Origin of the sequence: Lactobacillus sp. ESL0679, from assembly GCF_029433515.1 — a bacterium.
Lineage (GTDB): Bacteria > Bacillota > Bacilli > Lactobacillales > Lactobacillaceae > Lactobacillus.
Map to the genome: position 1 here is coordinate 1 of NZ_JAQTIG010000009.1, position 54265 is coordinate 54265.

Here is a 54265-nt window from a genome sequence, read left to right on the forward strand (position 1 = left end):
AATTTTTATTTCATCATTTCGATTTAATGCTTCAAGTGCTAAATCGAATTTAGTGCGTTCGTAGTTTTCTAATTCGTGATCGGCATTGTCTGCTAAAATCATTTTTATGTAATCATTTCTACTCAACTTTGTATGATTAACTCGATTTAATTCGGCAACTTTTTGATCTAACTTATTAAGAGTTTTGTCTGGAACTTTTCTGATAAAAATATCTGGCATTTTGCTTTTACCTTTCTAAAAATGGGGTTTTCACAAACTAATAGTAAAGAGCATAAGGGAAACTGCTATCACTTACCTTTGGTAAGTGGATAGTTTGGCGGTGCCAAACGGTTTCTAGCAAATAGAGGGTGCTATCACTTTTCTTCAAAAAATACACGTACGTGTATGTCGAAAAAGATTGATATAATAATATTTCTATTTTGAAGTTTGTGAAAATACACGCACGTGTATGTTTTAGTACACGTACGTGTAGCTCTAAAAATGCTGATATTAAAGCATTCTGACACGCACGTGTATTTTAAACTTTGGCCGTTTTTACTAAAATTTAGCAATGAAAAAGGCGTTAATTTTTTAAAATTCAACGTCTAATAATTTATATTTGTAATCAAAAACATTAGTTTGTTTGTTCCAAAATATTTACTCTGTCAATCCGTTTTTGATATTCAGCAATCGAATTTTGATCATGCTTAATGTCGTTATTTTGAACAGAAATATCATTTTCAGTTTCATTAATTTGGTCTTGTAGGTCGCTCTTATCTTCCTTCATTGCCGAAGCAAGTTTCATATTAAGCTTATCTAACATCTTGTTATCATCACTGATAATTCTATGCTTTTTCTTAATATCGTTGTTCAAATTTTTAAGCTGCTGCGAATATTTTTGTAGCGCAAATTCTTTATATTTCTGTTCATAGTACTGCTTATTATGGGCAGTTAAATTGCTAATCTGTGATACTTGATGTTCTTCTATGTAGGCATTAACAATTTTATTTTCGCAATCAGTATTTAGATCCGTATCTATTTTTTCAGGCCAAATATCATATTCAAGTAGACCAAAACCAGGAGCTACATTCTGTGTTTCAATTACGATAAAATGGTCATTTACACGAATAACTTTAGTTGGGTATGTTACTGGTTTTTTATTTTGAATTTTGTATCCAATATCATATTTCAGATTAGCTAAGTTTTTATCATCACTTGTACTGTCAATTTGATTTTGGTTGCCTATAAAAAATTCACTTACCATTAAGTGAGTATTAGGATTATATTGACTTTTGATTTTTTTAAGTGTTGCACTTTCTGTTACCTCACTTTCTGTAATTGTTGGAGCTGCATAACGATTATTATTTGTGATAAAAATAGGAATGGTAAAGCCAAGAAAAATAATTCCTAAGAAAATACATACTTTTCTAATATATTTTCTTCGGTGGCCATACGGCTCTTCGGGTTTATCATTCTTTTTCGGTGGTTCAAGACCAAAAATTTCGTAAATATGATTAATAATTTCTTCCATTAATGTTGTTCACCTACTTTATTATTCTTAATAAAAGTCTTGATATTCTTAATATTTGAGCCAGAGTAACGGCTAATTTCTGTACCGGAATTATCAATTAATATTAAAGTTGGGACAGTTTTGACGTGATATTCTACAATAGATTTTTCATGATTTAGTGCATTTTTAGTATTGATAAATTGAATTGATGAACCTAAATCGTGCATGATACTAATCAGTGGAAATACTTTTTTGCAGTCGGCACAATCATCACGATAGAAAAATAAAATAGAATTTCTTCGTTTAATTCGAACTGCTGAACGATTAGTTCTAGCTTGATTAATGTGAGAATTTTCTATAGAGATACCAATGAATAGCATTAAAAAAAGACTAACAAGAATTGCTAATCTTTTACTGATCTTTTTAAATAAATTCTGTTTTAAGCGTTTTTTACGATCACGCTTTTCTGCTTCTCTTTGTTGCCTTAGTCTTGGATTCATTTAGCTAACCTATCCGTTATCATGTGTAAAATTGAAGCCTAATAAAGTAAACTTCGTGAACTTCTGCTTGTTGCTATCATATTCAAAAAGGTACCAATCATCTTGATTATGTTTACCCTTAATATTAATTGAAGATTGAGTTGAATTTTCATCAATGATACCTGAATAGATACCTGATTTAGTTGTTGGACTAGCACTAACAGTAGTTTCAATATGCGTTGAAACTTCGTTGAATTGCTTAATTTCTTTCATTGATTTAGTATCTAAACCTGTGTCTGAAATTGCGCTAGTAGTTGCATAACGAGGTAGATTTTTATTTCTAGTATCTAGTTCAGTTTGCGTTTGATCGTGATTAACGTTATAGAGTAATTTGAAAAAAGCATTAGCATTGTTTTGTAGTAATTTGATGTTTTTTTCGTCATTGTAATTTGCTTTAACTGCTGGATCATTAGTAATTTTTATAGCAGCTTGTCGATCAGCAATATTTTTTAATTGCCGCTTTTTAGCTTGTAAAACTATCTTAGCTTGTGCAGTTTTACTATCAATTTGATCCTGCTGCAGTTTAAAATAACCAGTAGTTCCTAATCCTATTGCAGCTATTATAAGGGCAATACTTATTTGTACTTTAAGCTTCATCTTCGCACCTTCTTTTTAATCATCTGTATCATAATATCCTTTCAATTGGCCGTTTTGTAAACTAACAATTTTGGCCGAATTAGCTGCTTGCCTGGTTAAGTCATAGTCAAAATTAATTATCTTAATTACTCCATATTTTAAATAATTTGGTTTATACCGAACTATGGCCGTAATTTGAGCATGATGTAAGTCGCTAGTATCATTAAATGCAACGTTAGCAGTTGCTTTATCTGCTAAGACAAATTTAAATTTGTCATCATCCTTTTTATCATAAACTTCGTCTGGATTACCGTTCATTTTGTATAATGTTTTTTCAAAATTAGGGCTTAAAACTTTTGCTAGTTCTTGAGAATGTTGTTGAAATTCAGCTGCAGTTTTGTAGCCACCTAATGCCATCTCTAAACTATTAGTCAAACTTTCACTAGCTTTAAGTTTCATTTGGGTAATATCAAAAGTTTTTTCGTGATTGCTACTATTTTTTTGATTCTTCAAGTTACTAATTTCTTGATTAGTAGCAGCAATTTGATTATTAGTCTGAATAAGTTCTGCCCTTTTTGGTTTTGTGGCTACCGCTAGCAAAATTGATATTGCTGCGATTACCCAGCAAAAATATTGCCACACTTTAGAATTTTTTCTCATATATTCTGACCTCATTTTTTCAATCCATGTTGAATTACTTTAATTGGATCCAGCCAACAATTAGGGTGGTCAAATCCATTTGCAACTGGTGAGCCGATCTGATTCATTGTAGGATTCTTTTTATTAGTAGTGATACCCAAGTGAACGTGAGTGCCTGTGATTGTACCAATTTTTTGACCAATTTTAACTTTGTCACCTTTATGCACGTGAATATCGCTGCTGCTATTAAATCCCTCCTGGTAAATAATATTATAGTCACCTGCTTTTTCCCAAATATAGTGTAAAGCAGCGCTATCATAACCAACTTTGTAAATTGTACCACTAGTAACAGCAATAACGTCAGAGCCGTTATGAACACCATTTAAACCGTTTGAAAAATCAAAGCCGTCATGGAAGTTAGTTTGGCCACGTGAGTATGAAGTATGCCCATATTGACCACCATCAAGACTAGCAGGCTTGGATTTAATAGATTTAAATGGCCATGTCCATGTACCACTGTATTGGCTATCATCAGAAGAATTAGGACAAGTGCTACTACCATCACTTGATGAATCTGTAGCGTCGGAATTAGAACCATTATTACTTGCAGACAACTTTATTTTGCCTTTGCCATATTTTTTAGCCAATTTATTATAATTCGTATACCAATTTTGACCTAAACCAACATAGTGATCAACATTATCTCCCATGTAACCTTTACTTTTTAAGATAACTACAAACTCACGCCAGGTGCTAGGCTTTTTGCCACCTAGCATGTTTTTTATTGTGTTGCGATAAATTGTAGCAAACCCACTAATATTCTTAAAATGAGCGTAATGGTCGCCTTCTGGTGAAATGTTACCAGGAGTGGCCACGTCACTAAAAGTGGAGCTATATTTTATACCACCGAAGTTGTTATCTTCTCTAACTTCTGTTGTATCTTGCATGCCTGTTTCAGCTGCAAGTTGAGCAAAAACAAGAGCGGGCTTAATTTTTAAGTCCGCTCCTACTGCTTCTGACGCAGCTACTGCTTTACTAATTACGTTTTTACTATAACCACTCACACTTAAATTGCCGCTACTACTATCTGTTTGTTGGTCGCAAGTTTGACTTTGCCAGGAGAGTAGTAAAGACATAATGCCACCACCAATGCTAGAAACACCAGCAAAGATAAACATAATTCCCAAAAAGCCAACTGCAGCAATAATTAACCACTTTTTAAATTTACGCTTTAAGTGTTTGAGCATTTTACCGTCCTCCAGTAAATAGCTCTAATTCTTGTTGCGTTGGTTCAACTTGAACATGGTACCGTTTAGTCGTTCCAATGGTAATAATTGTCTTACCTTGTTCTTGTTTAGGAATTTGTTCATAATCTGCTTCACTTAATGTAGAACCCAGAAGCTTATTTAGTTTTTCTAACTGTCCTGCTTCATGCCGAAAAGTGGCTTTATACTGACAGAACAATACAATTGACTTCAAAGTTTCCAAGTCTGCAGAAGATACATTATCGGGTAACATAGCACCTAAATCCTGTGTAGCAAGCGTAATTCCTGCATAATATTTACGAAATTCTCGAGCCATATTAACAATTTCGTTAACTGCAATCATGTTGTTAGGATTAATGATGTTGTGGCACTCATCAAAGTAAATACTAAAGTATTGACGATCAATATCGGGTACATTAACTTGTTGCCGGCCATTAATAACGGCTTGATTCTGAATTAAATTTAAAGTAGAGAATAATTGTGCATGATAAATATTTTGATCCATTTTAGATAATGTTGAGGTATCAAAAGAAACAATTTGCGTATGATTTAAATCACGTAAACTAGAAATGCCATCAAATAAATTAGCATAATTCTCAATCATATTATTTAAGGCAATAATTATTTGTTCGTAAGTATTGCGTCTTTTAGCAGTTGCATGAATTTTGTCTAGAAATTCTGGTGTAGTAATTCTAGTTACATAATCTCTAAAATTAGATAAAACCGGGTATTCTTCTGGCTTTAAACCAGTAATATGAATGCTCTCTGGGCGTTTTTGCCAATCAGCTGGTAATAACCCACAGTCAACATAAAAATGCTGTAGAAGCGATGAAAACTCTTGTTTAGTAGATTCATCAAGTTGGTTATTCATCACGTTACTAAAAAGAACAAGTAGTTTGGCCACATGTTGCCTAAAACTTGCCATTTCATCAACTTTTGTTTGGTCAGTTTCAGAAGTAGCTGTCGCTAAGACTTGCATTGGATTAATCATACCTTCTGAACCATCTAGCTTAATGACAACCCCGCCTTGCGATTTAACTAATTTAGTATATTCACCGGCCTTATCAATTAGGCGAACATAGTAACCACGATCATAATCACTTTTTTCATTCATTTTCAAAAAAGTTGATTTACCAGAACCCATTTGCCCTAAAACTAGGGTATTATAGGACGTTCTTTCCGGTGTGTGTGCAAAGCGATCAAAGATAAACGGGCCATTTGTTGACGTGTGACCTATCAGAGTACCATGATCATCAATTAATTCTTCGCCTTGAAAAGGCACACCTCCTCCAATTACTGCTGCACCTAGTGTTGTTGCTGTAGGAGCAACTAAAGAGAGCTTTTGACCTGAATAGTCTTGATACCACGACTTGTACTGTTCCGGCAACGTAAATTGAAAGACAACCCCAGTGTAACCATCACCTTTTAACTCACGAGCAATCTCACTCATGCGTTCTTCTAATTTAGGTAGAGTAGGAGCATAGACTTTAATTTGAATACGAATTGATTTAGGTATTTCAGCACCAGAATTAAATTGCTTGGCTAACTCTCTCAAATCCAACTGTTCTTGATCAGCTGTATCCATATCAGTCTGATACCGCCCTTTACCAGCTTGTTCTTGCTTTTCCGTAATACTGCGATTAAGTTGGCTTTTAACTTTGTCTGGTTCTTCGGTATGAACATCAAATTTAACTTGTGTAAAGTCATTACCAAAAATTTGATAAAGCCACAACAGATTCGGGTCTTTTCGATAGTCAATTATTGTTAAATAGGTAAAATAACAATTCCCAGTAGCAGCATACTTATCATAGAAACGAACGCCACCTTGTGGCTGATAAGCCGCAATAAAGTTGAGATCATATCCTTTAGCTTCTAATCTTTGTTCATCACTTGCAGAAAAAAGCTGTTTCCCGTTGTCTTTACCCAAATGATTACTACGTTCTGAGTAGAATGCTTTTCTACCAAAAATCTTAAATTTATCAATAACTTTCAACTAAACCACTTCTTCCTAATTATTGATTGGATTATTTTTTGCAAATTCAACCGCAATCGTTTCATCACGATTTAATTCTTTTGGAGCTAAAATACCTGCCCCCATCTTGTAATATCCGGTCTTTTGTCTAACTTCTTTAACACTGTCTGCAAAAAGCTGTACATAATACTTTCTTGAACTATACAGGTCTGTTCGCCGCTCAATCATACTAGCTTGTTCAATTTTTTCTGAAATATCTCTAACCCTTTGCCTATCTTGTACAGAAGTACCACATTTTTGGCGCAAATGCCGCCAATATCGCTGATTGCTACTCATATTAATTCTGGAAGTAATTACAAAATAGGCGCAATCTTCAACGTAAGTTCGACTGACATTCGTTAAACTATCCTGCCAAATAACTAAACCTGAATCTGGCAAATTAAAAAGATCCGTTGAATCCAACTGTAAATAACGAGCAGCTGTCCCGTTTTGATAAGTTAAAATTCCATCTTCGGTACAATTAATTGGCCCACCCAGCGCCAAGGTGTTTTTAATTTGATCTTCTAGCTTTTTATTTTTATTTTTAATGCTAAACAATTCTTGATCCACCTTATTACCTTTACTTTTTTCATCTACAACTTCTTGGCTAACAATTGAAATTGGAAAATACTTGCTTCTATCCTGCAATAACAAAAATATTAATACACGCCAATTACGCATACCTGGTGCCGACTTGGTTCTAATGATAAAAAACAATCCCATCGCAAACCCCAGAATACCCATTGTGATTTTTATCAATGGCAAAGTTGAATAAAGCCCACTCAACCGTAATCCAATGAAAGTACACAAAAAGACAATCCCAATATCAATTACATTAAAAAACCAAAGTTTAATAGCAACTTTGGTAGTTTTAGGAATCATCATGTGTTTACGATCATAATTCTGCATATAGTTACCTACTTTCTTGTACGTGGTGGAACAGTAGAACCAGAATCATTTGTAAGCGAATTTCTACTTAGATTGTCATGAGCATAAGTACTTACAGGCTTATCCATAGAAGTAGTTTCTAAGTTCTTAGACGCATTAAATTTAGAACCATCTAAGTTACGACTAGGAATATCATTTGTTCGTACTGAATTGACATCATCTTTCCATTCAGCATAAGAATATGGCTGCTTAGTAACCGGATTATAGTCAACTGGCAAATAAGTTGAATTAGGTTCTGTCAATTTGTTTCTAGTATCATATTCTTTAGCTCTATTCTTCCAACTATTAAAATTAGTTGAACTTAACGGATTACTCTGTGTTGGCATGTCTTGATAGCCATTTCCAATTGGAGGAATATCACTTTCATTAAAACTACCAGGATCAGTAATCGGCATATCTGATTCAGGAGGAAGTGGTACATCAAATCTAGGATCAACGTCACTGCTACCTTGACTGTCAGATTCAGAAGCTTCTTGTTCACTTTGTGGCTGCTGCGCCCGATCTACAACTTGATCATCTTGAACTCTTTGAGCTGCTTCTGCAGCAGCCATTGCGTCACCAGCTCCAAAAGCACTAGCCATTTTACCTGCAAAACCATCATATCCTGATTGTGATTCTCTTGAAGCTTTTTCACCCTGTTTTTGAACTTGCTCTGCTTTTTGTTGAGCCTTAGGTGTTTGCTTAATGTCTGCTGAACCAAAATCGGTAATACTACCTGACCCAGAAGTATTTGGATTAGTGATCTTATTACCGTTAGAATCCATTCCTGCTAACTTGTTAATAGCATTCTGACGTGAACCTGCTTGTGCTTGTTTTCTTGCGGCACGTTGCAAGCTACCGGTAGTATTATGCTTGTCACCCCAGTTTTCCATCTTATTTTTAGCTTTTCCAGGAACACCTGCTACTGCAGCACCCAAATGACCTAATTGTCTAGCACCGTAAGCGACTGAACCTGCTGCACGCCAACCGTGTTGTGCTCCAGTATCAACGTTGAAGAATAAGGCAACTTTATCATTACCAGTAATCAACATAATTGTGGCTGCTAACATAAATATTGAGAAGCCCCAAACATTAGAAATGCTTGAGTTAGCCCATGTACAAGCTGCTTGATAAAAAGCCAGTTCAAAGGCTTGCAGACTAACTAAAAGGATTGCGGAACAAAGCGAATTAATTACTTGCTTAGTTTTTTGGCCAGTATCCAAGTCAACCGCAAAAATTACTGTACCTAAAATATTCATCACAACAATATCAATAAATGATTTTACAATTGCATATCCTGCAAATAAGTAGGCAAAAGTTAAAGCAATCAATGCAATTAAAACTGGTAAGAAATTAACTGTAAATCTTTGATAACCGCCAATTGAAAAGCCAAATAGGTGCCAAATATCAGCTGTATCCCATGTTGTACCTTTACCATCTTGCTTAGGGGTATTTTCGGCAGTGTACTTCAACCAACCGTATAAGAAATGAGTACCAGGTTTTTTGTCATACGAACCTTTCTTGTAAGGGTGATCTTTTTTCTCAAGTGCAGAACCATCTTTTACTTTTTCGTTATCCAGAACCTCGGTAAAGTCAACTTCACCATTATCAACTTTCTTACGGCTTAAATTATTTAGCCCCCAATGTAGTTTAGCTGGTGCTTTATCCGTTGAATTAGCTGAACTTACATTAGTTCCCTTAAAGTTCGTATCAATCATGTATTCCAAATCATTAGTATGGCTTGCTAAAATATTAAAAGGTAATGCACTAGTTCCTTTATCTATTTTGGAAGAAGTTGAACCCAATAAACCTTGTGCAAAGTCTACAGATTGTTGCGTTAGCCAAGTTGTCATAGTACCCAAATTTGTAATCAAAAAAGCGCTTATCAAAAGTTGTACTACAACATTTTTGATTCTAGGTGCGTGATGATCAACAATAATTTTAATTGCAATCCAAATTAAGCAAATTATCATTAATGAAGCTGACAATCCTCTAGCCCACTTCATAAAAGTACCAACTTGACCATCACCATTAACTTGATTCACGAAACTAGATAGATTGAGCATATCATTCATGAACTCACTAGAGGCGTTGGCCACGCCATAAACCATTTGAACAATCCACCACTTCATAATCGAAAATGCACGGATAAAAATATTTGAATAGTTCAAATAATTAAGAGCACTATGTAAAGCATTTGTAGGAGCTACATCGGCTAGTTCCAACAGTCGAAATATCAACATTTGTTTTCTCCTAATTAAAAAATAAAAACCTAGTAGTTTCCTACTAGGTTTCTCATGATTTTTAAAATAAAAAGCCTAGTGGCTAACCACTAGGCTTCTTCTATTTCTTTTGTAAATAACTTGTCCAATTTAACTCTAATATCATCATCTCCAATTGAATTTAGACACGTCTTAACTTTTCGAGTATCACCAGAATCAAAATAGGCAAGAATTTTATTTGCTAAATCAAAATCAACTCCGTTACCACGATAATCTTCAAGTAATAGAGCAAACCCTGAATTACTACGTTTATCCTCCTGCTCCGGTGTCAGTGGTTCATCAACAACGTTTTCTAAAACCTTTTCATCATTTTCAATATCGTCCATCTTCGATTTTCCTTTCTTCTTTGCTAATTTTCCGGCTTCATCATTTATTTTTTCTAAAACATGTCTCACGATGTCATCATCATTAGCATGTTCAGTACTTTTAGGTGCAATGCTATTCTCATAAGCTTCAACAGCTGCTGGGCTGGCAGTTCCACGCAAAAAATCAACATAATTAATGTTTAAACTATTTAAGTCCAAATCTTTATGTAAGCATTCAACCCTAACTAAATTAGGATCAATTTGTGGGTCAAATTCCGTTAAGAAAGTATGAGCAAATGGCATTCGAGTTTTACCATGATTAAAAATAGGATATGGTCGAACACGATTTCCCCATTTATCAAAGCGGTGAACTGATCGCAAATTAAAATCTTCGCCGGCTAACATTTGCGATAAGCGACTAGCAGTTATTAATGGCACTGCTTCTGCGTGTCGACTAGTGCTAGTTGATGATCTTTCTCCATTGCTATTACTTACACTATTAGCTTCAACAGTTTGTTGTCCTGCTGCTTTACTAAAATCTTCATTAGTTTTATTATCGTTAGTCTTGATTAACTTTTGATTTTGGCCATTTTCTTTAATCGTTTCGCCTTTATCCCTACCATACTTACCATAAAGTTGTTGGTAAGATTGCAAAGCTTCCGTAAACAGAATATTACGCCCAGCAGAAACGGTCATCATACTATCCATATCAGTTATCGGTAGCATATTGCCAAACTCATCTAAAATAAAATGAACCCGAAAAATAGTTTTATTACCTGCAACATGTTCGCATTGCCGAGCTAATTCACTATAAAGCTGCTGAATAAAAATAGAAATAATTGCATTATTTGACTGATCATAGTCAGGAGCAGATAAAAATATCGCTGTTGGTTTATCAGAATAACGAAATTTGATATTAGTAATATTCAGCTCATCAAATAATTTCTTAACTCTAACATCATGATTATTTTGCTTATCAGCGCTTGAATTAAAGCCTAATTGTAATACTGTATGCTTTACTGTGGCTTTATCAACTCTATAACAAATTTCTACCCAATCACCATCTTGTAATTTGACATCAAAATTATAGTCAACAAAACCACCAGCACCAACTGTAATCGGAAATTCAGCTAAAACCTTAGATTGCTTTGTTCCCTGATCAGCAGGTTTTCTAAAACGTAAAATAATTCTTCGGGCAGCTAATTCTTTAGATACTTGAAATTTTATATACTTAGGAAACCCTATACTACGTAATTCAATTGAGTTCATACTTGTCATGGCAGCATTTTGAGGTAACTGAAACTTTTGTAAACCTTGAACTAGGGAAGAATAAATTGAACTACGTGAATTTTCTGGACTAGTTTGAATAACAGTGTACTGTTGCTTACCAAAAGAACCTTGAGGTAAATTGGCAAAATAGTCGTCAAAGATCATATGCTCTTTAATTGTTGGCCCGATTTTTTCATAGAATTTTACGCCAACTAATTGTGCTATTTGATCGGCAACATTATGCAGCGTTATTCGTTCAGGGTGCGCTTTACCATCAGCAAATTTATCAGGATTAAGGCACATTTTAATTAATTCAGCAATATTGGCATTAGAACCACTTTGCGCTCCTTCATAAACCCAACTATTCACGCCAGCGTCTGCTTTATGATAAAACGCATACGAAATACTGTTAATCATTGTTTCAGCAGCTGCTATATCTCCTTCTTGCCATTTTTCAGTTGCCAGTGTCAACGGATTATAACTCATTGAGTTCATTGGATCGGCTAAATTCAGTAAATAGACATCATAGCCTCGCTTTTTCAAAGTGTCAACAGAAGCCATGTATAGCTCCTTTTTTGGGTCATTAACAACCATAGAAGACTGCTTTTCAGCCCTTGATAAGTTATCAATCATTGGTAAAATAACTGTTTGCCCTTTACCCGAACGACTAGTACCGACAACAATATTATGCGAAGTATCATCATCAATGTAATATTTATTACCATAGTGACTAACTGGAAAGCCACCATAACCAGGAAAGGTTTGATCCTTTTCTGGTATTCCTTTATATTGTGCTTTAAGTTCTGATAAAGTAGTAAACCTGCTATCACCCTTTTGGCCATACGCAATAGTACTACTAGGAACTCCAGTATTAGTAAGCGGAACCTTTAACTTAACAAATAGGAAGCATACTGCAATTATACTTAATAGCAACGTAACAGCTAAATCACCAAAACTAATTTTTAATTGCCAGGGAATTAAAGCTGCTAAAGCCGCTTTCTTAAAAAACATGCTGCTATGCAATAAATTACGTTGGTGACTTGCTTTAAATAAAATACCAAACCAGTGTGCAATATTATCTAAATATAATAATAAAAGCCATACAACACTAACTGTAATCACTGTCTGTTTATTAGGTAAGTTAATCCCACTTTTCGGGGACAATTCTCCTGGTATTTCTTCCCCAGGAGCAGCCACATTAAAGCTATGCTTAACTCTATGTAGTATAGACTGTAATTTATCTTTATTAATAGCCATTTCTTGCCTTCCAACCATTATTCCAATCTTTGACATTGTAAAAAGCTAACGCAATCGCATGTTTAGCCGCAGCGCTAAGTTCCTGCTTCTCTACTGGAGTAATTTGTAAATAAATTGATCTAATTTTAGCCTGATCATTAGCTGCAATCGCGTAATATAATCTACTGATCCAAGTAGAGTGATAATCATTGATCTCTTTAAGCGCCCTAATATCGCCTTGACCTAAAGCGCCATCAAGAACATCAATTTTAGCCGACCAACTATTAGTGGAATGATAACGAATGACATTACTATCGCCAGCTTGCACTGACGCTTTTTTCTTTTTATGGGTGATAACTTTACTGGTAGCTTTCTTATTCTGATCCTGCTTCACTGTTTTAATAGCCTTAGCTTTTAGCTTTAACTTGCCAACAGTATTAGCTTTTTTCGTTACTTGGGTGCCAGTTGCCAACTCACTTAAAGTAGGATTGCTAGTTTGTTCAGCATACAATTCATAACCACCAGCCGCCAAAAGTGTCGCAATTAAGACACCACCGACAATGCCAATAACTTTTTTACTTGATTTAGTAGGTTGCTTATCATTTGGTTCATCTTGGGGACTAACTACTTCAAATTGTCCTACTGGTACCAACGCCTTTGTATCAACGTGCTTCGCAATTGCTGCTTCAAGATCAAGTTTTTCTCCTTTTTCAGCAGCTTGTTGTTGATCAGCAAGCGCTTCTTTAATTGCTTTACTTACACTAGATGACAAAGTCTTAGCAAAATCTTCAGGGTATTGTTGATCGTGCTTTTTACGATACTTTAGCTCTTGTTCCTTTAACTGATTTAACCGATTAATTGCTGAAATCTTAGCCTGCTGTTGATTTAACATCTGCTGTTTATTATTATCTTTACGCTTCTGCCGCTCAATTTGGCTAGACTGTGTTTGCACACTACGTTCCAAGTGAACCAAATTAGTAGCAAAAGTATTTTGGTGCCGGGTAAAGATCTTATCCAAATTATCAGAATAGGAATTTTCTACTTGTTGATGAATATCTTGTAATTTAGCATTGCGCTTTTGAATTTCTTTAGCACGATACTTTTCTTTAGTAGCTTGATTCTTTTGCTTTAATTCAGCGTCAATTTGATTTTTCCGTTTCTCTACCCATTTTTTCTGCTCTTGATTAAAGGTGTCCTCACGATGCTTAATTTCGGTATTAATTCGATCGCTAGCTTCAGCAATTCTGCGAGCCGCTTCATCTTGAAGCTCTTTGAGCTTGGCATCTTTTTTATCTAAAGCGTCTTGTTCAGTATCAGCTTTTTCTTGGTTAGCCGCTCCTTGATTTTCCTTCAAGTCATTACCGGCTAATCCAGCAACAGTTTCAGTAAGTAGTGCCTGATTGACTTCATCATAAGAATTTTTTAAGTGATTGATCGCTGTTTGCTTTAATTTATTCTCGGCTTTTGCAAAATCGCTAGCCGCGTTTTTTAAATGGCAATTTTCAAGATCACGATCGATTAACTGATTTAACTTTCTTTGATATTTATCTTGAGGATTATCAGAATAACCCAAACGCTTTTTGATGACTTGTAAATCAAAGGCGGTTTCGACATCTTTATCTGGTACTGCCTGAAAAAGATTTTTGGCTGCCACGTAATCTGACTTAGCAATAACTTCTTGTTCTGATTTAGTCAAATTAACTGCCATTTTTGTATTTTCTTTTGTTTGACTAGTAGAAATAAAAGAAGCAGGATTAGGGGTTACTTTTGAAGGCGATTCTACAGTCGTTTCATGATTAGTTGTCTTGCTGTCTGGCGAACTTGACCGTTGAATGCTTGTCTCAGCACTTGTATCTTTGGGGGCAACGCCCCTTATGGAGCATTGATCATTACTCTTTTCTTTCTCATTTTGATCACTCTCTTTTTTCTCTGACTGTTCCCTTTGATTTTCTTTTTCGTCAGTAAATAAATAATTAACATCTGAACCTAAATCTTGGTTATCAGGTTCCTCATCTTTTAATTCTGATTCGATTAAATCAGCTAATTGCAATCTATTTTTACTTTCTTGTTCATCAACATTAGGATCAAGTGCAATGCGATCAGCAATACCACGCAACCCCAATTGTTCATCAGCATGCTCAATATAAATATTGGAAACTGTAAAAACTTGCTTAGCTTGATCTGGTTCAATCTCTAAATCACAATTTATCTTTTGATCAGTACTAAGCGTTTTAGCAAGTACTTTAATCTTTTGATTAGCAGTAATTAAATCTAACGCTTTACTATTTGCCGTAAAGCGTCTGCCATTAAGCGTACTTCGTACCTTTCTCGGAACGTTCAAAAATCTAATTTTGCTCATATTCCAACTCCCTCTATTAGTTACCTTGTATTAGGCAAAGATACTCAGTATCCACGGAACAATTGATGTCGCTAAAGCAATTACACCAGCACCAATAAGACAGCCACCCATAATCCTTTTAGCAATCGCTGCTCCTCCACGTCCAAAGAACCAGGCAATACCAGCTATAATCAACATGATAATCGATAATGTAACACCAATTTTTGTCAAACTACCTTGTAAGCCACTAATTGCAGTATTAGCTTTATCAATTGGATTAGTTATTGCACTGCCGCTTGGAGCCTTAGCCAAAAATAGTTGTCCTTTTAATAAAAGATTATTTAAAAAGTTCATGTTTTTCTCCTTAAAAAATAGAATATTATTGATAAAAATTGCATGGATATTTAACTAAACCATTGCTACCACCTCTTTTTGAAAACAAAAAAAGCGGCAGCTTAATAGTTCGTTACTACTAAGCTGCCGCTTATTAAAAATATTAAATTAATTTGCCCACCACGCACCCGGTCGAGGGAGAGACCACGCTAAAACTTTACTTCTTCCCTACCTTAACTAATTACTAAACTTTGGTACCAGAATTTGTTTCTTTACCAAATAAGCGGGCTATTGTGTGGCCAAAAGATACTAACCTACCTAAAAAGCGATTTGAACCTACTGCACCACAACCAACAATAACCAGCAAAATATATATTGCTGAAAGCGTCCATTTTATAACAATCATTTTTTCTCCCTTAAACAACAAAAAGCCCAGTAATTCATGTTTTGTCATGATTACTGGGCTTTCTTACTTATCGATTTTTCGTTATAATAATACTTACAGAACAGCTAAAGTGGTGGCTATTTCCTTTAAAAGAAGATGATGCCAATGGTGATTAAACACCAAAAACAAAATCTAATTGAAAGGAGGATAGCACAATACCTTTATGGGTATTGTTTCTCTTATCTTGTACTTAGCATTAATTTTTGTAGCTTTAAGATATTTGTTTCATTCTCTCAAGAATGCGACAACCGCCTTAACTACTTGGATTATTGCCCTTGCAAGACTGTTTTTCGTAATTAAGAAATTATTTACGAAAAACAAAAAGTAATCATTTTAGCTTAGGCGGCTGATGATTACTTCGTTAACCTATTAGTTTGTCACCACTTTAGCAGTGGTTTCTGTAAGGAGTTCTATTCGTAGTAGAGCCCCTTTTCTTTTGTCATTATAGCATATTAATTGCGTAAATCACAAAATTACCTATTTACTAGTTCAAATCTGGAAGTTCAATCCACTTTTGAACACTAGCTTTTGGACTGTTTGGCTCAACGTCAACATTGTTAGTTGGATCATCCTTGCCATTAACCGTAAAGATAGCCTTATTCGGCACCTTAATCTTGCCACTGTCCTTGTCCAAGTAGTCCATCAGTTCTGGTACATTCTTAACATTGGCAGTAATAATCATTTCCAGGTGCTTACCGTGCCACTTAGTTGCGTCATTAGCTACCCAATCAGCAGTATTACTATCAGTTGTCAGCTTACCTTGATCAGTTACATCTTTGTTGCTGTCGTCTAAGTCGTAAACATGAACGTCTTTAAGGTTCAAAACAGGCTCAAGCTTGTCTTTAAGTTCTAATGACTTAATGTTCACGCCATCAGGTGCAGCAACCTTAACTGTATACTTGTAGTCTTGGCCAAAGTCTACCGCTAAGTCTTTACCGTCCCCCTTACCATCAGCAGAAACTGCCTTAGTCTCATTCTTTGGTGTAAATGGAATGTTAGTGGTGGTCTTGTTACTATCAGCAGAACCATTGGAAGTAGTGACTTTAGCGTCATTGTAGATCACTGCCTGATCATCATGCTTCGGGTCTTGGTGATCAGCTAGAGTAACACCAGGCTTGACCTTGCCATCAAAAGTTACCTTGTATTGTTCCCGGTAAAAATCATCATTAGCTAACGCATCACCTTTAGCCACAACAGACAATTTATTATCACTATCAACGTTTATTGTAAACATGTAAGTTACATCTTGGTTATTACGATTATAAACATGAATATTAGAAATGTCTAAATCTTTATCAAGATCATCAGTAATCATATATTCTGTATATTTAAATCTATCCAAAACTTTAGGAACATTATGCGTAATTTGATAATGATATTCTTCATAACGATTCTTTAACAAGTCATGATCCACTGATTTATCTGTACCTATTTCACTTGGTACATTTGTTCCCTCATCAGAATCTGAAACATACTTTACAGGATCACCTGGTTTATCTGGAGTAATTGGCTGAGTACTAAATTGTAAAAATGCATGATTAAACATATCCGAAGCAATGGAATTTCCTAAATCAGAAATAGGATATTCTTTATCAGCATCTGGGTCATACTTACCCGTCATATTCCAATTATTAATATCAGATTCAAGATCATTTTGATCTTTAATTGCATGTTCACCTGTATTTTCACCGTATACCCAGTCAATTATAAAACTAGACGAGTCAGAATAAGCTGCCGTAAAACTACCTTTTAGTTGATTAGAAGTTAATGTTCCTGCATTATGACCTGAATTATCTGTTATCTTTGTATTATGCTGATTGGCGTCAGAGTAAATATAATTCTTTCCACCCATATTTTTATAGCTAAGCCATGTATTGCCCTTATTATCATGATCACCATAATAAATTTGATCAACATTAGAAAAAGTATTGGGTTCAATACCTACCCATTGATCACCATCAATATCATTAAATGTCCAAGATCCTGTTATCTTTACTGGCTCATGCGTTTTATGATCTAGATAATCTAGTCTATATTTAACTGCACCTAACCCAGGCGTAAAAATTTCAAAATCATCTTTACCAAAGGCTGCGTAAGCTTGCTTAATATTTTTTCTGGTATCAGCCTTACCATTTCCGTTTGTATCTACCCATTCATAATTTTGTACTTTCCAATCCATCATTGTAAGTTTTATATCGATCGTATGACCATTATAAACACCTACATTTGAATAATAGACACCTACTTTTCCTTTCCACTGATCATTGTTTCCATCATTATCACTTAACTTAAAAGCAAACCAATGATGTGTACTATCTTCTGTATGTGTACTTGAAGAATACCAATCACTATTTGTTGCTCCAAAAGGCTTTACTTCAGTAATACCTTTATCAATTCTCGCAGAAAAAGCATATTGACCTGGAATTTTATTTTGAGCAGCATTAGTACTTTTAGGTAAATCTGTCATTTGAGCATTATCTGCATGTACAACGGTAGGCTTCCTTGCACCTAATCCCATAGATAAAGCCAATAAGATCACAACAGAACTACTTATTCTCTTAACATATTTTTTCTTATTTGGAACTGAATCTAATAAATTCATTTATTATTCCTTTCTCAAAACAAAAAAAGCATTACAGTATTGCAATGCTTTTTATATTATTTATTTTCGGCTTTTAATTTATATTATAAAAGCTTTCCCACTTTGAACTGCTACCAGAAACCTCAATAAAGACTACTCCTACACTAGTTTTTGGAGAAGTACCATGCCAATTATAATGTAATCCTATAGCCGCAAAAGCTAATTGATCATTATCACCCAAAATCATACTATTATAGTCTTTACTTTCTTTAAAACTATTAAAGATTTGTGTTGCAACATGTTCAGGATCTCTGTCTTTAAAATTAAATGAACTTGGTTGACTACTTCCAACTTCACCATGTCCATAATAATTTGGAATATCAAATGAATCAGAAATATCCATACCATTTTTAGACAGACTAGGCAAATACGTTGCCAACTGATCAGCAGTTGCAGCATTTAAATTGCTTTCATATTTCCATAGATTAGTTTCTGTAGAAGTAACATTGCCTACAAAATCTTCTAACTCCGTATTAGTTTTATAAGCCGGAAGTCCTTTTTCAATTCTATAATTTTGAATATCTTGCCACAAATATTTCTTAATTTTAGTTAATTCATTATCGCTAAAATAAACTGTATATCCTAGCTTATCATTATTATTAGCCAAAAGATAATCAATTTCTGCTTGCGTAGGTTTATCTCCACTTTCAGAACCATCAGTAGAATTAGGCTTATTATTAGAAATAGTACCAGTATTAACGTTACTAATATCACTAACTAAAATATAATGATTGCCACCAATCAAATAATACTTCTTGCCATTAATCGTCTTGGTGCCGTAAGTCATTTCTTTCAGGCCTTTTTTCAGAGTAACACCTGTTGGCTGACCTTTACTATTATAAACAGTGGTTGGCTTAGTTACCGTTACTGAAAAATTTTTGGTAGTTGACGTTGCAGTATTAGAGCTAGCATTAGTATTTGCAGAAGAACTGGTATTAACTGGTGTTGAGTTGCTTACTGTTCTTACTTTGGCTTTTTTAGCTGTTGTTGCCTTGATATAGCGTCCTTTGCTAATGTGATAATACTTTCTACCATGAATTGTTACTTTGGCGTAGGCGGTGTAATAATGGCCTTTCTTCAAGACCTTCTTACCCTTGCGCTTACCACGCTTAGTATAGACCTTGGCATTCTTCTTTAATTGAATTTTGAAAGTCTTAGCCTTTTTAGCAGCTTGCACAGTTTGCGATTGAACGTTGCCGTCATTAACCACTGCAAATGTCCCCACACTTAGTAATGCTGCACTCGCTAAACTAATCAATACTCGTTTGTTCATTATTCCATATCTCCAAATCAATTATTTTTTGTAGACATCATTACGTTTATCAGCATTAATAATTAAAACTAAAAACTTATCATCATGAATATCTGCAATAATCCGATATTTACCCACTCTATAACGCCAAAGTGTTTGTAAATTACCTTCCAACGCCTTGCCCCATAATCGAGGATTTTCAGAACCAGTAATGTGACTATCAAGCCAAGTAACAATTCTTTTCTGAACCTGCTGATCGAGCTTTCGAAACTTTTTAAATCCTACTTTATCAAATTCCCATTTAAATCTAGTCATTTGATCGACCAAAAACTATTTTTCTAACTTCATCAGCTGACACTGTTCCTGTTGATTCATTAAGCATTTTAATTGCTTCTTGATAATCTTGTTGATCTTCTACCTTTTCAGTAACAGCTTTTCTCATGTATGTAGAAATAGTTTCACCGTCAAATTCAGCCATTTCTTTAATTTTTTGGTATACATTATCAGGGAATCTAATAGTTGTAACAGTCATAATCTGTTCCTCCTAATCACTATAATAATTATAGCACATTCACCTACTAATGTAGCAAAAATGTTATTTCTTAAAAATCTTATTCAGCTTCTCTTTAAAGCCTGGATTTTTCTTATACAAGTAGGTAACTATACCGCCGGCACCAACTAAGAGCATTGCTACAATCCACCCGGCATACTTCATCATAAAGTGACCTGTCTTTGGTAATAAACCATTCTTACCAATTACGGCATTATCTGGATTATTAGGATTTAACGCACCATGCTTACCAAATGGATTTTTATCCTTTTTGTTAGGATTATTCGGATCATTTGGATTATCTGGGTTATTCGGATCATTCGGATTATCTGGATTTGGAGTTGGATCACCGTTTAGCTTAGTTTTAACCTCATTAGTTGGTGTGTCCTTCCCGTTAATTTGGAGGTGTCCTACATTAGGAATTTCACGGTCAGTATATGAACTCAAATCAGCGTCAGGTTTAATATTAGCTGCTACAGCTGCATATAAAGTTTTTCTGCTATATTTGGTTGGATCTTTAGCAGTCCAAGTCCAGCTTTCGTCAGCGTTGCTAGTACTCAACGCACCATCATTAGTGATGTTATTACCATCGGAATCAAGAATTACGACATTCTTCAAATCCAACACATTTTCCAAATCATCACTAAGAACTAACGATTTCATATCGGTAGAATTGCCAATATTAAAAGTGAGTAAGTAGTCTACGGCGTCACCACGTGCGGCTTCATTACTATCAACCGTGGTTGAATTAATGATTGACTTCAAGTCATCAGCGCTAGTTGGCGCCGTTGTCGTCACATCGCCGCTGCCTTGATCAGAAATCTTAACCTTTTCTGTAGACTTATATGGTTCGGCTAACGTATTTAGTGCGTCATTAAACTGTTTGTCCGTCACCGAACTATTGGCTTTAGCGTATGAACCATCTGGATTCTGCTTAACCAACTTTTTAGCTGCTTCAATCCGAGCATTCTGTTGGTTTTTATCAATTGCTTGGTCTACTTTATCACCCGTATCTTGACCGGCAGCTGTTTCCGTCTTGTTGCCAAAGAATTTAGTCCAATTCGACGGGTCTTTAACAATCCCTTTCTTAGCCGTTGGTTCCTCTGTCTTAGGCGTTACCAGTGGTGTATTAGAAGCCGTATCGCCGCCATTAGCCTTCATGTGTGCTGTATTAGAAATTTGAATAGTATTGTTCTTGATATACTTCTGCAAATCGGCATTTGGCTTAACTTTAGTTGTTACTAAGACAGTGTAGGTCTTGCCGCCCATTTCCTTAACAACGTCATCTTTCGGCTGCCAGTTAAAGCTTTCCTTATCCTTATCAGTCTTTAGCGTACCGTCAGAATCAGTAATATCTTTGCCATCGGCATTTTCTACTTTGACACTTTCAAGGTCTAGTACATCTTCAAGATCATCAGTAAATTCAACATCTTTTAAATTCTGTCCTAAACCTGGTGTGAACTGAACCTTATACGTAAAGTCCTTACCAATCTCAACATTATCTTGATCCTCATGGTAGGAGCCAGATAATCCTTCAACACTCTTAACAACTTTATTTTTAGCAGGCGGCGGTGTCACAACTTTAACCGTATTTGACGGTGTTTTCTTGTTGTTATACTTCATATCAGCCGTATTCGGAATTTTATACTCATTAGAAGCTTTATCCAAGTAGGAGGACAAATCAGCGTCAGGCTTTACTTTAGCAGTAATATCAACTGTATAAGAATGATCAGGCATTTGCGTTAAGTAATCCTTAGTTGGCTGCCAGACAAAGCTTTCCTTACTATCATCTTTAGTAAGCGTACCATCATCTTTGGTAATATCATTACCTTTATCATCAGACACCTTAACACTTTCAAGGTCTAGTACATCTTCCAAGTCATCTTCAAAATCTACATTTGAAATATCTGTCCCGTTCTTAGGAATAGTAAAGACAACCTTGTAGTGAACTTCATCGCCTTGGTTATACTTAGCTTCCGTTGTCCAATTGCCATCTTTATCTTGAACCGCCTTAGTAACAGTAGGTTCTTTATCATTTGGCGTATGAACATAAACCGTATTTGAGGTAGTATCTTTGTCGTTGATCAGCAAATTACCAACATTAGGAATATTGTACTGGTTAGTATTCTTATCCAAATACTTGTCTAAATTGGCGTTTTCTTGCAAGGTAACTTCGGGACGCATAGTCATCTTGCGGCCAAACCACTTAGTCGGATCCTTCGCTTGCCAACTAACCTCATTCTTGGTCTTATCAAAATTAAGGGTACCCTGATCGGTCACATCATTATTATTCTCATCAAAAACTCTCGCCTTTGAGTAGGTAAAGCAAGGTTCTAAGCGATCGTAGAACTCCAACTTATCCATTTTTTGATCGGTTGGAATTTGATAAGTAATATCAAAGGCAATATCTTTACCCTTGGCAAAAGTACCTTCCGTCCCAAATTTAACCTTTTCGGCTGCCTTTGCCGTGATTGGCGCTGCTGGCTGATTTACTTGGTAAACTGTCGCTCCAATACCAACGCTGGCTAAAGCTGCACTAGCACCCACTGTGGCCATCAGTTTCTTAGCTTGTTTCCTTGTTAGCTTTTTCATTCAGCTATCCTTTCTTAAAACAAAAAAAGCACCGTTACTTTGCAGTAACGGTGCCGTTAAAACATCATTTTAATTTAAAACTTTTCTTTTTACTTCATGAACCACTTCCTTTTTTGGCAACAAAAAAATCGTTGCTGTTAAACAACGAGTAAAAAATCGATAAATAAAAATTATGAATTACCATACCCTCCATACAAGGCACCAGCAGCAGCAGCTACAATTACAACTGCTAAAAACCAGTACTTGACAGCAAAGTAGGCAATAATAAAACTAACTAATAATAGAATAAAAACCGTAACTCTTAACTTAGTACTTTTAGATTTATTTATGATAAATCTAATTCCCCAAATTGCAGCTATACTAGTCATAACAAGCACTATTCCACCGCACCATGCAGCATTTTTATAGTCCGTAGTTCCAACTATCTGCTGTGCATTCCAAAAATTATATATTCCACCACATTTGTAATACTCGGTAACAATGGTCTTATAAAACCTTGACAGTTTATACCATTCCCAACTGTTCACTAGTATCACAATTATTAAAAAAGGACATATCAGTTTATTTTCTGTTTCGCTATCAGTCAATTAAATTCAATTTTCCTTTATCATAAAACCAATTATTGCTATAATAATTCCCCACAAAAAAGTTAGTCTTGGCAGAATCTCATTTGGACTCTTTATAGTCCATGAATATAATTCTTTTACCAGCCAAATTATAGCAAAATATCCCCACGTTGTGATAGAAATTAAATATAATAAATTAACCGATTCATCCAAAAGTAAGCCTGGTATTAATAAAAATACATTTATCAATGACCAAATAGTATATAAGCTTATTTTGTTCTTACTTACCAAAAAACAGGATAAAAAAATTAATAAAATTATTCCTATGATTATTAAAATAACACCACTTGAACGACTAGATAAATCAGCTTGAGCAAAAAGCTTAAAAAAGTTTTTAAACAGTTGCAAATTAGACAAAAAATAATAAATTTTTTTAGTAGTTCCATTAGTAAAAAGTATTATTTTCCCAGATTGAATAAGACCTAGACCAAAAGCTATAAATAAAATTTTTAAATTAATTTCTTGTTTTATGAATTTCTTTATCGAAGTCATACTAAATTGCTTATTACTCATACACTTACTTCTTTTCCAAAACCATTAAGTCATTAATTAGTTCTAATTTTACCTGTAATACAGCGAGCTTACTACAAACAATTTCAGCCGTTATCCAAGTAAACACAAAGAAAATCAAGCCAAAATAACCATACATTTTACATATTAACTTGTCTTTTTGAAACAATAACCCACTACTTTGTACATTAATACTAATAATAGCCACTGTAAATTCATACAGACAAAACAACACGATTAACCACAAAAATATTGGAACCAAGGTAAGACCTTTCCAAATTAAGCAACTTATTTTAGTTGAACAATACTCATCTGTTAGTTCAGCGCAGTTCATGTTTTCTAGCATTTTATGATAGAATTTCCATTTTTGCAATTCGGTATTTTTTCTTGTGCTACCAAACATTATTTGACAAACCTTTCCCAGTTTTCTATACCTTAGCCCCATCACACACCTTGCTTTTTATAACAAAAAAGAGGCATCTCTAAACGCCCCTCCAACTTATATTTGGTTAAACTATTTACCTTTCACCGCTTCTTTTAGTTCCTTGCCTGGCTTAAATGCTGGAGTTTTACTTGCTGGAATTTGAATTTCTTCACCAGTTTGTGGATTGCGTCCCTTACGGGCTGCTCGCTCACGTACTTCAAAGCTGCCAAAGCCTATCAGCTGAACTTTATTGCCCTTTGCTAAATTCTCTTGAATTGTGTCCAATACTGCTTCAACACCTGCAGTAGCCTTTTTCTTGGTTAGCTCTGCTTTATTTGACACTTGTAAGACTAATTCTGCTTTATTAATCATAATTACCTCCTAGTTGTAGAACAAGTTAACCATACCAAGCTTAGTTTAGCAAGATTTTACTTCAGCTACTACTCCAAGATCTATACAAGTCACACAGTCAACAGTTTCTACTACATTTTTAAATCTTTTGCTATATTTCTTCCAATAAGCATCTATTCCCACTTGTTTTATTTCAGCCACATCTTCTTCTGAATAAAATTCATCATTTTTGACTAGCTGCTTAAATTTATGCTTGGTTAGCTTAAAAATAGTCGGTTGACTGCATACATGCACGGTATGTTTTTTAACCGAAGCTTGTAATTTTAATTCAGAAATATCTATAAACTTAACTCCATTATTGGGGGTACTGCTTAAATACTTACCATCCTTAACAATAACTTTTTTGAACATCGCTATTTCACTTCTTTACTATTTTAGAAACCTTTTTATGTTCCATAATTTTGCTAATATTTCTAGCCGCCACAATTATTCCGGGATCAACTTGACCTCTCTCTGCCTTCTTAATAAAAACATATCCTAAGTGAGCCAAAAATGCTGTAATGCTCTTATCTTTTTCAGCAATAATTTTAGGATAAGCCTGCTGCAGTTCCTGTAACATTTTGCGGTATCTGGTCGATCGTAAACTTGTTTGAATAAGATAACAATCAGATACAGGGAAAAGCTTTGGATATTTGACCACACCAAACTTTTTACGTTCCTTAGTATCTTGTTCTTCCAGCCAAAGTTCTTGATGAGCAAACCATAGAAGCATTGAACCAACAAATTCAACTTGATTTTGCTGCGGCATAAATAAATTTGCTTTACAGAAACTTTCAGCTCGTTTAAATTCAGACTTTAAAATAGTAAATTTGACTACTACCATTACCCTTTTACCTTTTGTGCTAATTTTGGTATGACTTGACCAGCCTGTATTCTTTTGGCAAAAACAAAACCAAGATGTGCTATAAAATCAAAGTTATTTTTATTTTTATCATTGTAAATATTAGGGTAAATGTATTTTAATTTTGTTAACAAAACATCAATTCCTGTCAGTTTAGCCTGTGCTGTTACCTTAACGTAATGATCGCCTAAGTAAACTTCTTGATATTTAACTATTCCAAAACTATCAATTTGTTTTTGACTAATATAATGCTCCTCTGCACTTAATTCTTCGTAAGCAAACACAAATAAATAATGTCCAATATGAGCATTATCAGTAATTACGGTCGGCATCTTGTCGGCAATTATTTGTTTTGTTTCTTCAAATTCAGTTTCTAAAATATTACAACTGATTGAACCGTATTTTTCAGTCATACCTATCTCCTCCCCACAAAAAAAGCTATTATTACCTAAATTTGTAATAATAGCTCTCTTATTAAAATCAATATTTAAATATTTGTTTTACATATTTAGAAGCACTCTTTAGACTTTGAGAACCAGTTAATCGTCCTCTGACAAATAAACGCCCCTGTCCCGTGTAATCGCATGTAAACAAGGATATTACCGGGTGTTTAGCAAATTTTTTGCGATTGAAGGCTAAATTCAAATTGTAGACACCAATAAATTGTGATGATGTGATTTTATAAAAGTAAACTTTTGTAAAATCCGTCAAGTAAACAACTGTACCATTACTCAATGTGCCATTGACTTTGGCCGTATATAACGGTGAAAAGTAAGTTTGGCCATCGTCCATATTATGTCCTGCTAATGGATAGTTATTCTTACCCATTTTTTGATCTGCTCTAAAGGTTCCAGCCCCCAGCGCTAGTTCATCATTACCGACCCCTCGAAAAATATTCAACAATATATTTTTGCTAGGAACAGCAATTTGACCAACTGCCCGATAATCTCGCCTAACTCGCCACGCATGAGCCAAAGAATTAGGTGAAATTGGTTTTACCTTTTTCATGTTATAGCTTGGCTTACGCTTCTGGTGATTATGTCTAGCCTGTTGTAGCTCGGTATTATCGGTAGAAATATGATGAGCAGCCTGTCCTTGCAGTTTGTCAAAATTCAAAACCACTACAATTGCAGCAACAATTAAAACTAATAAAAGCAGTCCAACAATTGTTATTCGCTTATTCTTCTTTATTAGTCGTTCTTCCTCAGTCAAAGCTAATGGTTCCTATCCTTGCTTGTTGATAAGCTTCATCGCGTAATTTCTGATCTGCAATCGCGACAATTTGTTTGTACATATCTGACTTTTTGTCAGTCAATGCTTCTCTAAAAGCATTCCAAACAGCATCTTGCACCCACTTATCATAGCTAATACCTTTTTTCTCTTTTAGATAAGCGGCGACGACTGGGTCTAGCTTTTTTGCCATTCAAACATCACCTTTACCTTCTTTACTAATTTAATTGGGGTATTATCAACCCCATTCTTAATTTATTGCAGTAACATGTACTGCCATCTTGTTAACCATAAACATCAACCAAATTGGCTTTCTTCAACTATAACCAGTTGAAATTAAGTGTTATTACAAAGGTTCTCAAGTTGAGACGCACCTTTAATCTTTCCACTTAGTGTCTAGCTAATCACTGATCTACTACTCAATTTTTTAGTCGTTAAAATCTAATTACTTATATAATTAGCAAAAATTTCATAGTAGATAACGGTATATCAACAAATCTTCTCTCTTTGAACCTAATAAAAATTAGGCAAACCATTTATCATATCCTTTTCAGCAGCGACGTTTTAGTTTATGGGGCATTTCCTCCGAGATAATTAAACTTATCTATAACAAACTTATGTGCTACATACAGACTTTTTAACGTTGCAAATGTGTATTAAGCACTTGCTTTTGTACTTCTTCGTTCTGGAAGCATAGCGAGGACAGCTTAGGAGCAACTGACGACCGCCGTTCAGCAGATCATGTTTTTGCAATAACGAGTTGCAAGCCATTACTTATCACTCCGGCAATTTTGTAGCTTCTGTATTTTCTGTGGTTTCCAATGTTTTCCACGCCTTAGGCTTATCCACTTGATTAAACTTCAAGTTTCAGCACAAATAGCCAGATACTAAATGTGCCACCAGTTTTCATTATTAAAATGTAAATGTACCTGGGAATATTATTCCCTAAAAAGTAACGAGCGTTGCAGCTCATCTGTCAACAACAGTTGCTATGCAATACTTTACAAATGATATTTATTATTCAAGTAAGACCGTAATGTATTTCTGAACTTTGTATTATTTTTATCAGAATTAATTAGTGCCTGGTATTCAGTAAGTGCCGAATTATACCCCTCTTGGGTCTGCTGCAATTTAGTAATTTGAGAATTGAGCTTACGAAGCTGCTTTTTTATTTTGTGAGATACTGGCTGCATTTCTAACTTTTCTTTATTTTCTTGCAGCTTATAAAGCTCTAACTCTAGCACACGAAGTTTTTTATTAAATACCTCAAGTGTCTCCTTTTTACTCTTTTCAGAAAACATATCTTTTTTTAGTCTATTAGCTGCTAAAGTATAGTCACGCAATTTCATCAATAAGTATGCTGCAAATGCACAAATTAAAATAATTTCAAAACTAGACATGATTTTTCCACCTCTACATTCCTTTATACAAAGATAAGTACATCATTAAGCAACCAATTAACTCAATAACAAAAATAATTCCGCAAATGATTAATCCTTCATTTAAAATTACATCTAGCCCTCGATTTATTTTCCACCAGAAGCCAAAAATTTTCGCTTTTTCCGCTTTTTTGCCTATCAGCCAAACTATTACTAGCCAAAAAATAAAGAGTAGAACAGAAATTTTACTATGAAGCATAGCAAATGTAAGTATGTAATCTATAATTTGAAAAAATAAATTAAACGCTATCCCTAGAATTTTCATTTTATGATTGACGCTTATGATATTGCTTCTGCCAAATTAAAATTGACTTTCTTCTTGCATACTTAGAATAAGTCCTTTTTCTATAACAAACTCTTTTACCATGAATATCGTATCCCTCTTGCATATACTGATAAACAAAATTTAACGGCTGACTTGTGCCGACTCCATCGGGATCAATCTTATAAAAATTGCCATCTTGCCCATTAATCCACGAGCGGCCAAACATTTTTACTTTAACTACCACTTCAAAAACTTTATTAATTGAACAAGTTTGTAAATTTTTTATGCGCTTTTGTTGCTTATAAGTATTTCTCATAAAACTGTTTTCCTCGGCTCTACTTAAATCAAGCTTATTATTACTGCAAATATAAAATAGGTAATTGAAACGGTAAGATAAAAGCCACCAGCGAATTTATTTTCATCACTAATATTTGGTCTAGCTTTAAACAGTACAACGCTTCTAAGTGAACGAAACATTCCAATAAACGCAAAGATATATCCAAACATTAAGTAAATTATTGCTATGTAATCTAGTATTCCATGTGGAGGAAATAATCTTGCCAAGAAACTTATATTAAACATTTTTTATTCATCTCTTTACCCAAATAGCATATGTACAATTAATGGAAGTAATAGAAGCAGTAAAAATCCTAGTACACCTCCTAATGTCCTCAATATTCCAAAATCACTAATACACACAAAAAGTGACATTATTACCAAAAAAGATATTCCCCATACACCAAAATAGCCCAATAAAATATACAAAATATTTTCTCCCTCTCTAAACCATTATTATTTCTTCTCACATACTACTCGTACGTTTCCAGTTTGATAGTTAAAAACAAAACCTGGTTGAACATTAAAAATGTAGACATTGAAATTTAACATACCATCAGCTGATTTAGCTTGTAAGTTAATACCTCTTGCCATCAATTCGCTTCCTCTAAAAACAGGTGTTGCTTGATAAATTACTCGTTGCCCTGCACGCATTGCTGCCCTAACCTGCTCCTCATATTGAGTTTGAATTTTCTGATTAGTGTAAGCAGACTGGGTAAACAGATTTTTAGGGTTATTTTGATCACCTGCAGTTTGACCAGTATAGTGGCCAAAAGAATTAATTCCACCGGTTAAAGAATAAGCTATTAAATGACCACGATTATAAATTTGTACACCATTACGGTACGGATAATGCCAACCTGTTGGTTTAACATTCTGCCGCTTACGTTTTGCCTGATTAGCCAAATTTCTTTTTATCAAGTAGGCGGTATTAGAACCAGACGTACGGTTTAAATAATCCAAATTTTGATAGATTACCTGATTACCTCGCCAGCTGCTAAACTTTAGCGTTGAGCGTCCGTGATTAACTTGTCTAACAACTTGCTCTTTTTGATGATAAGTAAGGTGACTTAACTTCATGTAGTCTTTTGAACTTAATCCACCGACTTTGGACTGGTCTTGCTTTTGAATTGTTGGCTTGCTGAACGAGCTAGTAACAGTAGTTGAACACCCACTACTTAGTAGTGCTAATCCTACCGATAAAATAGAAATCAATTTTTTTCGATTATTTCGCATATTTACTACCTCAAATAACTCCCCAGCAAAACTAAGCCTATAGATAGAAAAATGAATAAACCGATTAAGTCAATAAATATTTTTATAGAACCAATTTGATCAAAAATGGTAATTCGAACTGCAAAGTAACTAAATGCAACTGTAACCAACCATACTGGTACTAAATCGGTCATTCCATATTTTCCCTTCTTTTTTATTTTTAACAGAAGCAGAAAGTGTCGATACTTTCCTTACCGTTATCATAAGTAAGTTGGCCATGCAATGCTTCTTAAATAGTGTATATTTAGTATATGTATAGGAATAAAAATTGAATTTCATTGAGAATGTAATTTCCATTCTCAATGGAAGTAAAGAGCGTTGCTGCTCGATCACCGTTTTGGCGTCCATCTTTGTGGTACTTCCACTTTTTAGCATATTGCTTAAAATAATTTGGAAAAGCAATGTAACTAAATATAATGTTGAGGGTATTTGCAAACAAAATTGTTTGCAACAGAAACAAGAAGTATTGCAACTCCTCTGCCTTTATCATCAGCAGCCAGCTGACCTGATGTTTCTTCGACAATAATATTATTTAGGAGATTATTGTCTAAAAAATGAATTTTAATAGTTTGAGAATATAGAAAATGTTCTCAATAGAAATAAAGAATGTTTGCAACTCCTCTAGTTTTAAACTAGCCAGCTAACCTGGTACTTCTTTTTAGCTTTATTCAGCCCATTCTGATTTCCACTACCTCTAATGGATCAACTTCCCAACAATGACCATTAAGAATCAATAACCAAGGAAAATTATCCCGTTTACGGTGTTCTTGATAAGTCGAAATAGTAGCTCTTGGCGTGTTATAAACAGAAAATTTAAGACCATAATCTACCAAACCCTGACTTAATAAACACGAAACCAAATTAGGATAAGTAGCTGCAATATTTTCTAAATCAATAGCCGTTCTTTTATCTGAACTATTTCCTTTTTGACTTGTTAAATCGCTGATAAACATATCTTTACCTGCAGCAGACGCTAAACGTGTGTCAACAGTTATACGATATTGCTTATTCCAATCAGTGAAATCACGGTGAACGCTATATTTAATACCGTACTGATATGGCTTAACCATTAATCTCAACCTCTTTTAGCTAACTGACAATTTCATCATACCCATATTCCAATCCAGCACCAGAAATTGCAGCACGCTTAATTTCACTATTTAGTTCTTTACCATGAACTGAAGCTGGTACGATAACTTCTTCGAAGTTATAGCCAGGATCAGTTTTTGTTTTCCAATAAACTCGATATTTTTTAGTTTCCATCTTTCAATACATTTCTATAACTCAAACTTATGTTCCTCTCTCATAACTTAAAAGTTGTAAGAGAGACAACTTAATGCTATACTAACAGCGATTAGTAATTAATGTTTTCGCTAACAAAAATCAGAAAAAGGGAAAGAGTTATATGCTTTATGGCTATGCAAGAGTTAGCACAAGTGGTCAAGATCTTAGTGCCCAAATTGCTTTATTAAAAAAAGCTGGTGCAGAAAAAATTTACCAAGAAAAGTTCACAGGAACAACTCTCAATCGTCCGGTTTTCTCTAAATTACTAAAAAAGTTAAGGCAAGGTGATCAGTTGATCATAACCAAACTTGATCGGTTTGCAAGAAATACTAGAGAAGCCAAAGAAACAATCAAAACACTGTCTGATAAGGGAGTTATCGTAAATATTTTAAATTTAGGTATAGTTGACACTACTTCACCAACAGGCAAATTTTCTTTTTCAGTCTTTTCGGCTATTGCTCAATTTGATCGTGACATGATTATTACACGCACACAAGAGGGTAAAGAATATGCACGAAAGCATAATCCCAACTATCGTGAGGGACGTAAAGAAATTTATAGTGATCGTCAAATTAAGGCTGCTTATGAATTACATAAAAAGGGCATGTCGCTCAATGATCTCAATAAAAAAACAGGAATTAGCATAGCAACTTTGTGTAGAAGGTTTAATAAATTAAAGCAAATTAAAGCGTAATAAATAGAGAAATCCATCCTCTCTCATAACTTTTAATTTGCGAAAAATAAAAATAAAGCTGTTAAAAGCCATTAAAAGCTGTTATAACAAGTTTTTTTCCTTAATACCTATAACAAAAAAATTCTATTTTACCGCTTTGTAAGCAATTACTTTCAACATGCTATGATAATAGCAAGCTGTCCTACTAAACTAGCTATACTAGATAATTTTAGCTAGTTTAATTGATTTTTGTATAAACTAAAGTCGCTAAATATAGCGTGCTTACACATTTATATATAATAAAAGTAGAGAAAAAATACTTAAAAAACAAGTTTTTTCTAATTCATTGTCTGCTTTTTATGACATAAGTAAACTTAAAAAATTGTTATCACTCTTATGAGATTATTTTTTTGTTATGGAGATTAAGTTGTAACATCTGGGTGTCCCCTATTGATACACAATTTCAGCAGCGTATAATAATAAGCAATAGTGTAACATCAGACTGTAACATTGGGGTAATTAGAAATGAAAATTGGTTACGCACGAGTTAGCACCCAGGAGCAAAATCTAGCAAGACAACTTGAGGCCCTTAAAAAAAACGGTGTAAAGAAAATTTTTGAAGAAAAGATTTCAGGCAAAAATTTAGACCGTCCTGAATTACAAAAAATGTTAGATTACATTCATGAAGAAGATGAAGTTGTAGTTTTAAGTTTAGATCGCCTTGGCAGAAATTCAGCAGACTTAACTAATATCATCGAAGAAATCAAAAGAAAAGGCGCTGTTCTTAATATTCTATCTTTACCAAGTTTTGCCGGTGTAACTGATACCAATTTAAAAAATTTATTAACGAACTTAGTTTTAGAAATTTACAAATATACAGCAGAAGAAGAACGTAGAAAGATTAAAGAACGACAAAAGCAAGGTATTGCTTTAGCAAAAAAAAGAGGTGCATACAAAGGCGGTAAACGTCTTTATGCACCTGATTCTCCAAATCCACAAAAAAGATTAGTTTATAACGAAGTAGTAAAAATGCTAAAACAAAAAATTCCAATTTCAAGAATTGCAAGAACCGTTGGAATTTCAAGAATGCAGGTTTACAGAATAAGAGATTATGCACGTGATTTAAAAACTAAGCAGTAAATATTACTTTCCTAGTTTTTTAAAAATACCCGTTTCGTTTAGTGGATCATCTAAATACTTATAGCAAATTTTACAAATTTTTTTATCTGTATCAATTACATAATGTACTGCTGTAACAAGCATTGCTAATGTAAAAAGTGACGTCCAATCATCGATCTTTATAGAACTCAATTGACCCAAGATAAGAAATATAGCAATTATATAAAAGACTGAAAAAATTGCTGCTCCAGAAAAAAATACTGTTTCTATTCTAGATTTGATGTTTAAAACTTGTAGTATGTATTGTTTTTGACATTCCTTATTAAGTAAGCATTTATAGCTATACATAGCATTACATATTTTATTTGCTAATAATTGATACCCACCTAATGCAGCATATACAGCTATAACAATTATTATTATGAACCATATCCATCCAAAATGATAATTTTTATTGAAGTCAAAGAGTTTAGCAAGGTTTTTAGCTTCCGTATAGATTACTTTACTATTACTACAAATCCCATAAAATGTGCCGGCAAAAAGACCCATTGCAAATGTAATTAAAACAATTTGCTGTCCTGCCCATTTATGAAGACTTTTAAGTTCTTCGGTCATTACTTCTTTTTCCAAATTCATTTTTCTCCCTGTCATTTTTAGTTCTTATTAGCTTTTTTAACCTGCTTTTCTTCAAGTTGCCTATTCAAATCATCAGCAAAAAGGTTGTACATGGTTTTGTACAAGTAGCCCCTTACATTTTTGATCTGTTTGCTGTCATCATATTCGTAGGCACGAATACGATTAAAGAAACGCTGAATTGTTTCGTTAACCTTTTCTTTGATTTCAGAATCATAAATTTCAATACCTTCAAAATTACCTTCATTGTCATGTTGGTAGTTAATTTCCTCAAAACTAATACCTAAGCCAGTAGTATCAGAATTTAATTCACGAAAATCTTTAACAGCATTATTTTTAGCTAAAACAATTGTACTGATAAACTCATTAACGGTTTGTGGCGTACGTGCATAGGAGCAAATTCGGCGAATTGCGTCTTTGCTTAAAAAGAATTTAGCAGTTCCAGATCGTGAACTTGTAAGAAAATCTTGAGCATGATTTAGTAGATCTTCGTTTTGAGTTACCACTTGTTCGGCCGAGTAATTACTTGTGGAAAAATCCCAGGAATCAGTATCTTTATGTATCTTATTAGTATCTTGTATATTAGTTTTGTTTTGATATGGTTCCATTTTGAAACCTCCGTGTGGTTCTAAGGGTGAGACCGATTTTTGTCGGGGTTCCATTTTGAAACTTCCGTGTGGTTCTAAGGTTTGTTGAGTTTGCTCTCGAGGTTCCATTTTGAAACCTCCGTGTGGCTCTAAGGCTGAGGCCGATTTGGTAAATGTAACTTCTTGTTTAGCATAAACATCGTGCATACTAACATTTAGGTCAGCAAGGTATAGTCGGTTAGGCAGATTTTGTTTCTTTTTAGGATCAAACCCCATTTGCTGTTGGTAAAGTAAACCAGCGATTTCTAATTCATGTTTGATTCTGATAACTTTACCTTTTGACCAATGCATAAGCTTTTGGAGTTGTTTGGTTGTAAAAATAAAATAAACGTTATTGTTTTCGTCAACCCAGTTGTTGCGTAAAGAATAATCTAGGCGATCTCTAAGTACCATGTAACCTAACTTAGCACCATCGCTTAGAGTTTGGTATTGTTCTCCATACAAAAGAATTTGTGGGAATTGAAAGAATTTTGTTTGATATGCTTTTTTTGAATTAATAAAATTAAAATTTGGGGTCATGATAATTTCTCCTTGAAAAAGATAAATGAAAAGAACTAAGTAGCAGATATCCGCTTACTTAGTTCTTTGTAACATTATCAATAATTGAATTACTAGTCTTGCGTAAGGCATTAGTAAGGAGTACAATAAATGTATTCAAAGGCTATTCAATCCATCGTGGTTGTAGGATTGAAGAACTAAGTAGTGGGTTTTGGCACTACTCATTGAGACAAAATAATGTGCTTGAATCTTTTTGATTCAAGCTTTTTTTGTTTTCAACTTTTTATTTAGCTATTAAATTTAGATATTAGCAATTGACTTGTAATTTAAGTACAATAGCAAACTCTATTTATAACGTATTATCTTGTACTATTTATCTATTGTCAACACTTATTTTTGTGATTTATCTTTTATAATAAAAGATTTTAGATTTTTTATTTATCTTTTATGATTTGTGATTTATAATGGGAATTAATAATATGAAGGAAGGGAATTGTATAATGTCAACATTGCTTTTTTACAATTTTAAAGGTGGCGTTGGTAAAACGTCATTAGCTGCCATTTTAAGTTATCAGCTTGCCGAAAAAAACAAAAAGGTTTTAGCTGTTGATTTGGACGCGCAAGCTAATTTAACAGATATTTTATCTAAGACATACGGTGAGGTAAATCCGAAAATTAGTTTATTTGATTCTTTGAATAACGGGAATTTGTCTGATTCAATTTGTCATCTTAATTCAAATTTGGACATATTACCTGCTGATTGGAGTATGAGTCTGTGGAACCAATCAGTAGAACACCTAGATAAAAAGAAAAGGAATTTTATTCTTAGTGTGTTGTTAACTCCGTTAAAGGATAAGTATGATTTTATAATACTTGATGTTCCACCAACACTTTCTACTTTGGTAAATAATGCTGTTTTAGCTGCTGACGCTATCTCTATTGTTTTGCAAACACAGCAATCAGCATTTACTGGTGCATTAAAGACAGCTAGTTACTTACAGCAACTTAGAGAAGATTATAATGCAGATTTTAAAATGCTAGGTATAATTCTCTATTTAATGAAAAAGACAGGAGCAATTGATAATAATATTGCTAAGTTAGCTAAAGAAGAATTTAAAAACGGTGTGTATGCTAACGAAATTTCTACTCGTGAACGTGTTAAACGATGGTCAAATAATGGAATAACAAATAATAAAAAAGATATTCATGATCAGGCAACACAGAGAATGTATGAATTAGTTTTGAATGAGACACTTTATAGAATGCAAAAATTAGGAGTTGATAAATAATGGCAGAAGATTTTTTAAGTAGTTTTGCTGATAAATCGAAGAAAATCTTAGGAAATGAATTGACGAAAAGCCCGTATAAAGTGGGTAAAGAACCAACTAGAACAGCACAAATTCGTTTAGAAACCTACAAAAAAGTTAAAAAAATTGCTTTTGAATCTGATCGTAAAGTAGTTGATGTGCTAGATGATTTATTACAAATTGGATTAAATAATAGTAATCTTAAAGATTATCTTAAGTGATTTAAGATTTATTATTTATCATAAATCTTAAATCTTAAATCACTTACCATATGTAAAAGCAATGTAGCGAATAGCCTTTTGGTACATACTAGAAGAGTCTATTTGCTAAAAAGGAAAAAGCAAAACCTATTAGAATTAGAGAAAGTTAATACGAAGCTATAAGGGAAATAGCTTTCAAAAAACATATGAAAATGGTTGATGTAATTGAGCAAATGCTGCAAAAAGCCATTGATGATGAATCTAGTAACTTGTAATTTGTTTCATGTAACTTGTAACTAGTTACAAGTTACTACAGTTCGGAGCTTTGAATACACTAAAAGATAGAGAATCTTAAACGGTTCTCTATCTTTTTTACTAAATTTTTTAGTTTCAGAATCATTTGGATTAATACGCTTAATATCAAATATAATTAATAGTGTTTTGTCACAGTTCACAATTCACATATCACATGTGTGTTGTGATATGTGAATTGTGGCATGTAAAAAGGGAAGCAGTTTGCTTCCCTTTTTTGCTATTCAAAGAATTTCATGAAGAAACGTTTATGCTTCTTGTAAACCAATTTGTAAAATATCCAAGTAAAAAGTGCGTCCATAAAAACAGGATTAGTAAGCAACTCTTTCAAGTAGTTGAAAACATCAAACATAATATATCTCCTTGATCTTAATCAGGTAGACACAGAAGTTTCTAAGTGTTATACTAAAATTATCTAAACTCAAAAAAATCCATGTTTACTTTTGTAATACATGTAAGTTTTTAAGGCTGTTAAGTGCTAGAACACTTAGCAGCTTTTTTTCTTACATAATTATATTACCACCTAATGTAATATTTTGCAATACAAATATTACATTAATACATAACAAATATAACAAATTTATGATTTTTGTAAAATTTGTATTGATAAATATAACAAAATGACTTATAATTTGTTAAACAAGTATTACAAATATTACAAAAGGAGAATACAAATATGGAAATTTTTAGTTTAGATCTAGGAAACAAACAAACAAAGCTAATGAGTAGTAAAACAAAGGTAGTCTTACCGTCTAGCTTTTTCTATGAATCAGATATGCCATTGTCTTTTGGAATTGATACTAGTGAGGACTTGCATACATACTCTGTTCCATTTAGTGATGATAAATTTATTTGGGGCAAGGATATAGGTTCTCTACATCTTGATGAGTACATGATCGACACTATTATGTATGGTAATCGATACGAAGATCAGTCTTTTAAGTTATTGGCTAATTTTGCATTAGGACTGCTAGCATGTGATTTTAAAGAAGCACAAAAGCAAGTATTAAAAGTCGTTGTAGCAGTTGGTTTGCCAACCGAAGATTATGCAGATGAAAACAAGCTAAGGTCACTTATTGAAATGTTAAAAGGTCAACACCAAATTACAATTGACAAGCAAATTTTGACGGTACGTGTTGAGCATGTCTATGTTCTGCCACAGCCTATTGGCACACTTTATAATGAACTTTTAGATGATGAAGCCTATATTAAAGATGATGGGCTTTTAAATAAAAAAGTTGGTGTAATTGATGTTGGTGGCGGAACTATTTTAATTGATACAGTGCTTAATTTTCAATTGAGCAGCAGAAATCGCCATCAATTTAACACAGGTGCAAATAGCTTATATGAGGTTATTGCAGGACAAATAAATGGCGATGTTAGCTTGCATCAACTAGCCGATGACTTGCGTGCAGGAATGAAAAACAAGCAGTGGAGTTATCGCTTTTCTGATAATCGTACTGATGATATTACCGGAATTGTGACCAAAGAAATTACTCGTTTTACTAAAAAAATAATCGCTAATATTAAGACCACTCTCAAAAATTTAGAGAGTATTGATATGCTACTATTAACGGGTGGTGGTGCTAATCTACTCAATCAGAAAATATTGACCGAAGCATTTGATAAAGTTAAAGTTGTTGTGGTTTCTGAAACAGAAACAGCCAATGTAACTGGATTTTATAAGTTTGCATTAGATCAAGAAAACAAAGTTAAGGAAGAAGATAATAAAAGATGACTAATAAATCAAAAACGTTAGCTATTAGACTTAATCCGGAAAAAATAGTAGATAAACAAATACTAGATTTTCTGGATAATCCGTACATCTCTAAGTCTAAGTTGGTTAAAACGGCACTCATTCACGAAATAGCTAATATTTCAAAAGCAAAAAATGAACCGTATTTAAATTCTACTAATGAGGAAAATGCAAATACTGATAATTCTAATGTACAAGTCCCGACTTCCAATAAAGAGCGACTAGGTTCCGGATTCAAGGCATTTTCTGATAAGGACTTTTAAAATCAACTAGAAAAGTTAGAAATAAAAAGGCCTACTTCTCACACAATGGTGAGAAGTAGGTCTTTTATTTTGTTTAAAAATTAGTAATTAAAAGGTATTAATTCTTTGAGTTCTGGCAGCAGTTTGGTTTTACCTCCGACCCATTTAGTGAAAGGTTTTAAAGTCATACTATTTCCTTTCTAATTTTGATAAAGTACGGCTAAATCTTGCTTATAATGGTCGTCTAGCAAATCATTATCGTTGTCTACACGGCGTGTGGTTGAGTAAGTGGCCATAATATCATCACCAGTTTTCTCTGAGTGTGATAAACCTAGTGCGTGACCAATTTCATGTGCAGTTACGGTCATGAAAGCTGACTGGTAATTAAGATCGGGCTCCCAAGTTAACCAGTGACGGATTCTAGCAGGCAAAATGGTTACATGGTCTTGAACATCAGAATTAAGTCCCTTGTGCATTTTACCTGACCAAGGTTTAAAACCGGTTATCCCCACATCATTCTTACCGATACCATCGTGCTGTTGAATGTAATCATCATCACCACTGTTTTCAACTGTCATGATAATGTTGGCATTAGCTTTATCACTAGTTGGTACTAAATTTACTAGATGTAGGTTATTTATTTGCGTGATAACACGATTAACGTATGGCAAGTTATCTTTGTCAACTTCATCAGTATTGTATGTAATAGTCAATTTTTGCCAACGGTGGTTTTCTAAGTGGTACTGGTCAATAATTGATTTAGTAAAATCATCAATTGCGGGTGCATTATAGGCTGGATTGGCTTTAACTTGTTCGAATCCGTCAGCAGTATGCAATGGCACAATATTAACTACCATTTTGACTACTTTAGTTGCAGTTTGGCCATTAGGATCTGTGATTGTAACCTGGACATCATAATTTGTCTTACCTAATTTTGAAGTGTCAGGAGTAGTTAAAAAGTTAGCTTTTACTTGGTAACCTTTAGCAGCTGGAAAACTAAAGTTAAGCACTTGATTAATGACTGTTGGATTGGTGTCTAATTGAAAATCGGGCAATGGCATAACTGTCATGTGGCTAAAGAGATCATCAGGGGACGGTGCAGCAATAGTAACTGTAAAAGCCACAGTATGATCAAGTTGCTTATCAACATGTAAAGTTGCTTTAGCCTGGATTTTACCTACTTTGGTTGTGTCAATCTTAGTTAGCAGGTTAATTTTGACACTTTGATTATGATCATTATTAGTTAAATTAGCTTGTAGTGCTTTTTGTACGCTTTCGTCAGTTGCTTCATAAGGGACGGCAAAGTCTTTGATAGTAGAAGCAGTAATAGGTGTGATTGTTGAAGGCTTTACAGTAATTGGCTTGGTTATACCACTATCTGTTGGTGGTGTTACAGTGGTAGCTGAACTTGCTGTATTGCCCGTTGCAGGTGACGGTGAAGTTGCGGTAACTGGATTGATTGTGTGAAAATGTGGAGCTGTATTAGTGTTTGGAGAACTTGAATTAGTTGGCTTTAATGTAAGCTTCTTAGCATTAATCGCCTTAATATAACGATTTTTGCTTATACGATAAAACTTTTTACCATGAATAGTTTTAGTACCATAAACAGTATAAGTTTGCCCTTTCTTTAAAAGTTTCTTACCCTTGCGTTTACCATTTTTAGTAAACACTTTGGCGTTCTTTTTAAGCTTAATTTTAAAGGTCTTAGCCTTTTTATTTGTTGCTTTTTTAGCAGCTCGCACTGTTTGTGGTGCAAAAGTACCGTAAGTGGTGTTGCCAATGGCACTAATGCTTAACAATGCTGCAGCGGATAAACTGATTATTTTATTGATTTTCATGATTACATGAACCTTTCCAATATAAAAAAGCAGCTATAAAGATATAGCTGCATAACGATTTGACTAAACAAAAAAAGAAGCAATTATGCTTCTTTTTATTTCTTCTTAAATTTTGGTTTAAAACCAAATATTTTGTGACCCTTAAAGGTGTAAGTCTGTAATTTACCAGTAACCGGATAGCTACCTTTCTTGCTGGTACCGGTAAATGAAATAGAATCGCCGTTAAGTAACAGTGCTAACTCTTGATTAGTAAAAGAGTGTCCGCCAAAACTATTTTTGAAACGCACCTCCTTTCCTGTAGGGATAAAAATGCCAACAAAATGAGTATCATCGGCAATTAATTTTTGGGGTTCAAGGCTAAACCCCCAGAATTTGATCTTTTTAATTACTTGACGTCCTTGCTTTTCTTCATAGACTTGTTCTGCTAATTTTCCTTTAGCTTCAAATAGCTTGCCTTTTTTATCCATTGCTTGAAATGTAATGTTTTGCCCAGCTAGTAATTGCTGCAACTCCAGGTTGGTAAAAGTATGGTTATCCCAAATTTTCTTAAACCGAATAGTAATATTCTGTGGTTGGTATAGTCCCACTGCATGAGTTTCGTCTGCCAGCAGCTCTCTTGTTTCTTGTTTAAAGCCGACAAATTTTTTGCCTTTGTAACTTTGCTGTTCTAGCTTGCCAGTAATAATAGAAGAACCTGTGTTAATTGTGATTTTTTTATTTGCAAAAAGTTGCTGCAGTTCTTGATCAGTAAAAGTATAATTTCTCCATTCACGATTAATTCCTACTTCTTTTCCTTGCCAGTTACCTTTAACTTTTTCTTTCTGGGTAAAGGTATTTTTAGCGTCCCATTCTTGTTTTAGTTTGGCCAATTGAGGGTTTTTGCTAAGGTTAGCAGCATTTTTTTGTTCTGCCGGCAAATCATAATTGACAATTTGATTAATTAAAAATGGTACATTGCGATAGTCAAATTTGCCTTGTTTTACTTGCTTCATTTTTTCTTGCAGTTGTTCAGTGACTTTTGGCGAAGCAATATAGGTTCCAGAACATAAAATTGCTTGAATTAATCCCGGATAGGTCAGAGAATATCGTTCTTTAGTATTTTTAACTAAAGCATTATTACCGGTAGTAATACTGGCTAAAGTTGATTCTTGAGTGGCACCAGTTCCGATCTCGTTCTTCTTTAAAAAGCTGATAATAAAGCTGTGAGTTGGTGGCTGTGGTTTAGGATTGTGGCCTTGATAAACAGTTGGAAATGCCGAAGTTCCAAATTCCATGATTTTCTTGTCAGGATCAGGAGTATCATCAGTTAATTCTGCTTCATCAAAAATTAGTTTGTAATTTTTAGCTTTTGGTACGTTAATTGTGCAAGTAAAAGCAGGATAGAGAGTCAGATGAGCTTTCTGTTGCTCGTAAAGATAATCTTCCCCTAAGGTTGCTAAAAAGCTTTTGGCGGCCGCTAGATAAATCTCACGGCCACATTTACCAAACTGTTTTTCGATCTCGTCAAGACTAGTTGGGACATTAATTCCAGGGCGGTTAGCACCGTGAGTAGCAGCTTTTACTAAGAATTTTTTTCTAATTCTGCGGTGAGTTAATAAAGTAGGACTTAAACCAATTACTTGAGCAATCTGATCTACTAAAGGTAGCAGCTGATCAAATTGAGCTTGCGTTATTTTGGTATCTTCCGTTCTAGGATAAGAAAGAATGCTCTTTTCATACATTTTTTGGTAAGTGGCCAAGAATGTTTTTGAAGAAAAGCCTTTTTTTCCGACTAAAATAGATAAGTGACTAAGGTCTAATAGCGCTGGTGGCTGTTGCTTTTTTTCTACTTTTGAATCAATCACAACACCAGAAGGTTGGTAATTACTCATTTCAAAGGCGGCATCATTTTCTGTTGGGAACCGGTGCTGTTCTGCTTCCTCATCAGTTCGTTTAAAGACATTTTGATTACTGTCACGGAAGCGAACTTCATAAAATGGCTTTTTGACGTATTCTAGCCGGCTTTTGGCTTGCCGGTATATCTTTCTATGATAGTAGATTTAAGCCGTCCTAGCCGCAAAGAGCGAGGATTAAAACCGGCTTGTCGAGCTATTATTAATGCAATACGAGATAGTTGCATTGAAGCATAATCAAATCGCTCTCTACCGGTTGCTTCTAAAAACTCACCTTGCTTGTATTGATCAGTAACATCAACTTTGTTAAGTAAAGCAGACTTGATATTTCTGGGTGTTTCGTCAGCAAATCTAATGCGATACACGGCTTTTTGCCAGCCAATAGCATTGACAATTTCCCACCCGAGTAAGTCACCTTCTCCAGATGGATCATCATCTGTGGCAATTACAATAGCGTCGTGACCAGCTGCAGCATTACTAATGGTGTCCAAAGCTTGCTTACTACCAGGACTTATCTCTTTTTCCCAAGAAAAATCTAGCAAGTTCCAAGGATAGTAGCTTAAATCTGTCCAATCACTGTATTTGTCAACCTTATCCGCACTAACCATTTCTTGTGGTTCTTTAAACTGCAAAAGATGGCCGTGAGCATGAACAATGTCGTAACTGTCATTATCAAAAAAGCCGCTAATTCCACCAAGTGCTGTAGCAAAATTTTTAGCGGCACTAGCTTTTTCATTTAGAATTAAAAGCTTCAAATATATCATCTTCCTTTCAAGAAAAAAGCTAACAAGAAAATTCTTGTTAGCTTTTGTTTACATATCTTTTTTCATAATAATTATTGGGATAATAGTGTGCAGAAGTAGAGTAGCGAGTTTCTTATCCCTTTTATGGCCAAAATCAATAACCAAACATAAATATGACTGTATACTTCGTAAATTTTTTAAGGATATTTTTTTGAACTCTTTTGTAATGATGGTGATTTTAGTAGTTAAATCACCATCATTAATTTTATCTATTTGCTGCTTGTCAAAGGTTCCATTATCAATGTAATAGTCAAAAATACTAGAAACGTGGGGATTAGAAAATATGAAATTGTGCAATTTGTTCTCCTATTCTAATTCGGGGCCATTTTGCTCAAGCCCTTTTTGCCGCTGCTTTTGTGTTTCAAATTGTGCTGCTAATTCGGCTTGCGAAAGTTTTTCTTTGCTTTCCTTTTCTAAACTTTTCCAATCTATTCCGCTGCGGTTAAATGATTCTTTTGCTTCTTGGGTATATTTTTCATTTAACTGCAGGGTCTTAATTCTGCTGTCTAATTCTTCTTCAACATAATTAGCGATTAATTCTCTAAATGGTTGTGGATCATTTTCCGGTGCCTCTGCTGTGGCTAAGGCTGTCATATAGTTATCTCTGGCTTTTTTTGAAGGATTAACATTAATTACCGGATACCCATTTTCAGTTAATACCAAATTCATTAACAATCTTGCTGTTCGACCATTGCCATCTCTAAATGGGTGAATTGTTACAAACTTCTGGTGTAAATCAGTTGCATATTGGACAGGGTGAAGCTTAGTTCTCGCTTGATCACTCCAATTTTGTAATTTTTCCATTTCATCTGGAATATCGAACGGTGAAGCATAAGGACGTTTATCGGTACCATAAGGATAAACGTCGATGGTACGATAGTTTCCTGCTTCTGATTTTGGTTCAATTGTTTCTAAGGTAGATATACGATTAAGATTTCTAATATCGTCTAATCTTATTGGCTGCTTTTTGGTAGCCAAATCTTTCATATAAGTGTACGCCTGACTTAAATTGATAATTTCTAGCGTTTCTTTAATGGTTTTACCGTGAATTGTAGCACCGATACCACTATCAATGATAGCAGCAGTTTCATTTTTAGATAAAGTGTTACCCTCAATTGCAGCTGATGACCACACATGTTCAATCCGAATATTTTTTTCTAGCCGCTTAATTTCTAACGGCGAAAGTGGCCGATATGTATCCATTGTTTCTTTCAACTTTGTAATTTGTTTAAGTTGATCTTGGTAATTCATAAATACACCTCTATTCTAATTCGGGGCCATCTTGTTCAAGTCCCTTTTGCTGCTGCTTTTGTGCTTCAAATTGTGCCGCTAATTCGGCCTGAGTATTCTCTTTGCGGCTGTCTTTGAGTAGTTGCTTAAATTCAGCGTTGTTTACTTGCTGTTCTTGGTGAGAAATTTTAGTTGCTTTATTTTGAGAACGAGCAAGTATATTAGGTTCAATACCTGAAATCCCAGTTTGATAAGTCCAATCTTTTAATTCGGTCATATCATTTGAAAAGTAGTAATCAGCTATTTTTTGGTTCCAAGTAGGCCATTGATCTAAAGGTATATTGATTAAGCCAGCACCATTTTCAATCATAATTTTATTGGCGGCAATAGTGGCCGTTCGTTTGTTGCCATCATAAAACATTTGTTGCCGCATATTGTGGTACATTACGGTCATTGACTTATCCGTAGCAGAACGGTCACTATTTAAAACAGAGTTTAAAAAGCTCTTTTCTTCCTGTTCGTTGATCATTGGTGGCGTAAATTCACCACGATAGGTTTCTACACCACCTGAACCGTTGCGTAAATAACCTGGAAAAGCAGCGGTATCACGTGCGACAATTTTATTTATTTCTTTTTCAAAATCTAAACTAAATGGTTGATCATAATTGATAGCTAGTTGCCAGCCACGCTTTAATTGCACGATAACGTTAATATCATCAACTGATACACCATTAACGCCCATACCATCAATAATAGTTTGTGTTTGTGGCAGTGTGGTAGTTAAACCTTCGAACCGTGAATTAGTAAAAACGAGTTTAGTTAAATTCGTTTTAGCAAAACGACGATTTTCTTCGGGCGTAAGTTGAAATTTGTCTTTGTATTCCATTTTTAATTAGCTCCTATTATAATTCAAGTCCGTCCTGTTCAAGCCCTTTTTGTTGCTGTTTTTGGGCTTCATACTGTGCAGCAAGTTCGGCTTGAGAAAGGGTAACTTTTCTTTCAGCTAATTTCGATATGTCCTCTTTAATACTTTCTTGTGCCCAAGATATTTCTTTGTTATGAATTAAAACCTGATCATTATTTCTAGTATAGATTGTTGTAAATTCATTAGTATTGTCAGAAATTTCAACAGTATCAAAGAATGGTGCAAGTACTGTTAAGTTTTTAATTGATTTAGGATAACGCCGATCAATTGTTTCATCAGGTATTCCATGTCCACCTTTTGCTACTCTAGCTTTTACTCTTTTCTTGGCCAGTTCAGGACTATCTAAGCCTACGTACAGCAAATGAGTTGTAAAACCTTGTTTTTTAGCTTCGTTTATTATATTAATGTATGATTTTTTAGAAGAAGCAAATGTTGTTTCCATATTAAAACTTTGCTTGTTAGTAATGAACGAGTGAATACGACTAACTTCAATTCGCATAGCCTTAAAATTACTTTTTTGATCGTGCCAATCCCAATGATTATCACGAGCTATTTCATCAGCATTAGCTCTTTTACTAGCTTGGATTTTAGGATTAATAGCTGAACTATAAAGTGTTGATTTACCGGCTCCATTAATTCCGGCGAATATATATAAATCTAAACTCATCTGATAAATTCCTTGGCATTAATTATATCTTTTTGCCGTAATTGTAATGCACGATCATAAATCGCAAACCAGAAATTACGATCATTTTGATTGTCTGCTTGGTTGATACGGTCTTTAATTTCATCATAACTTAGTTTTTTGATTTGATTTTCTAATGCAGCTGTTTCTGTAAAATTCATTTTTATTTCCTTCTACTCTAATTCAAGTCCGCCTTGTTCGAGCCCTTGTTGCTGTTGTTGTGCTTCATACTGTGCAGCAAGTTCGGCTTGCGATAAAGTTTCAGCTTGTCTTTCTTTATGTTGCTTAACTAAAGTTTTAAAGGCTACTTCCCTAGTTGGAGAGTTTTGAACCTTGAGTAAGCGTGAAATATGCTTAACGTCAGCTTCGTTTTGAGCTTGGATCATTTCATCGTTTTGTCGTGGGTAATCTAAAACTTGTTCATGATTAGCAGCGTATGCTTGTAGAAAAGTCTTTGTACTACGACCATTACCCTCTCTAAAAGGGTGCATGAAGTTGATCTCATCAAGTAATTTGGCATAATCTTCGGCTTGCAAAGGTTCTTTATTGGGCTGCTGCTTCATCAGCGAATTGATATTTTGCTCGGCAAATTCAAATCTTGAATGATCAAAAAATTCAAAGCCATTTTTTTGGAAGTTACCGGGACGATATTCTCCTGCCCAATCATACAAAGAATTAAACATGAATTTATGAATTTTAGCTAAGTAGCTAATGTCTTTGATTTTAGGTTGCTTTTGTAAAATTAGTAAAGCTCTTTCGTTGGATTCACGGTATTCTACTTCTTCTAATAATTTTTGATCGTGAATGTGGTATTTATTTTTAAGTACACCGTTACTGTATAATGTATCTTCTATCCAGTCACTCATTACTATCTCCAAAGATTTTTTCGTATTCTTTTTCTAATTCGGGATCAGGATTGTAAGCTTTGTTTACTAGGTATTGAATATCCTCAGGTTGAGGGTTCCAGCCTTCTAAATGACTAGCTTCTACAACTGATCTGATCTGGTAATAGGTTGCTTTGTCAGGAATGTAAACACCCTGAATTTTTTGTTCATCGTCATTAATTTTTAATTGATAAGTTTTAGGCTGTAATTTGACTAATAAATGACTAGGTAATTCATCTAATCCCAATGCAAAAGCATTTAAAATTCGGATAGTCCAGGCTTCAATTGGTTTTTTGGCAGCATTAGCAAGAGTGGTTACAGGAACACTACTTTTTCTAGCCACTTCGTTTAGTGAAATATTTTTATTTTCTAAAAGCTTATAAATAACTGTAGTCATACGGTTACCTCCATAAATAATCACTTTTTACGTTATTTATATTATACCATATTTAAAACAAAATATAACATTTTTGGTATAAATTAGCCAAGTTCAAGACCACGTTGTTGCACTTGTTGCTGTTGAGCAAATTGTGCTGCCAGCATATTTTGATTAACAGTTTGTTGTGTAGTAGTAGATTGCCTTACTTTACGTTGAGGCGTTTGCTTCATAGACATAGAAGTAGTTAGGCTTTTATCTCTACCATCTATAGAGCTAATCATTTTGTCAGCTGCTTTAGTGACATTATTTAAAATTGCAGCTTGCGACTTTTTGTCTAGCGTGTTTAGCTTCTTGCCGTGATCTGTCCAACTTGCGATGTAGTCTACTGTGTAATCATGATTATTAATACCATAGCTTTTAGCAACTAAGTAGGAGGTTAACTGCGCTTGTAGTTCCTTAATTGGGCGTGAAGTCTGTGATTTTTCATCGTGAAGTTGAGCATGGCCAAGTTCGTGCATTAAGGTAGTAACTTTTTCAGTTGGCGTATCAGAAGGATTTAAATAAATTGTTTTTTGTTTTGGTAAAGTTACGCCCTTGGATATACCAAAGTTCCGACTATACTCTGCATCAGGTAAATTTCTAATAACTTTAAAGCCAATATTATTGGCGAATTTATCTAAATTGTCATTAAGTTTTTGTTGATCAGTTGCTTTACTAATATCAAAATCTAGGTGTCGGTTAGGGTACATTTCAGGGTATTTCTCTTTTGGCATAGTAGTTTGAGTAACATCAAAAACGTTACCATGTACAAAGCCTAAGGAAGTATGAGTTGAAATGCTGCCGGCCTTAATTTTAGCCTTTTCTTCTTTAGTAGCGTATTTAAGTGGTATTTCTTTACCATTCCGGCTAAATTTCTTGAGTTGAACGGGTACTAAAATTTTTATACCTTTTTCACCACGTTTAACTGAATAACCCATTTCTTGATACTTTTTATAACTGGCTACGGCTAGTGCACCTTTACGTTGATGTGCAATTAGTAGTCGATTACGAATGGAATAATCATGAAAATTACTTAAAAAATCAGCTAGTTGTAATGTTTTTTCTGGATCAACAAGATAAGATTGTACGTCCTGCATTAAATCTGTAATTGAAGTTTTGGTGACATCAGAAGAAACAGGGGAAGTTTTTTCTAACTTGTGCTTATTTTCTAAATTAATTTGTTTTTCGTTGACCATATCTTTTAACTGCTGGGTACTTTCTGGTGTTACTAAAATTTTTTGATAATGTTGGGGTAATTGGTTAAATGTTTGATGTCGTTTAATATCTTCAATGGAAAATTCAAGTGTTGCAGAGGATTTAGCTCCGGCTAACAATCTTTTGACTGTATTATTACTAACTGGACCAGGTGCACGATCACTAAAATCAAATGATTTTGCGTGGGTCATATATCTACCATCTTCATTTATCAAGTAAAACTTTTTTTCTTTGCTAGCTTCATCGGTTACTCGCCCGGTTTCATCTTCATACGGTACTTTAGTAGTTGCACTAGTGTTTTTGGCTACTACTTTTTCTTGCTGTTTTTCTTTTAAATCGGTAATACCTTTAAGTTCATCATTCCAGTCTTTACCCCATTTTTTATTCGGCTGTGCTGAAAGCAACTTGACGTTATCTCCTTGATTATTGGTAAAACGGTATTGCTGCATTGTTTTAATAAAATTGTCGCCAGCTTCATCATTATCAACACCAAAGGCAATAGACTTAATTCCAGAGTTTTCTTTTGCTAGTTGTGAATCTGTTAAGGTCATATAGGTAGACGCTACTCGTTCTTTTAAGCCATTCATGGAAACAAACCGGGTATTTTTAAGCTTGTCTGGAGCAAGTTGATAAAAGGACATAGCGTCAATTGGGCTTTCAAAAAAGCGTAAATTTTCAGGTTTACCAATATCAAAAAACCACGCAGCGTTGTGCGTGGAATTTTTATCTATTTCTTTAAATGTGCCCCGTTTTGGATACTTGTCAAAGTCAATGTGTGTTCCTTGCTTGGTAGCACCAATAATTTCACTGGTTAATGGATTAATTTCGTTAAAAATAGCATTATCCAATTTATCTTGATCTAGGTAACCGTGATCATGCAGCCAATCAACGAATTGCGGAGCAATTTTTCTTTCATTACTCAAATAGTTTTTCGCCTGGTTAATATTATCAACAATATTTTCTTGAGGGTAAACGTAGGGAACAATAGGCTCTGCTGTTTGTTCTGATTCATTAAATTCAATCAGATCATTTTCAGAAACGATTTTATGCAATTTAGCATACAGCTCTTTTTTGCTTAGTTGATCGTCAGCAAGATAGTACTTTTTCAAGAACATCAACCCACCTGTACCGCCAACTTGACGAGAGTTCCAATAAAATGAGTTTTTACTTGGTGTGATAACCAAGCTGTCATGTTCCTTACCACGGTATGTACGTCCATCTTGTGTAAGTTCAATTCCTAACTGATTACACAAATCTACAATATTTGTGTGATATAGCTGATTTAACCAACCATTAAATTCTTTTTTTGCCATTTTTAAACCTTTCTAAAAACAAAAAGGCACCTAGCTTTATAAAACTAGGTGCCTACATCTAATAATAAAAATATTCGATTTTTCTTTAAAATCACCTCCTAAGTAGTGAAATTAAAAAAGGTGCTATTTAGTACCTTTCTCTTTAATTGCTATAAAATTTGTATTATATAAGACCTATTAAGTTGTTGGCCATGTGAACCAAAATAGGCCATTTTAAATCTCTAGTTTTTAAGTAAACGAATGCAAGCATACTGCCCATTAACCAATATCCAATGATAAACGGAGAGAACTCTGGATCATGAAAAATAGCAAACACCAGGCCATTGGTGATTATACCTAGAATCATGTTTTGCTTTGTATTTTTAGTAAAGCAAAGATTAAAAAAGATTCCACGAAAGATAGTTTCTTCAATGATAGGTGCAACTAAGCCGATAAAAACTTTAAATTGCATACCTTCTTGGTTAATTAATTGATTGAGTGCTGTTTGATTTTGAGAGGTTGCTCCACTACCCAGTATGTAGCCAATAAGTACTTGAACTAATAGAATTATTGCAAAAGCCAGTATAGCCCAACTAGCTTTTCTAACTGTAGTTTTATCACATTTAGAGAATTTAATTGTAAAATGCCAAGAATTTTGCTGTCTTAAACCTTGGTGGTATATCAATAGTATTAAGACAACAATTATTAAAGTGATGATGTATCCAATAATTACACTTTTACGTTTATTAGGAACAACAAACATACTTTCCAGTAAAAAGTAGAGAAATAAAGCAATAAATCCTGTAAACCAGGCTGTAATTTTAGGTAGAATTTTTTTCATTAAATTTCCTTTCTGTTTTAAAGTAATTAATTTTACAAAATGAGATAATATTATTGAGGTGACCAAGATGAAAACGGTAAAAACTAGAAAACAAGGTAATGCGGTAATGCTTTCAATTCCTAAGAGTTTTGGTGTTAAAGAGGGAGTAACTACCATTCCCCGATTAACTAACAACGGCATATTTTTTGAATTTGTTGATGAAGATGAATTTTTTGACTTTGACGCTGATATTCTAAAAAATCTACTTGAACAAAATTATGCGGGTAAAGAATTGTATAATAGATTTTCAGAAATAAAAAAAGCCATTCCCCAAGCATTTAATAAATTAGCCAAAGAAGGTGCTAAAGAACCTGCTATGACTAAAGAGGAGCTTGAAAAAGAAATTGGCTTATAGAATAAAGTTAAGTGCTAGAACTGTTAAAGTGCTTAAAAAAATCAAAGATAGACAATTAAAGCAAAAAATTGTTGATAAAATATTGCTAGTTGGAACTCATGAAAACTTTTATCAGAAATTGAAGAAATTAATTTAGGGAGCGGTAGCTCTCTTTTTATTTTAATAATTAATAAAATTGTGCAAGCACATTACTAATTTGCTGCATTTTTAAAGCTGGTAACTTTCCTTTTACCTTACTAGTAGTACGTTTAGTCGGATCAACCGTTCTTGCCTGTTGCAAAAGTGCTGTACCGTGAATCTTTTCTTGATCAATTGGAACAAAAAACGGTGATTTCTTATATTTTTCCTCGGTAAAATATTTTTTGGCCATACTGATGGGTACGGTCATAACAGTATTAAAAATACGGTTGTAATCATCATTGCTGACGACTAAACATGGTCGTCTTTTTTTAGTTTCAGTTCCCTTGGCCGGCTCTAAATCCAGCCAAATAATATCTCCTTGATGTAGTTTCATTTTTAAATTTTTAATCCTCACTTTCTAATTCGGATCCCCAGTCGATTTTTGTCGTGTCAATGCTGCCATATTTGGCTTGCTGTTCATCAATTACTTGCCAAAAACTTCTTTTAGCAGCTGTAATAGTAATTTTGCCATCAGAACTAATATTCCACTCGATATTGTCGTTAGCTTTCACGGCTAAAATTTCTCTAATTGCTTGAGGAAGCGTGACCTGATTTTTACTAGTTATTTTTGATATTACTTTTTGATCAAAAACAGATAATTGTTGCATAGTAACTCCTTTCTATTAAGGCGGTAAGGCAATTGTAAGGCGAAAATTTTCACTATTTTTAACGTTGCTGTATTTCAAGATCGATGGCATGTTGTACTTGCTCATAGGTGGTCAGTGCTTGTTGCTTTTCAAACGAAGCAAAATTTTTTTGATTCGTATTCTGCAGTTGCTTATAAACTTTAGCGCTCTTATTCTTGCTAAAAGTTGGTTGAACGGTCTTTTTAAGCGCAAAATCAAGTTCTTTTTTTCGCTTCTGCTGCTTAACCTTTTTAGTAAATTCTTGTTGTCTTTGCTTACGAAGCTCACTGTAATTTTGTCTAGCGTGATTGCTTTGCTCTGTTACTGCTTTTAATTTTTTTAGTAATGAATTACCAGCTCGGTATTTTAAATCTTCCCATTTTTTGGCTGCAGTATTTTTCTGATTATCTTTGGATTGTCCATACATTTCTATGTAGTAAGTTTGATATTTTGAAAAAAGATTATTCCATTTCTGATAAGAAGGATTATCTTTCATGGTTAAATCTACTAAATTATTTAGTTGCTTACGTTGGTTAGAATTTAAATCGGCCCAGCGCCATTTAGCTGTATTCTCGGGTAATGTTTTAACAAATTTATTTAGTTCTTTTTGGAAAGTAGGCTCTTTTTGTAGTGATTGATCAAATGCAGCAGCCATACTTTTGGTAATTTTGTTTCTTTGTAAATTCATTTCTTTTAGCATTGAAGAAGTATCAAACATCGTTCCAGTGAAGTTGCTTTTCATGTGATGAATGGTAGTTGCTTTGCGCCACCCTGTTGGAGCGGTATGCTCAACTCCGTGTTTGTCTATAAAACGCTTTTTAGGACGTGAATTAATACCTTCAACTAAAGCAAAATGGATATGGATATTGTCAGTATTACGATGAATTGAAGCTGTCCAAAATGGTAAAGTTAAATTTTCTTCCTTAACTAAATTTGACATCATTGCAGCACTTGCTTTACGAATGCCAGCTTCATCTAAGTAACCAGTTGTTGGATCAAAGACACCCATTTCTCTTAAATAGTTGTTGTCAAAACTAATTACGTCTTGCCATAAAACAGAATTGTTTGCTTGAGCTAAACGCATTTTTTTACGAATAGTTCCTAGGTCTTTTAAACGAATAGTATCCTGATCTGATGAAAAATATCCTTGCAATATTTTGTTCTTACCGTCAACTTTTGGAGCGTCATATTTAGCAGCTCCTTTGGTTACGCGAGCAAGTTCAGCTTCTTCTTTTTGTGATAGTCCCTCAACTTCTTTCTTATTTGCTAAAGCTTGTTTCCGCATCATATAGCCAATATATTTACCATAGTCTCGACTATTTAATTCAAAAAAATTCGGCTTATTTAATTCTGTTTTATTACTTTTTTCTAAATTAGAACTACCTTTTAATTTTGTTGTGTAGCTGCTAATTTTTTGCAGCAATGGTTCATTTTCAGTTCCAAGTTCTGCTTTACGCTGCAATAATTTAGTTTCTTCTTCTGGGGTCAAATACGCCAAATTTTCGATTGCTTTTTTTCGCCCCATATAATCAACAGCATAATTTCCATAATCAGTTTTAGTTTGACTTCTAGCAACAGAATATGTAAATTTGCTAGTCAAAATAATATGAGGAACTTTTGTTTTACTCATGTTATTCCTGATTTCTGGCTTCAAAAAAATCAACCAAGGTGTGAATTGTTTCTCCCATATTGTTGTAATTTAATTTATGATATGTGAGTTGTTCAATTCTTTCCCAATCAGATTCATCTACAAAAAGTGTTTTAGTCATGTTTGCTATTTTTCCTTTCTTGAGCATTTTTAATATCCTTATCAACCAGTTTCATTGCAGTAGTTTTTATTTCCGGAGTTACACCGTGACGAACAAATTGCAAATCATTAATGTAAAACAATTCACCCACCATGTGATTACCCATCGAAACATCTTTACTAATGCTACTCAACTGAATGCGAAGTTGTTGCAAAAGTTCTAATGCTTTACTTTCTTCTTGATTAGCTTTTAACTTTTGAATTATTAAATGGATTACGTCAGTAAAACTATTTACTGACGGAGTTTTCTTTATTAAATTTTGTAAAAACTTCCAATCATCTTTATTAATTAAAATATGTTTCTGTAATAAATTTGGATCATTCATTTTACTAATTCTTTCTATTTTATTTTTGCCTTAGTCCAGGTAAGTTGTCGATAAAATTTAGTGCTTCTGTAGTTTCGCCATCAGCAAGACAATAAATTACACGCTTTAAAAGTTCAATTTTTATTTCATCATTTCGATTTAATGCTTCAAGTGCTAAATCGAATTTAGTGCGTTCGTAGTTTTCTAATTCGT

The 54265-nt window shown here is 34.1% G+C and carries 58 protein-coding genes; 7 read left to right on the forward strand and 51 right to left on the reverse strand.

All coding sequences use genetic code 11. The features are described from left to right. The 33 genes from PT287_RS09525 to PT287_RS09685 form a co-directional block, all read right to left on the reverse strand. Positions 1-219 (reverse strand): hypothetical protein (locus PT287_RS09525; protein WP_277134518.1); only part of this gene is annotated, 219 nt, incomplete at its 3' end. A gap of 394 nt (positions 220-613) precedes the next feature. Next, the gene (locus tag PT287_RS09530) at positions 614-1510 is read right to left on the reverse strand and encodes a hypothetical protein (protein WP_277134520.1); all 897 of its coding nucleotides are present in this window, start codon (positions 1508-1510) and stop codon (positions 614-616) included. Continuing rightward, a complete protein-coding gene (locus tag PT287_RS09535) occupies positions 1510-1989 on the reverse strand; it encodes a thioredoxin family protein (RefSeq protein WP_277134522.1) in 480 nt (159 codons plus the stop codon). Before PT287_RS09535 ends, PT287_RS09530 begins: the two co-directional genes overlap by 1 nt. 9 nt (positions 1990-1998) lie before the next feature. Further along, complete coding sequence (locus tag PT287_RS09540; protein WP_277134524.1) at positions 1999-2625, reverse strand: hypothetical protein; 627 nt, start codon at positions 2623-2625, stop codon at positions 1999-2001. A 15-nt stretch (positions 2626-2640) separates the two neighbouring features. Next, positions 2641-3264, reverse strand: coding sequence for a hypothetical protein (locus PT287_RS09545; RefSeq protein WP_277134526.1), 624 nt, complete (start codon positions 3262-3264; stop codon positions 2641-2643). Positions 3265-3275: 11 nt separating this feature from the next. After that, positions 3276-4490, reverse strand: coding sequence for a peptidoglycan DD-metalloendopeptidase family protein (locus tag PT287_RS09550; RefSeq protein ID WP_277134527.1), 1215 nt, complete (start codon positions 4488-4490; stop codon positions 3276-3278). A gap of 1 nt (position 4491) precedes the next feature. Further along, complete coding sequence (locus tag PT287_RS09555; protein WP_277134528.1) at positions 4492-6501, reverse strand: ATP-binding protein; 2010 nt, start codon at positions 6499-6501, stop codon at positions 4492-4494. A gap of 15 nt (positions 6502-6516) precedes the next feature. Further along, positions 6517-7428, reverse strand: coding sequence for an AtpZ/AtpI family protein (locus PT287_RS09560; protein WP_277134530.1), 912 nt, complete (start codon positions 7426-7428; stop codon positions 6517-6519). An 8-nt stretch (positions 7429-7436) separates the two neighbouring features. Beyond that, positions 7437-9689 (reverse strand): pLS20_p028 family conjugation system transmembrane protein, encoded by a 2253-nt coding sequence (locus PT287_RS09565; RefSeq protein WP_277134531.1) that lies wholly within the window; start codon positions 9687-9689, stop codon positions 7437-7439. An 89-nt stretch (positions 9690-9778) separates the two neighbouring features. Then, positions 9779-12559, reverse strand: a complete 2781-nt coding sequence (locus PT287_RS09570) for a VirD4-like conjugal transfer protein, CD1115 family (protein WP_277134533.1) — start codon at positions 12557-12559, stop codon at positions 9779-9781. Continuing rightward, complete coding sequence (locus PT287_RS09575) at positions 12549-14897, reverse strand: hypothetical protein (RefSeq protein ID WP_277134534.1); 2349 nt, start codon at positions 14895-14897, stop codon at positions 12549-12551. Before PT287_RS09575 ends, PT287_RS09570 begins: the two co-directional genes overlap by 11 nt. Positions 14898-14927: 30 nt before the next feature. Further along, a complete protein-coding gene (locus PT287_RS09580) occupies positions 14928-15230 on the reverse strand; it encodes a TrbC/VirB2 family protein (protein ID WP_277134535.1) in 303 nt (100 codons plus the stop codon). 223 nt (positions 15231-15453) lie between these two features. Continuing rightward, positions 15454-15663, reverse strand: a complete 210-nt coding sequence (locus tag PT287_RS09585) for a hypothetical protein (protein ID WP_277134537.1) — start codon at positions 15661-15663, stop codon at positions 15454-15456. A gap of 475 nt (positions 15664-16138) precedes the next feature. Beyond that, a complete protein-coding gene (locus PT287_RS09590; RefSeq protein ID WP_277134539.1) occupies positions 16139-18256 on the reverse strand; it encodes an isopeptide-forming domain-containing fimbrial protein in 2118 nt (705 codons plus the stop codon). A 73-nt stretch (positions 18257-18329) separates the two neighbouring features. Then, on the reverse strand, positions 18330-19568 hold the full coding sequence (locus PT287_RS09595) for an SLAP domain-containing protein (protein ID WP_277134540.1): 1239 nt from the start codon (positions 19566-19568) through the stop codon (positions 18330-18332). 21 nt (positions 19569-19589) lie between these two features. Continuing rightward, positions 19590-19862: a type II toxin-antitoxin system RelE/ParE family toxin gene (locus tag PT287_RS09600; protein ID WP_277134542.1), complete on the reverse strand. Its 273-nt coding sequence runs from the start codon at positions 19860-19862 to the stop codon at positions 19590-19592. Next, positions 19855-20079: a DUF6290 family protein gene (locus tag PT287_RS09605; protein ID WP_277134543.1), complete on the reverse strand. Its 225-nt coding sequence runs from the start codon at positions 20077-20079 to the stop codon at positions 19855-19857. The genes PT287_RS09600 and PT287_RS09605 overlap by 8 nt, the downstream gene beginning before the upstream one ends. A 63-nt stretch (positions 20080-20142) precedes the next feature. Further along, the gene (locus PT287_RS09610) at positions 20143-22689 is read right to left on the reverse strand and encodes an isopeptide-forming domain-containing fimbrial protein (protein ID WP_277134545.1); all 2547 of its coding nucleotides are present in this window, start codon (positions 22687-22689) and stop codon (positions 20143-20145) included. A 170-nt stretch (positions 22690-22859) separates the two neighbouring features. Beyond that, a complete protein-coding gene (locus PT287_RS09615) occupies positions 22860-23276 on the reverse strand; it encodes a hypothetical protein (protein ID WP_277134547.1) in 417 nt (138 codons plus the stop codon). A 6-nt stretch (positions 23277-23282) separates the two neighbouring features. After that, positions 23283-23828, reverse strand: coding sequence for a hypothetical protein (locus tag PT287_RS09620; protein WP_277134549.1), 546 nt, complete (start codon positions 23826-23828; stop codon positions 23283-23285). 4 nt (positions 23829-23832) lie between these two features. After that, positions 23833-24033 (reverse strand): hypothetical protein, encoded by a 201-nt coding sequence (locus PT287_RS09625; protein ID WP_277134551.1) that lies wholly within the window; start codon positions 24031-24033, stop codon positions 23833-23835. Between the two features lie 306 nt (positions 24034-24339). Beyond that, the gene (locus PT287_RS09630; RefSeq protein WP_277134553.1) at positions 24340-24621 is read right to left on the reverse strand and encodes an HU family DNA-binding protein; all 282 of its coding nucleotides are present in this window, start codon (positions 24619-24621) and stop codon (positions 24340-24342) included. A 45-nt stretch (positions 24622-24666) separates the two neighbouring features. After that, a complete protein-coding gene (locus tag PT287_RS09635) occupies positions 24667-25011 on the reverse strand; it encodes a hypothetical protein (RefSeq protein WP_277134554.1) in 345 nt (114 codons plus the stop codon). Between the two features lie 7 nt (positions 25012-25018). After that, positions 25019-25483 carry a hypothetical protein gene (locus tag PT287_RS09640; RefSeq protein ID WP_277134556.1) on the reverse strand — a complete coding sequence of 155 codons (465 nt, stop codon included), beginning with the start codon at positions 25481-25483 and terminating at the stop codon, positions 25019-25021. Next, positions 25483-25914 (reverse strand): hypothetical protein, encoded by a 432-nt coding sequence (locus tag PT287_RS09645; protein ID WP_277134558.1) that lies wholly within the window; start codon positions 25912-25914, stop codon positions 25483-25485. Before PT287_RS09645 ends, PT287_RS09640 begins: the two co-directional genes overlap by 1 nt. Before the next feature lie 67 nt (positions 25915-25981). Beyond that, complete coding sequence (locus PT287_RS09650; protein ID WP_277134559.1) at positions 25982-26713, reverse strand: class A sortase; 732 nt, start codon at positions 26711-26713, stop codon at positions 25982-25984. After that, positions 26706-26924, reverse strand: coding sequence for a hypothetical protein (locus PT287_RS09655; RefSeq protein ID WP_277134560.1), 219 nt, complete (start codon positions 26922-26924; stop codon positions 26706-26708). Before PT287_RS09655 ends, PT287_RS09650 begins: the two co-directional genes overlap by 8 nt. An 808-nt stretch (positions 26925-27732) precedes the next feature. Next, positions 27733-28131 (reverse strand): hypothetical protein, encoded by a 399-nt coding sequence (locus tag PT287_RS09660; protein WP_277134562.1) that lies wholly within the window; start codon positions 28129-28131, stop codon positions 27733-27735. Positions 28132-28436: 305 nt separating this feature from the next. Beyond that, complete coding sequence (locus PT287_RS09665; protein ID WP_277134564.1) at positions 28437-28751, reverse strand: hypothetical protein; 315 nt, start codon at positions 28749-28751, stop codon at positions 28437-28439. 476 nt (positions 28752-29227) lie between these two features. Further along, positions 29228-30007 (reverse strand): DNA/RNA non-specific endonuclease, encoded by a 780-nt coding sequence (locus PT287_RS09670; RefSeq protein WP_277134566.1) that lies wholly within the window; start codon positions 30005-30007, stop codon positions 29228-29230. A 5-nt stretch (positions 30008-30012) separates the two neighbouring features. Next, positions 30013-30180 (reverse strand): hypothetical protein, encoded by a 168-nt coding sequence (locus PT287_RS09675; protein ID WP_277134568.1) that lies wholly within the window; start codon positions 30178-30180, stop codon positions 30013-30015. Positions 30181-30714: 534 nt separating this feature from the next. After that, positions 30715-31116 (reverse strand): hypothetical protein, encoded by a 402-nt coding sequence (locus PT287_RS09680; protein ID WP_277134570.1) that lies wholly within the window; start codon positions 31114-31116, stop codon positions 30715-30717. Between the two features lie 19 nt (positions 31117-31135). Next, positions 31136-31309, reverse strand: a complete 174-nt coding sequence (locus PT287_RS09685) for a hypothetical protein (protein ID WP_277134571.1) — start codon at positions 31307-31309, stop codon at positions 31136-31138. 142 nt (positions 31310-31451) lie between these two features. Here PT287_RS09685 and PT287_RS09690 point away from each other — a divergent pair, with 142 nt between their 5' ends. Continuing rightward, on the forward strand, positions 31452-32024 hold the full coding sequence (locus tag PT287_RS09690; RefSeq protein WP_277134573.1) for a recombinase family protein: 573 nt from the start codon (positions 31452-31454) through the stop codon (positions 32022-32024). A 504-nt stretch (positions 32025-32528) separates the two neighbouring features. Then, complete coding sequence (locus tag PT287_RS09695; RefSeq protein ID WP_277134575.1) at positions 32529-33143, forward strand: recombinase family protein; 615 nt, start codon at positions 32529-32531, stop codon at positions 33141-33143. Positions 33144-33146: 3 nt separating this feature from the next. Here PT287_RS09695 and PT287_RS09700 read toward each other — a convergent pair whose 3' ends face one another. Continuing rightward, positions 33147-33752 carry a hypothetical protein gene (locus tag PT287_RS09700; protein WP_277134576.1) on the reverse strand — a complete coding sequence of 202 codons (606 nt, stop codon included), beginning with the start codon at positions 33750-33752 and terminating at the stop codon, positions 33147-33149. A gap of 23 nt (positions 33753-33775) precedes the next feature. Then, positions 33776-34921, reverse strand: coding sequence for a replication initiator protein A (locus tag PT287_RS09705; RefSeq protein WP_277134578.1), 1146 nt, complete (start codon positions 34919-34921; stop codon positions 33776-33778). A gap of 479 nt (positions 34922-35400) precedes the next feature. On the opposite strand from PT287_RS09705, the gene PT287_RS09710 reads away from it, so the two are divergent. The 4 genes from PT287_RS09710 to PT287_RS09725 all read left to right on the forward strand — a co-directional run bounded on the left by PT287_RS09710 (position 35401) and on the right by PT287_RS09725 (position 38738). Beyond that, a complete protein-coding gene (locus tag PT287_RS09710; RefSeq protein WP_277134580.1) occupies positions 35401-36189 on the forward strand; it encodes a ParA family protein in 789 nt (262 codons plus the stop codon). Next, a complete protein-coding gene (locus PT287_RS09715; protein ID WP_277134582.1) occupies positions 36189-36428 on the forward strand; it encodes a hypothetical protein in 240 nt (79 codons plus the stop codon). The genes PT287_RS09710 and PT287_RS09715 overlap by 1 nt, the downstream gene beginning before the upstream one ends. 967 nt (positions 36429-37395) lie before the next feature. Further along, a complete protein-coding gene (locus PT287_RS09720) occupies positions 37396-38457 on the forward strand; it encodes a ParM/StbA family protein (protein WP_277134583.1) in 1062 nt (353 codons plus the stop codon). Continuing rightward, on the forward strand, positions 38454-38738 hold the full coding sequence (locus PT287_RS09725) for a dihydrodipicolinate reductase (RefSeq protein WP_277134585.1): 285 nt from the start codon (positions 38454-38456) through the stop codon (positions 38736-38738). The genes PT287_RS09720 and PT287_RS09725 overlap by 4 nt, the downstream gene beginning before the upstream one ends. A gap of 179 nt (positions 38739-38917) precedes the next feature. On the opposite strand, the gene PT287_RS09730 is transcribed toward PT287_RS09725, so the two are convergent. The 11 genes from PT287_RS09730 to PT287_RS09780 all read right to left on the reverse strand — a co-directional run bounded on the left by PT287_RS09730 (position 38918) and on the right by PT287_RS09780 (position 50740). Next, positions 38918-40555 (reverse strand): SLAP domain-containing protein, encoded by a 1638-nt coding sequence (locus PT287_RS09730; RefSeq protein ID WP_277134587.1) that lies wholly within the window; start codon positions 40553-40555, stop codon positions 38918-38920. A gap of 95 nt (positions 40556-40650) precedes the next feature. Continuing rightward, the gene (locus PT287_RS09735; RefSeq protein ID WP_348635305.1) at positions 40651-42594 is read right to left on the reverse strand and encodes a DNA topoisomerase; all 1944 of its coding nucleotides are present in this window, start codon (positions 42592-42594) and stop codon (positions 40651-40653) included. Continuing rightward, entirely contained in the window at positions 42549-43202 is a 654-nt protein-coding gene (locus tag PT287_RS09740; RefSeq protein ID WP_277134589.1) for a toprim domain-containing protein, read from the reverse strand. Before PT287_RS09740 ends, PT287_RS09735 begins: the two co-directional genes overlap by 46 nt. Positions 43203-43556: 354 nt before the next feature. Next, positions 43557-44501, reverse strand: coding sequence for a Fic family protein (locus PT287_RS09745; protein WP_277134591.1), 945 nt, complete (start codon positions 44499-44501; stop codon positions 43557-43559). Between the two features lie 10 nt (positions 44502-44511). Beyond that, the gene (locus PT287_RS09750; RefSeq protein WP_277134593.1) at positions 44512-45366 is read right to left on the reverse strand and encodes a Fic family protein; all 855 of its coding nucleotides are present in this window, start codon (positions 45364-45366) and stop codon (positions 44512-44514) included. A gap of 16 nt (positions 45367-45382) precedes the next feature. Continuing rightward, positions 45383-46072: a zeta toxin family protein gene (locus PT287_RS09755; protein WP_277134594.1), complete on the reverse strand. Its 690-nt coding sequence runs from the start codon at positions 46070-46072 to the stop codon at positions 45383-45385. Then, positions 46069-46251, reverse strand: a complete 183-nt coding sequence (locus tag PT287_RS09760) for a hypothetical protein (RefSeq protein ID WP_277134596.1) — start codon at positions 46249-46251, stop codon at positions 46069-46071. Before PT287_RS09760 ends, PT287_RS09755 begins: the two co-directional genes overlap by 4 nt. A gap of 12 nt (positions 46252-46263) precedes the next feature. Next, a complete protein-coding gene (locus PT287_RS09765; protein WP_277134598.1) occupies positions 46264-46956 on the reverse strand; it encodes a Fic family protein in 693 nt (230 codons plus the stop codon). Then, positions 46949-47371, reverse strand: a complete 423-nt coding sequence (locus tag PT287_RS09770; RefSeq protein WP_277134600.1) for an XRE family transcriptional regulator — start codon at positions 47369-47371, stop codon at positions 46949-46951. The genes PT287_RS09765 and PT287_RS09770 overlap by 8 nt, the downstream gene beginning before the upstream one ends. 83 nt (positions 47372-47454) lie before the next feature. Then, complete coding sequence (locus PT287_RS09775) at positions 47455-49920, reverse strand: toprim domain-containing protein (RefSeq protein ID WP_277134602.1); 2466 nt, start codon at positions 49918-49920, stop codon at positions 47455-47457. Positions 49921-50083: 163 nt separating this feature from the next. After that, positions 50084-50740 carry a CPBP family intramembrane glutamic endopeptidase gene (locus PT287_RS09780; RefSeq protein WP_277134603.1) on the reverse strand — a complete coding sequence of 219 codons (657 nt, stop codon included), beginning with the start codon at positions 50738-50740 and terminating at the stop codon, positions 50084-50086. 67 nt (positions 50741-50807) lie between these two features. Here PT287_RS09780 and PT287_RS09785 point away from each other — a divergent pair, with 67 nt between their 5' ends. Continuing rightward, positions 50808-51134, forward strand: a complete 327-nt coding sequence (locus PT287_RS09785) for a toxin-antitoxin system (protein ID WP_277134604.1) — start codon at positions 50808-50810, stop codon at positions 51132-51134. A gap of 166 nt (positions 51135-51300) precedes the next feature. Here the strand turns inward: PT287_RS09785 and PT287_RS09790 are convergent, their stop codons facing one another. Genes PT287_RS09790 through PT287_RS09810 form a run of 5 tightly spaced genes read right to left on the reverse strand, consistent with a single transcriptional unit; the run spans position 51301 to position 54073 of the window. Further along, entirely contained in the window at positions 51301-51648 is a 348-nt protein-coding gene (locus tag PT287_RS09790) for a type II toxin-antitoxin system PemK/MazF family toxin (RefSeq protein WP_277134606.1), read from the reverse strand. Positions 51649-51658: 10 nt separating this feature from the next. Beyond that, entirely contained in the window at positions 51659-51922 is a 264-nt protein-coding gene (locus PT287_RS09795; RefSeq protein ID WP_277134608.1) for a type II toxin-antitoxin system PrlF family antitoxin, read from the reverse strand. Positions 51923-51980: 58 nt separating this feature from the next. Continuing rightward, complete coding sequence (gene mobP2 / locus PT287_RS09800; protein WP_277134610.1) at positions 51981-53570, reverse strand: MobP2 family relaxase; 1590 nt, start codon at positions 53568-53570, stop codon at positions 51981-51983. A 1-nt stretch (position 53571) separates the two neighbouring features. Next, positions 53572-53709, reverse strand: coding sequence for a hypothetical protein (locus PT287_RS09805; RefSeq protein WP_277134612.1), 138 nt, complete (start codon positions 53707-53709; stop codon positions 53572-53574). Next, positions 53702-54073: a hypothetical protein gene (locus PT287_RS09810; protein ID WP_277134614.1), complete on the reverse strand. Its 372-nt coding sequence runs from the start codon at positions 54071-54073 to the stop codon at positions 53702-53704. Before PT287_RS09810 ends, PT287_RS09805 begins: the two co-directional genes overlap by 8 nt. Between the last annotated feature and the right edge of the window lie 192 nt (positions 54074-54265).

What these genes read in the sequence shown, in the direction of transcription:
- PT287_RS09530 (WP_277134520.1), bottom strand. Translation starts at nt 1,510, where the DNA reads ATGGAAGAAATTATTAATCATATTTACGAAATTTTTGGTCTTGAACCA.
- PT287_RS09535 (WP_277134522.1), bottom strand. Translation starts at nt 1,989, where the DNA reads ATGAATCCAAGACTAAGGCAACAAAGAGAAGCAGAAAAGCGTGATCGT.
- PT287_RS09540 (WP_277134524.1), bottom strand. Translation starts at nt 2,625, where the DNA reads ATGAAGCTTAAAGTACAAATAAGTATTGCCCTTATAATAGCTGCAATA.
- PT287_RS09545 (WP_277134526.1), bottom strand. Translation starts at nt 3,264, where the DNA reads ATGAGAAAAAATTCTAAAGTGTGGCAATATTTTTGCTGGGTAATCGCA.
- PT287_RS09550 (WP_277134527.1), bottom strand. Translation starts at nt 4,490, where the DNA reads ATGCTCAAACACTTAAAGCGTAAATTTAAAAAGTGGTTAATTATTGCT.
- PT287_RS09560 (WP_277134530.1), bottom strand. Translation starts at nt 7,428, where the DNA reads ATGCAGAATTATGATCGTAAACACATGATGATTCCTAAAACTACCAAA.
- PT287_RS09565 (WP_277134531.1), bottom strand. Translation starts at nt 9,689, where the DNA reads ATGTTGATATTTCGACTGTTGGAACTAGCCGATGTAGCTCCTACAAAT.
- PT287_RS09570 (WP_277134533.1), bottom strand. Translation starts at nt 12,559, where the DNA reads ATGGCTATTAATAAAGATAAATTACAGTCTATACTACATAGAGTTAAG.
- PT287_RS09575 (WP_277134534.1), bottom strand. Translation starts at nt 14,897, where the DNA reads ATGAGCAAAATTAGATTTTTGAACGTTCCGAGAAAGGTACGAAGTACG.
- PT287_RS09580 (WP_277134535.1), bottom strand. Translation starts at nt 15,230, where the DNA reads ATGAACTTTTTAAATAATCTTTTATTAAAAGGACAACTATTTTTGGCT.
- PT287_RS09585 (WP_277134537.1), bottom strand. Translation starts at nt 15,663, where the DNA reads ATGACAAAACATGAATTACTGGGCTTTTTGTTGTTTAAGGGAGAAAAA.
- PT287_RS09590 (WP_277134539.1), bottom strand. Translation starts at nt 18,256, where the DNA reads ATGAATTTATTAGATTCAGTTCCAAATAAGAAAAAATATGTTAAGAGA.
- PT287_RS09595 (WP_277134540.1), bottom strand. Translation starts at nt 19,568, where the DNA reads ATGAACAAACGAGTATTGATTAGTTTAGCGAGTGCAGCATTACTAAGT.
- PT287_RS09600 (WP_277134542.1), bottom strand. Translation starts at nt 19,862, where the DNA reads ATGACTAGATTTAAATGGGAATTTGATAAAGTAGGATTTAAAAAGTTT.
- PT287_RS09605 (WP_277134543.1), bottom strand. Translation starts at nt 20,079, where the DNA reads ATGACTGTTACAACTATTAGATTCCCTGATAATGTATACCAAAAAATT.
- PT287_RS09610 (WP_277134545.1), bottom strand. Translation starts at nt 22,689, where the DNA reads ATGAAAAAGCTAACAAGGAAACAAGCTAAGAAACTGATGGCCACAGTG.
- PT287_RS09620 (WP_277134549.1), bottom strand. Translation starts at nt 23,828, where the DNA reads ATGAGTAATAAGCAATTTAGTATGACTTCGATAAAGAAATTCATAAAA.
- PT287_RS09630 (WP_277134553.1), bottom strand. Translation starts at nt 24,621, where the DNA reads ATGATTAATAAAGCAGAATTAGTCTTACAAGTGTCAAATAAAGCAGAG.
- PT287_RS09635 (WP_277134554.1), bottom strand. Translation starts at nt 25,011, where the DNA reads ATGTTCAAAAAAGTTATTGTTAAGGATGGTAAGTATTTAAGCAGTACC.
- PT287_RS09640 (WP_277134556.1), bottom strand. Translation starts at nt 25,483, where the DNA reads ATGGTAGTAGTCAAATTTACTATTTTAAAGTCTGAATTTAAACGAGCT.
- PT287_RS09645 (WP_277134558.1), bottom strand. Translation starts at nt 25,914, where the DNA reads ATGACTGAAAAATACGGTTCAATCAGTTGTAATATTTTAGAAACTGAA.
- PT287_RS09655 (WP_277134560.1), bottom strand. Translation starts at nt 26,924, where the DNA reads ATGGCAAAAAAGCTAGACCCAGTCGTCGCCGCTTATCTAAAAGAGAAA.
- PT287_RS09660 (WP_277134562.1), bottom strand. Translation starts at nt 28,131, where the DNA reads ATGTCTAGTTTTGAAATTATTTTAATTTGTGCATTTGCAGCATACTTA.
- PT287_RS09665 (WP_277134564.1), bottom strand. Translation starts at nt 28,751, where the DNA reads ATGAGAAATACTTATAAGCAACAAAAGCGCATAAAAAATTTACAAACT.
- PT287_RS09670 (WP_277134566.1), bottom strand. Translation starts at nt 30,007, where the DNA reads ATGCGAAATAATCGAAAAAAATTGATTTCTATTTTATCGGTAGGATTA.
- PT287_RS09675 (WP_277134568.1), bottom strand. Translation starts at nt 30,180, where the DNA reads ATGACCGATTTAGTACCAGTATGGTTGGTTACAGTTGCATTTAGTTAC.
- PT287_RS09680 (WP_277134570.1), bottom strand. Translation starts at nt 31,116, where the DNA reads ATGGTTAAGCCATATCAGTACGGTATTAAATATAGCGTTCACCGTGAT.
- PT287_RS09685 (WP_277134571.1), bottom strand. Translation starts at nt 31,309, where the DNA reads ATGGAAACTAAAAAATATCGAGTTTATTGGAAAACAAAAACTGATCCT.
- PT287_RS09690 (WP_277134573.1), top strand. Translation starts at nt 31,452, where the DNA reads ATGCTTTATGGCTATGCAAGAGTTAGCACAAGTGGTCAAGATCTTAGT.
- PT287_RS09695 (WP_277134575.1), top strand. Translation starts at nt 32,529, where the DNA reads ATGAAAATTGGTTACGCACGAGTTAGCACCCAGGAGCAAAATCTAGCA.
- PT287_RS09705 (WP_277134578.1), bottom strand. Translation starts at nt 34,921, where the DNA reads ATGACCCCAAATTTTAATTTTATTAATTCAAAAAAAGCATATCAAACA.
- PT287_RS09710 (WP_277134580.1), top strand. Translation starts at nt 35,401, where the DNA reads ATGTCAACATTGCTTTTTTACAATTTTAAAGGTGGCGTTGGTAAAACG.
- PT287_RS09715 (WP_277134582.1), top strand. Translation starts at nt 36,189, where the DNA reads ATGGCAGAAGATTTTTTAAGTAGTTTTGCTGATAAATCGAAGAAAATC.
- PT287_RS09720 (WP_277134583.1), top strand. Translation starts at nt 37,396, where the DNA reads ATGGAAATTTTTAGTTTAGATCTAGGAAACAAACAAACAAAGCTAATG.
- PT287_RS09725 (WP_277134585.1), top strand. Translation starts at nt 38,454, where the DNA reads ATGACTAATAAATCAAAAACGTTAGCTATTAGACTTAATCCGGAAAAA.
- PT287_RS09730 (WP_277134587.1), bottom strand. Translation starts at nt 40,555, where the DNA reads ATGAAAATCAATAAAATAATCAGTTTATCCGCTGCAGCATTGTTAAGC.
- PT287_RS09745 (WP_277134591.1), bottom strand. Translation starts at nt 44,501, where the DNA reads ATGAATTACCAAGATCAACTTAAACAAATTACAAAGTTGAAAGAAACA.
- PT287_RS09750 (WP_277134593.1), bottom strand. Translation starts at nt 45,366, where the DNA reads ATGGAATACAAAGACAAATTTCAACTTACGCCCGAAGAAAATCGTCGT.
- PT287_RS09755 (WP_277134594.1), bottom strand. Translation starts at nt 46,072, where the DNA reads ATGAGTTTAGATTTATATATATTCGCCGGAATTAATGGAGCCGGTAAA.
- PT287_RS09760 (WP_277134596.1), bottom strand. Translation starts at nt 46,251, where the DNA reads ATGAATTTTACAGAAACAGCTGCATTAGAAAATCAAATCAAAAAACTA.
- PT287_RS09765 (WP_277134598.1), bottom strand. Translation starts at nt 46,956, where the DNA reads ATGAGTGACTGGATAGAAGATACATTATACAGTAACGGTGTACTTAAA.
- PT287_RS09770 (WP_277134600.1), bottom strand. Translation starts at nt 47,371, where the DNA reads ATGACTACAGTTATTTATAAGCTTTTAGAAAATAAAAATATTTCACTA.
- PT287_RS09775 (WP_277134602.1), bottom strand. Translation starts at nt 49,920, where the DNA reads ATGGCAAAAAAAGAATTTAATGGTTGGTTAAATCAGCTATATCACACA.
- PT287_RS09780 (WP_277134603.1), bottom strand. Translation starts at nt 50,740, where the DNA reads ATGAAAAAAATTCTACCTAAAATTACAGCCTGGTTTACAGGATTTATT.
- PT287_RS09785 (WP_277134604.1), top strand. Translation starts at nt 50,808, where the DNA reads ATGAAAACGGTAAAAACTAGAAAACAAGGTAATGCGGTAATGCTTTCA.
- PT287_RS09790 (WP_277134606.1), bottom strand. Translation starts at nt 51,648, where the DNA reads ATGAAACTACATCAAGGAGATATTATTTGGCTGGATTTAGAGCCGGCC.
- PT287_RS09795 (WP_277134608.1), bottom strand. Translation starts at nt 51,922, where the DNA reads ATGCAACAATTATCTGTTTTTGATCAAAAAGTAATATCAAAAATAACT.
- mobP2 (WP_277134610.1), bottom strand. Translation starts at nt 53,570, where the DNA reads ATGAGTAAAACAAAAGTTCCTCATATTATTTTGACTAGCAAATTTACA.
- PT287_RS09805 (WP_277134612.1), bottom strand. Translation starts at nt 53,709, where the DNA reads ATGACTAAAACACTTTTTGTAGATGAATCTGATTGGGAAAGAATTGAA.
- PT287_RS09810 (WP_277134614.1), bottom strand. Translation starts at nt 54,073, where the DNA reads ATGAATGATCCAAATTTATTACAGAAACATATTTTAATTAATAAAGAT.